The following is a 55,511-nucleotide window of genomic DNA, read 5'->3' as shown; positions in this document are numbered from 1 at the left end:
CCAACGCCTCGGGCCAGTGCCCCAACTGACCCAGCGCGTAGGCGACTTCGTACCGTGTCACGAGCGTGTCGGGGTGGTTCGCACCGAGCACCCGGGTCCGCGCGGCGGCGACCTCGCTCGCCATGCGGTACGAGTCCTCCAGGCGGCCCAGCCTGCTCAGGTTGAAGGCGAGGTTGTGGCGGCAGCGCAGGGTGTCGGGATGGTCGGGGCCCATGGCGCGCTCCCGGGCGGCGAGCACCTCGATGTACGCCTGGTGCGCCTCGAAGTGGCGGCCCAACTGGCCCAGCACGTACGCCATTTCCTGGCGTGCGGCCAGGGTGTCGGGATGGTCGGGGCCGAGCACCCGCTCCCTGCCCTGGGCGACCCGCGCGTACTCGCGCAGCGCTTCGGCGGCGCGTCCGGTGCGGCTGAGGGTGAAGCCGACCTCGTAGCGGCTGGCGAGGGTGTCGGGGTGGTCGGGGCCGAGGACGTGCTCGCGTTCGGCGGCGACCGCGCGGTGCACCTCGCCCGCCTCGGTCCACCGGCCGAGCCGCCCGAGGCTCAGTCCGGCGTTGTGCCGGCCCGTCAGGGTGATGAGCAACTCCGGCGAGGGGGTCGGGCGTTCGACGCGCTCCGGCGCCTCCGGTACGGAGGTGGCCGGGCGCGCCCTCCATTCGCCGGTCAGGCCCGCAGCCGCGTCCGGCAGGGCGCCGCCCAGTCCGGCACCGGTCGCCTTGTGGCCGGTGGTCATGCCCCGGGTCCAGGAGGGCAGCCGGGGTTCACGCGAGGAAGAGGGCGAGGGAGCCCTCCTCGACGGCTCCAGCATCCGCTGCTCATGGTCGGGACGGCCCACCGCGGGGGACACGACCGTCGGCACGTACACCGGAGTCGTACGCCCGGTGCCGATCCGCCGGCCGAGCTCGCGCGCGTCCTGCGGGCGCCGCTCCGGCTCCTTGGCCAGCAGATCCAGGATGATCCGCTCGAAGTACTCAGGGAGCTCGGCGCGGTGGTGGCGCGGCGGCTCGGGAGGCGTGTCACGGTGGCCGACGAGGATCGCCCACGCGTCGTCCAGGTCGAACGGCGGTGCCCCGGTGGCGATTTCGTAGAGCACACATCCGAAGGAGTACAGATCACTGCGCTGGTCGACCTGGGCACCGCTGATCTGCTCCGGTGACATGTAGTGCGGGGTGCCCATCGCGATGCCGGTGCCGGTCAGCCGGGCCGTGAAGCCGATGTCGTGGCCGAGGCGCGCGATGCCGAAGTCGCAGATCTTCACCGTGCCGTCGGCCAGCCGCATGATGTTGGCGGGCTTCAGGTCACGGTGCACGATGCCCTGTTGGTGGGTGTAGGCGAGGGCGCCGGACACCTGGTCGGCGATGTCGACGACATCGGCGACGGGGAGCGGATGCTGCTTGTTGTCCTCCAGGAGCTGGCTGAGGTTGCGGCCCTCCAGCAGCTCCATGACCAGGTACAGCACGCCCTCCGACTCGCCGAAGTCGTGCACCACGGTCACCCCGCGGTGTTGCAGCGCGGCGGCCACCCGGGCCTCGCGCCGGAATCTCTCCCGCAGCACACGGGTGAACGACTGATCGTGGTGCGGGCCGAGCGGTTTGAGGCACTTCACGGCCACCTGCCGCCCCAGCGACTCGTCGCGGGCGCGCCACACCTCACCCATGCCTCCCCGCCCGATCAGATCGAGCAGTCGGTACCGGCTCTGGATCAGCCTGGTCTCCGCCATCTCGTGCGATCGCCCCCGTCGCTGCTCGCCGCGCCCTCCCCTGGCTCGTCCAGTATGGCGAGTTATCTGCCGACTTTGTACGGCGCCGGTCGGGAGCCGGGGCCGAGCCGCGCCATGGCCCGCAGAATGTGTTTGGGCGGGAGTTGCCAGCGCAGACGTGCGGGAACGCAGCGCAGCACGGTGCCCGTGACACGCAGGCGCCGGGTCACCGCGGAGGGGGCTGGTGCGGGTCTGCCGTACAGCTCGTGGGCGTACGGCGGCAGAGCGGCGTACGCCAGATGCGCCACGCGCCGCCACAGCAGGGCGCGCGCCGGGACGAGCAGCGGGTGGGTCGGCGGGCGCGACAGGAAGTCGTCCACGTCCCGCGCCTCGGACCCGGCGGCGAGCTCCGGCAGCACCTTCTCGAAGTAGGCGGCCAACTCCGCCCGATTCGCCGGTACGTCGGCGGGGTCGAGGCCCACCAGGCGTGCGCTGACCCGGTGTTCGTCGATGTACCGGTCGGCGTGCGCGTCCGTCATCGGGAAGCCCGAGCGGCGCAGGACGTGCAGATAGGAGTCGATCTCGGCGCAATGCACCCACAACAGCAGTCCGGGCTCGTCGATCCGGTACCGCTCCCCCGTGTCCGGGTCGGTGGCCTTGAGCAGTGTGTGGATCTTCCGGACCCGGGCGCCGGCCTTCTCGGCGGCGTCGGTCGTGCCGTACGTCGCCGTGCCGACGAAGTTCGCGGTGCGCATCAGGCGGCCCCAGGCGTCGCGCCGGAAGTCGGAATTCTGCATGACGCCCCGCACCGCGCGGGGGTGCAGGGCCTGGAGGTAAAGCGCGCGGATCCCGGCGACCCACATCATGGGGTCACCGTGCATCTGCCAGGTCACCGAGGAGGGGCCGAACAGCCCCTGGTCACCCGTGCGAAGCGCGTCCACCCTGTCAGTGTGACTCCTGGAGCTGCGGGAAACCATGCCGCACCCCGACCGGAGTGGGCCGCCGCCCACCCACCCGGCGGCTAGGGCGTTGCTGGTTCAGGCCTCGGCGACGACGAGGAGGTCGTCGATCGTGCCGGACGGACGCTCGGATCCGGTTTTCACGACCACCCGCCATACTCCGAGGGCCAGGGACACCTGGTTGAAGTAGTTGCCCCTGTTGTCCGGCAGGAGGCGGCTCGGCAGTCATGGCCCCGATGACCTCACAGCCCGCAACTAGCCCTACATCACGCCAGGGACTTCGCGTCACTGACCAGCCTGCCGGCCCAAAGCAAGAGACGCATCACCCAGCACGCCGACGGAGGGACCATCAGCGACGCCATCCGCAAGCTCGACACCGTGCGCGCCAGTGGGACCATCGGCGACGTTCTGAACCTCATCGTCGACATCGACGACTCCGTCTGGACCATGTACGGCATCGGCAAAATGCTCGCCGGCACCGACACACCCGACCGCGCCCAACGGTCACCCGACCTCTTCCACGTCTGCTGCTCACGAGCCCGACGCGGCCTGGCCGTCGTCTTCCTCAACGACCTCCCGGACGGAGCCGAACCCACAGGTCGCGGCTGGTTCACTTCGGGCACGGCGTCCGTGAACCACCCCGGGCGCCGTCCGTCTCAACCACCTGGCTACGACGGGACCTCAGCCGCCGCATGGTCGAAGCCCCTCTCGTGCGACGGTCCCAGGGGGTCCCTCCCTGCACTCGATCGGCAGGGATTCCCACCGGCCGCGCGCAACGTCCGCATGAACGCCCCTCTCAGGCCGCGTGTTCCTGCGGCTTCCACCCCTTCTCGGTCGTGACCAGCATCCGCTGTCCGGCGAGGCCGAGGTCGCCGGCGATCTCGACGAGGGCGCGCGCGACGTTCGCGAACGGGAGGGTGGGCAGGCCGGGGACCTTGCCGACCTGGTCGAGGCGCTTGACCGTGGCGGCGGGTGCTGCGGGGGCCTCCTTGAGGTTGACCGGGTGGACGATCGTCCAGTTCAGGCCGCTCACGGGAAGACTCTTCTCCGAGAGCTCCTTGTCCCTGAAGATCGCGGCGACGACCGTCTTGTAGACCAGCCGCCCGAGGAACGACGCCTTCGCCGCCGTGTCCCCGACCCCGAACGCGGAGACGAGCACGAACCTCTCGACACCGGCGTCCTGCGCCGCGGCGGTGACGACCGGCAGGGTGCGCCGCATCAGGTCGATGGGCTTCTTCGCACGCAGGGCGACCCCGACGGCCGAGATCACGGCGTCGCTGCCGGCGCATGCCTTCGCCATCGCGGCCCGGTCGTCGAGGGAACCCCGCACGACGGTCAGCCCCGACCGCGGCTGCACGACGTCGGGGTTGCGGACGTAGGCCACGACCTCGTGCCCCCGGGACAGCCCCTCCTTCACGACGTGTGAGCCGATGTTGCCGGTGGCACCCAGTACGACGATCTTCATGATTCTTCTCCTCCTCCGGGGGACCCACTCGGTCCATTTACTTCGAATTCGGTGCATTAGCCTGCAACGGCTGACCGAACAGCGGTTGCTCAACCCTTGACAGACTTACGCCATAAGCATTCCGTTGAACCAACCTTACGGCATAAGTCATCGGCTTTGGGCCGGAGCCCCTCCTCACCGTCACGGCACCCGAAGACCGCAACTTCCACACCCGCGCCATGGCGGTCGCCGCCCGCCGGCTACAGCTCCCGGCGGCGGGATACTCCGGCGCCCCCGGACCGACCGACCCTGGCGGCCTCTTCCTACGGCGCTGCGGATTCGGTTCCGAAGGGGCCGCGGCCGTCCGGCCGGACGGATACGTCGGCCGACGGTCGGCCGGCGCGGCGACGACCGCCGGCAAGGAGTTCACGGAGGCGATCGAGCAGATCATCGGCCACGGTGAGTACCGGCAGGACATCATCTACAGTGTCCGGCCGGTTACTTGAGCGAGGAAGGCGAGGGAGAGGCATGGATACAGACGCCAAACGCCGCAAACCGGGCGTGGCAGCTGTGCTGCGAGGCCTTCGGGCACCCTGCCTCGCCCCCTGGACGGACCTGTACGAGCCACCGACGCCGCTGCGGCCGGGGACGCCACACACCGTGTTCCTCGGCGTGTCCACGATCCTGATCGGCGACGGTGACACCGCGATCCTCACCGACGGGTTCTTCAGCCGTCCCGGACTGCTGCGCGTGCGGTTCGGCCGGGTGCGACCGGACCGCGCTCGCATCACCGCGGCCCTGCGCCGGGCCGGTATCGATCGCCTCGACGCCGTGTTCGTCGTCCACTCGCACTACGACCACGCCCTGGACGCCCCCGAGGTGGCCGCGGCCACCGGCGCCCGTCTCATCGGCTCCGTCTCGACCCGCAACATCGCCGCCGGGCACGGCTTCCCCGACGATCGTTTCCAACTGGCTGTCACCGGCAAGCCGTTCACGATCGGGCGCTTCACACTCACCGCCCTGCCCGCCCGCCACAGCCCGGGCGACCTGGCCCCCGGCCGGATCGACCGTCCCCTGAGCCCTCCGGCCCGCGCCACGGACTACCGGACCGGCGACTGCTACACCCTCCATGTCCGGCACGGCGAACGCGAACTCCTCGTCCACGCCAGCGCCCACAGCCTGCCCGGCGCGCTCGACGGCCGCCGCGCCGACACCGTGTACCTGGGGATCGGCGCGCTCGGCAAGCAGGGCGAGGCATTCCGGGAGGAGTACTGGGACCGGCTGGTCACGAATACGGGCGCCCGGCGCGTCGTGCCCGTTCACTGGGACGACTTCACCCGCCCCCTCGACCGGCCACTGCGACCCTTCCCCGCCTTCTTCGACGACTTCACGGCCACCATGAACTTCCTGACCCGCAAGGCCGAACACACGGGAGTCGCTCTGGCCCTGCCCGTGGTGGGGCAACGGGCCGACCCCTGGCCGTCCTGACCCGGACGCTCCGGTGGCTCAACCCGCCGCGTCGACGCGGCGGCGCACCCCGCCGTCGAAGAGTTCCAGGCCGAACTCCATCTCGGCCTCGCGATCACAGAACGCCAGGTCGGCCGCCACGGCCGCCACGTCTGCCACGGCGGGCAACCCGCTCTTGACGAAGTCCCGCTCCCGACCGGCGACGACACCCGGGTTGGCTCCGGCACAGGTCGGCGCCGAGCCGACCTCACGGGCGAGGGTCCCGATCAGGAAGGCGATGAAGGCCCGCAGGGCGTGCACGGCGGCGGCTCCCACCAGTCCGACCCGGGCCGGCACGCGCAGCGCGGCCTCGACGACCGGCACGGCGGCGGGCGCGTTCAGACGCCGGGCCAGCACCAGAGTCGCGGAGTGCGGATATTTCAGGGCCGCGACGTGGAAGGCTCGGGCGAGCCCGCGCAGTCCGTCCTGCCAGGACATGGCGTCCACGTCGCGGATCTCGATGCCCTGCAGGATCACGTCCGCCACGGCATCGAGCACATCGGTCTTGTCGTCGACGTGGTTGTACAGCGACACGGTCCGCACTCCGACCGCCGCCGCGATCTTGCGGAGCGACAGCTTCTCGAAGCGAATGCCCGAGCGGAGAACCGTCCCATCTGCGGTTGGCGCATTGACAGAACTTATATCGTAAGTCTATCTTGAGGAAAGGTGAACATACACCGTAAGTGTCGGTCGGCGACCACGCGCGACCGCGGCCGGGCCGATCAGCAGCCACCCGCCCTCACACCTCCAAGGACGCCCGCCATGAAAGTCCGCCACCTCAACTGCGGCACCATGCAGCCGCCCGGCGCCCGTCTCGTCTGTCACGTCCTGCTGATCGAGACCGCGAACGGCCTGGTCCTCGTCGACTCCGGCTACGGCCTCGACGACATCGCCGACCCCAAGCGGCGCGTCGGACCAGCACGCCGCTTCATCCGGCCGGTGTTCGACCCGGACGAGACGGCCGTCCGGCAGGTCGAGAAGCTCGGCTTCCACCAGGACGACGTCCGCCACATCGTGCTCACCCACTTCGACGCCGACCACATCGGCGGCCTCTCCGACTTCCCCCACGCCCAGGTCCACCTCACCGCGGACGAGGCGCGCGGAGCCGTCCACTCTCCCTCCTGGCGGGAGCGGATCCGCTACAGCTCAGCCCAGTGGGCACACGGCCCAAAGCTCGTCGAGCACCGCCCCGACGGCGAGAAGTGGCGCGGGTTCGCGGCGGCCAGGGAACTCGACACGATCGCACCCGGCATCGTCCTGATCGCGCTGCCCGGCCACACGCGCGGCCACGCCGCCGTGGCGGTCGACGCCGGTACGCGCTGGGTGCTGCACGCCGGTGACGCCTTCTACCACCACGGCACCCTCGACGGTCACTCCTCCGTCCCCATCTCCCTGCGCGGCATGGAGACCGTCGTGGGCTTCGATCGGAAGAAGGTCCGGGACAACCACGCCCGCCTCGCCGAGCTGTACCGGCGCGCCGATCCCGACCTCACGATCATCAGCGCCCACGACCCGATCCTGTACGAGAAGGCGCGCACGAGCGCGTAGCGAGTCGAAGCCGGCGTGACGAGCATGCCCCCCGCTTCCAGCAGCGCCCACACTTCGTCGGCCTCGGCGGCGATCCGGTGCTGCACGAAACGCAGACCGCCCAACGGCGCCTCGCTGATGACAGACCGCATGGACACCGCTCCCGACTCGGCGAGCCCGAGGCGGTCGGCGATCGCTCCGCGGAACGGAGCGAGCCCCGTACCCGCGGCGATCGTGATCACCGGGGTGCGGCCGTCATGCGTGATGCGGAAGGCCTCGCGGCAGGGCTGGAGACCGGACACCTCGGGAGGTGTGATCCGCGTGGCGTACGCCGCACCGAAGGGCAGCACCTTGACCGAGGCGAAGACCGAGGCGGCCATCGAGACAGGACTGAGGAAGGCCGCCAGGATCTCCGGGGTCATCTACTGTGCTCCGCCTGCGGCACCCTGCAGGACACGACGCCGCTGAACGTCCGCACCTGGACGTGCGACTGCGGCACGACCCACGACCGCGACGTGAACGCGGCGCACAACCTTCTGGCCGCCGGGCTGGCGATGACAGTCTGTGGAGCTGGTGCAAGACCTCAACGGAGTACTCCGGACAGGCAGTCGGCGACGAAGCAGAAACCCTCACGGCGCGAGCCGTAAGAATCCCCCTCCTTCAGGAAGGGGAGAAGTCAGCATCTCCCGCCACCGTGAACAGCTCGCAGATCCCGACATGGACGCCGAGGAGTCGATCGCGCGGGCCGTGGCGACGGCGGGCAGCGCGGTCGTCTTCGCCGACGCGACGGTCATCGTCGCCCTCGCCGCCCTGTCCGCCACCGGCATCCCCTGCCCGGCCGTCATGGGCCTGTCCGCTGCTGCCACCGTGCTGATCGCCGTCCTCATCGCGGTCAGCCTCGTGCCCGCCGTACTCGGCCTGTTCGGCTAGCGACTGCGGCCCAAGCCCCGGCATCCGCGAGCCGGCCCCCGCGAGCGCGTCCCCGGTGCCTGGGGCCTGTCCTGGGCGCGCGCGGTCACCCGCAGGCCCCTGATCGTCCTGCTGGTGGGTGTGATCGCCCTGCTCGCACTCACCCTGCCCGCCCGCAACCTGCGCCTCGGACTGCCCAGTTACGCCTCCGAGCCCACCGCCGGCACCCAGCACAAGAGCTACGACCTGCTGACGAAGGGCTTCGGCCCGGGCTTCAACGCCACACTCGTCGCCCTCGTCGAGACCAAGGGCATACCCGCCGGAGACATCACGGCCACCGTCACGGACCTGCGCACGTCACTGGCGAAGGACTCGGACGTGGCGGCCGTCTCCCAGCCGGTTCCCAACGCCGACAAGAGCCTGCTCGTCATGGCCGTCGTACCGAAGACCGGGCCCGATGACCAGGCCACCACCGACATGGTCAGCCGCCTGCGCGACAACGCTTCGGCCATCGCCAAGGCCGGCGGCACCCTCTACATCGCCGGCCAGACCGCGGCGGCCATCGACGTCGCGCACAAGCTTTCCGGCGCCCTGCCCGGCTTCGTGGCGATCATCGTGATCCTGGCCCTGATCCTGCTCACCCTCGCGTTCCGTTCGCTGCTTGCCCCGCTGAAGGCGGCCGTCGGATTCCTGCTCTCCGTCGCCACGGCCCTGGGCACCACGGTCTGGGTGTTCCAGTACGGCCACCTCAACGGCCCGCTGGCCATCCCTTCGGCCGCTCCCGTCACCAGCTTCCTGCCCGTCCTGCTGATCGGCGTCCTGTTCGGACTCGCCATGGGCTACGAGGTCTTCCTCGTCAGCCGCATGCGCGAACACCACGAGAACAGCCTCGACGCACAGGAGGCCGTCGTGCACGGCGTTGCCCGCAGCGGACGCGTCGTCAGCGCCGCCGCGCTCATCATGGCCGCGGTCTTCGCCGGGTTCATCTTCAACGAAGACCCCGTCATCAAGTCCATCGGCTTCGCGCTCGCCATCGGCGTCTTCATCGACGCCTTCGTCGTCCGCATGACCCTCGTGCCCGTCGCCATGGCCCTTCTCGGCCGCCGCGCCTGGAGCCTGCCCCGCCGGCCCGACCGCACCCTGCCCGACGTCGACATCGAGGGCGCCAATCTCCCCGACCGCACTGCGGGGAAGGACGCCGAGCGCAGTGCGGTGCCTGTGGGGTGAGGCCCATGCAGTCGACGCGGGAAGAAGCCGCCGGCCCGTTCAACCCAGCCGCCCCCACACCGTCGAGAGCCGAAGCCGTACGGCGCGGCTCCCGGCGGGTCGGGCGATGGGCCAGGCGCGTCGGGGAAGTCCGTGCCGCGGATGAGGACGGCTCGGGCCCACCCGGGTTACGAATGTGCTGCGGCGCGGCGGCGGACCGCGTCGAGGAGAAGCTCCAGGCCGAACTCCAACTCCGCTTCGTGGTCGATCACGGCCAGTTCGGCTGCCGCGGTGGCCACGGCGGACAGCCCGCTGTCGACGAGTTCCTGCTCGCGCATGGCGATCACACCCGGGATGGCGCCTGCGTACGTCGGCGCGAACCCGACCTCTCGCGAGAGCGTCCCGATCAGGAAGGCGATGAAGGCCCGCAGGACATGCACGGCGTCGGCGCCTTCCAGGCCGGCGCGGTTCAGGAAACGCAGCGCGGCCTCCACCACCGGCATGGCTGCGGGCGCGTTCAGGCGCCGGGTCAGCACCAGGGACGCGGAACGGGGATACTCCAGGGCGGCGGCACGGAAAGAGTGAGCGAGGGCTCGCAGCCCGTCCTCCCACGACATCTCGTCGGCCTCGGGGATCCGGATCCCACTCAGGATCACGTCCGCCATGGCGTCCAGCACGTCGGCCTTGTCCTCGACATGGTTGTACAGCGACATGGTCCGCACCCCCACCGCCGCCGCGACCTTGTGGAGCGACAGCTTCTCCATGCCCTCCGTCTCGGCCACCACCAGGGCCTGACGCACAATCTCCTCCCTGGTCAGCGGCCCACGGCGGGTCATCCTCTGCGCCATCACCCATCCCTTCGATCAGCGGTGCATACCTGCGCCACGTATCAACTTATCTCATAAGTTTCAAGCGCTACGAGGAATCACGACACGGCGGGACCTGGACAGCACCCAGAACCGCCGCCCGCGTCCGCGAAAGCACGGCGATCCGGTCATCGACGGCGTCGTATCGGAGGGCGACCGGGACGGGGCCGGGCGGCTCCCCGCAAGTGCTGCCGTCTTCCACCTCCTGACGCCCGTACGTCCCCGTCGCCACCTGCGGGCGGGGTCACGGACACGTCCCTCTCGGACCCCAGTCGTACGGCACCCCCACCCGCACCGCCAGACCGGCGATGAGCAGTTCGACACCGTGCTCGAACTCGGCCTTGTGATCACTGACCGCGAGATAGGGGGCGGCGGCGGACAGGAGGGGATCACCCACGGCGGACATCTCGTCGACCCGCCGCTGGACCTGGTCCGGTTCGACCGTGCCCTCGGTGATGGCCGAGCCCAGTTCCCTCATGATCATGCCGACGATGAAACCGGCGAAACTCCGTACCACGTGAACGAGTTCCTGGGGTGAGAGACCGAGTTCGGGAAATCCGGCCAGGGCGCAACGGACGTTTTCCAGGGCCGCCGGTGACTGCGTGGGCCGGGTGAGAACCAGAGTGAACGCCTTGGGATGCCGCAGAGCCGCGGCCCGGAAGGCGGCAGCATGCGCTCGCGCACGCTCCTGCCAGGTTCCCGCGTCGGCGCCGGACAGGTCGATCCCACCCAGCAGCGCCTCCGCGACACCGTCCAGCAGGGCGTCCTTGTTCGGTACGTGGTTGTAGAGCGACATCACTTCGACGCCCAGCTCCCCCGCGAGTTTCCGCAGGGAGAAGGAGTCCGGGCCGTCCCGGTCGATCGCCGCGAGGGCGGCGTCGACGACCTTGTCCCGCGTCAGACCGAGCCGCCTGCCCCGGCTGCTGCCCCGGACCTTCATCCAGCCGCCCTTCCCGCCCTTGACACAACTTATTCCATAAGTCTAGCTTGAGGAAACGGCGTACATACACCGTAAGTATTGAGAGCTCGTTACCTGCGCATCACCAGGCGAGCGCACTCCCCTTCCCCGTCTTTTCCACGTCGTAACGGAGAACCACTGATGACCAGCACCATGCGGGCGCTCATGGGCGGCGCCGGACCCGAGTGGGACGTCCGGGACGTCGGCGTACCGACACCGGGACCGGGACAGATCCGCGTCCGCGTTCGGGCCGCCGCCGTCAACAGGGCGGACCTGTACATGCTGCAGGGCACCTACCACCCCCGGGCGAAGACGAGCGACCTGTTCACCGCCGGCCTCGAATTCGCCGGCGAGGTCGACGCGATCGGCACCGACGTGCGCCACCGGGCCGTCGGTGACCGGGTCATGGGCGTCGCCCTGGGCGCCTTCGCCCCCTACGCGCTGGTCGACCACCGACATGTGATCACGGCGCCGGAGTGCCTGTCGTGGACCGACGCCGCGGCTCTGCCGGTGGCGCTGGCGACCGAGCACGACGCCCTCACCCAGGGCGGATTCGGCCTGAAGCAGAGCGTCCTCGTCGTCGGCGCCACCTCGTCGGTCGGCCTGATCGGCGTACAGCTGGCCAAGGCGCTCGGCGCGTCCCAGGTCATCGCGGCCACCACCTCCGACAGCAAGGCCGATGCCCTGAAGTCCGTCGGCGCGAACGTCGTCGTCAACACGGCGTCCGAGAACCTCGCCGAGGCCGTCACCGGCATCACCGGCGGCGGGGCAGACCTCACCCTCGACCACGTCGGCGGACAGCTCTTCGCCGACACCTTCCTGGCCACGCGCGTCGGCGGCACCGTGGTCAATGTCGGGCGGCTGGCCGGGGCCGAGTCCACCATCGACCTCAACCAGCTGTCGTTCCGCCGCCTGCGCGTTCTCGGTACGACCTTCAGTGTGCGCACGCCCGACGAACTCGCCGACGCCTGTGCCGCCCTCGCCACCGATGTCGTACCCGCCGTCGAGGAAGGCCGGGTCCGAGCCGTCGTCGACCGCGCCTTCGCCTTCGACGACGCCAAGGCGGCGGCGGACCACATGCGTTCCAACACGGCCACGGGAAAGATCGTGCTGGAGATGCCGACGTCCTGACGCGCCCCGCCCCTACACAGCAGTGGAAAGAGAGAGCCACCTCATGAGCCGCATCTTCGGACAGATCGCCCAGATCGGGTACGTCGTCCGCGACCTGCACGCCGCGATGGAGTTCTGGGTCGCCCAGGGCGTCGGTCCCTGGTACTACCAGGACCCGGTGCAGACGGACTGGTTCACGTACCGGGGCGCCGACTCCGGCATGCGGATGGCCGCCGCGATCGCCAACTCCGGTGACATGCAGATCGAGTTGATCCAGCCACTCAACGACGAACCCTCCCTCTACAAGGACTTCCTGGACGCCGGACACGAGGGTGCGCAGCACGTCGCCTACTGGACCGACGACTACCAGGAGCTCTACGACCGCGCCCTGTCCCTCGGCTACACCGTCGCCCAGGAGGGTGCCATCCAGGGTGGCCGCTTCGCCTACCTCGACACCGAGACACTCCCCGGCACGGTCATCGAGATCTCCGACATCGGCGGCGCCAAGGGCGAACTCTTCGCGGCGCTACGGGAGATGGCGGCCCGGTGGGACGGCACCAACCCCATCAACGAGGTCGGCTGACACCGCCGTACGAAGGAGAGAACCGATGAGCATGGAATACCCCGACCTGACCGCGCTCCCCGCCGACCTGCGGAAGGTCGCCGCCGAGCGGTCCGGCGTCAACATCTACCGCATGGTGTTCCACTCCCCCGCGCTGGCTCCCGCCTTCCTGCAGATGGCCGACGCGATCTTCCAGGGAGCCCTGCCGCACCCGCTCCGTGAACTCGCCATCCTCCGGGTCGGACACACCTACCGGGCGCCGTACGAGATCCACCACCACGAGAACATCGGCCGGCTCCTCGGGCTCGACGAGGCCGGCATCGCCGCCGCCGAGACCGGTTCGGCCGAGGGGCTGTCCGCGGAGCAGGTGTCGGTCCTCGCCCTGACCGACCGGCTGCTGGAGCAGCACACCCTGACCGAGGCCGAGCGCGCCGAGGCGCTCTCCTTCCTCACCGCCGGGCAGCTCTCCGACCTGGTCCTCACGGTCGGCTTCTACCAGTTGGTCTGCAACTTCCTCAACACCTTCGGCGTGACGACCGAGGGCGAGAAGGCCCCGTACTGACCGTGAACTCCGTCAGCACTGACCCTTGTCCACACCCTCCGGGAGGATCGATGAAGCTCGCCTGGCAGGACTCCGATGTCCTCGACATGCCCACCCTGGGCACCCGCGTCTCCGCCTTCGACGGCCTGACCGAGGTGCCCGGCGGCTACGGCGCCAAACTCGCCTGGGCCCGCAACCAGGCCAAGGCCTTCCGCGCCGAGTTCGCCGCGACCGGCACCCCGGACAGCGTCGCGACCTGCGACCTGATCACGCTGCCCTACCCGACCAAGTTCGGCCTGTTCCGGGCCAGTCGGGCGATCGCACCGTTCCTGTCGATCACCAACCGCATGCTGGTGGTGCGGTGGACGGAGAGCGACGGACGCAAACGGGTACTGCTCTTCGAGCCCAGCGATCACGAACTGGGCCAGAACACGCCGTACTTCGCCGCACTGATCCGTCGCACCCCGGGGCCGTTGCAGTCGCTGCTCACCACCGAACACGGCACGGTCCTGGGCCACTTGGCCCGCCTCGGCATCAAGCCCGAGGACGTCGACTACCTGCTCTTCGACCACCTGCACACCCAGGACCTACGCCGCTGGGTGGGCACCACCAGCCCCCAGTCCGACCTCGGCGGCGTCGTACAGCCCGCCTTCCCCAACGCCAAGGTCATCGTGCAGCGCCACGAGCTGCTCGCCATGTCCCAGTTGCACCCACTGCAACAGCCCTGGTACCAGCCGCAGACCTACCGGGACGTACGGCCGGACGCGTTCCTCCCCGTCGACGGTTCCCTGATCCTCGGCCCCGGCGTCGCCGTGATCGAGACCCCGGGGCACGTGCTCGGCAACCAGACCATCGTCCTCAACACCTCCACCGGCATCTGGGCGAGCAGCGAGAACGTCATCGCAACCGAGTGCCTGACCCCCGAGCACTCCCGCATGCCGGGCATCGCCCGCTGGTCCCGCACCTGGGGCCAGGAGGTCGTCCTCAACGCCAACACCATCGAGACGACCGCCGAGCAGTACAACTCTCTGATCGTCGAGAAGACTCTGGTCGACCGCTCCCAGGCCGACCCCCGGTTCCTGCAGTTCTTCCCCTCCAGCGAACTGACCGCCTCTTGGGCCAACCCGGGAACGTCGCCCACTTTCACCCACAAGGCGATCGCACACTCGTGAGGGGGAGCCGACCGAAAGCCGGACGAGGACGGCGGCGCCCGTGAACCTGCGGACCTGATGACGGCGCGGCTCTCCGACGATGCGACGACCTGTATGTGTCGACGAAGGCATCCGACAGCGCCCTCGCCTTGGACGGGCGGTAGCCGTCACTGTGTCGCCTCTGCTGCGATGGCCTGCAGGAGTTCGCCAGCGGCTTCTGCGAGCTGAGGGTCTGTGGACCTGGCCAGTTCCCTGAATAGAGGTTGCCCGGCCCGCACCGCCTGCTGCGATGCCGCTTCCCACCCGACCTGTTCTGTGTAGTTACCGTCGTACTTTGGAGGGGCCGCCTCTGCGGCGGCACTCCACTGGCGTCCGTTGAAGACTTTGAGCAGGAGTGCGAGCACGTCAGCCTTGCACGCCACGTGAGGGGCGCCTGCCAGTTCGACCAGGAACGGAACCGTGGGCGCGGTCGCCTCTTGTACGACGAAGCCGAGTTCGCAGATGAGGTCGGCCAGTTCGTCCACCGCCATGCTCGCGGTTCCTTCGTCGGACCATGCTGCCTTGGACAGCAGGGCGGGAATGTCGCCGGCTGTTGCTCCTCGGGCGGCGCCCAAGTCGCCCCACTGGACGTGTCGCAGGCCTTTGAGAAGGGTTCCCATATCGTCTCACCCCCCTTCGTATGTATCGATGGTGTTGAGCCGGTCCATGAGTCGCGGGCAAGCGGGGCACCCGGGAAGGAGTCCTCCGATCGTGGACGAGGAGCGGTGTACCGCCTGCGAGGACGTAGTAGGTGTACAGGTCGTCAACGGTGAGGTGGTAGACCGCGAGCGACTGTGCGCGGTACTGCACTGCGGTTACCTGGACCCACGTGCCTGCGCTGGTCTGCTGCCACTGACCGGGGGTGAGATCGCCGGCGTCGTGCCACCGGTGGAGAGCCGGTATTCAGAGGAGTCCATCTCCAGCAGCGGCTCCACGTGCTTGTGTGTCCCTCCGGCATCGACGTGTCCAGCTCCACCCTCCGCTTGCTGACCGCGCGATGAACCACCGCTAGAGTCGCCCGGTGACCGCGGACGGCAGGAGCGTCGAGACGAGGAGCCCGGACGATGGACCTGGAGCTTCGGCATCTACGGACCTTGTGTGCGATCGCCGACGCCGGGAGTCTGGGGCGAGCCGCGGCACTCCTGAAGTACTCGCAGCCGGCGATGAGCACCCAACTGCGCCGGATCGAGCGGCTCTTCGGTGAGGACTTGTTCGTGCGTACCGCGTCGGGAGTCGAGCCGACCCGGTACGGCCTTGAGATCCTGACTCAGGCGCGCGAGATTCTGGCCCGTGCGGATGCCATCAGGCGTCGTCCGGCGGGGGACGGCGTCGGAGCACCCCGGGTCCTGCGCCTTGCGGCGACCAACTCGCCCGTCCTGTCCGGCATGGTCGTCCGTATACGCAGCCGGAGGCCTGATCTCACGCTGACGGTGAGCAGCGTCTACCCGTCGTCGGAGATAGTCGAGCACTTGGAGAAGGGCGAGCTGGACGCCGCGATCGCCGCGGACTACCCCGGAATGGAGCTTCGGCACTCCGCGGCCGTGGCGCATCGCGAGATCGTCAACGAACCCGCGTTCGTAGCCCTGCCCGCCGGTCACCGGCTCAAGCACCGCATGGAGGTCCCCCTCGCCGAACTCGCCGACGAGGCCTGGTTCCTGACCCCCGACGACGGTGCCGGCTGGCCGGGCGTGTTCTACGCGGCCTGCGCGGCAGCCGGGTTCACGCCCGCGGCCGTCCATGAGTACCTCGGTGACCGGCTCCAGCTCCAGGACATGATCGCCGAGGGACTCGGCGTCTCCATCGTGCAGGCTACGACCCGGCCGAACCAGGGCGTGATCGTCAAACCGCTGACCGGCACACCGCTGTGGACCCGGTATCTGCTCGCATGGCGCCGCGACCAGGTCACGGAGGACATCACGGAGACACTGTTCAGCTCCGCGCACGCGTCCTACCGCGACCTCATCACGCGGTCGGCGCACTTCCAGGCGTGGGCGGCGCAGACGTTCCATCTGCCGCGCTCCTAGAGCCAGTTACGACGGCGCCCGCGCCTTGGGACGCAGGGTCAGGCCAGGAGCTCACCCATCCACGTCTCGATCGCCGACGCGGTGCGCGGCAGCGCCGACGACATGAGGCGGGCGCCGTCCTCCGTGACGACCAGATCGTCCTCGATGCGCACGCCGACGCCGCGCAGCTCCGGCGGCAGCGTCAGGTCGTCCGGCTGGAGATACAGGCCCGGCTCGACGGTCAGGACGTGGCCCGCCTCCAGGACTCCGTCCAGGTATTGCTCGGCACGGGCCGCGGCGCAGTCGTGGACGTCCATGCCCAGCATGTGGCCGCTGCTGCACCACGTGTAGCGGCGGAACAGACCGCTGTCGGGTTCAAGGGCCTCGTCCGGCGTCACCGGGAGCAGGCCCCAGGAGTGCAGCCCCTCGGCGATGACTCGCATCGCAGCGAGGTGGAAGTCACGAAAGCGCGCGCCCGGCCGGACCGCCGCGATACCGGCGTCCTGCGCGGCGAGCACGAGGTCGTAGAGGTCGCGCTGCGCGGCGGTGAAGGTGCCGCTCACCGGAAGGGTGCGCGTGATGTCGGCGGTGTAGAGCGTGTCCGACTCGACGCCGGCGTCGAGCAGCAGCAGGTCACCGGGATGGACCGGACCGTCGTTGGCGATCCAGTGCAGTACGCACGCGTGCGCTCCGGCGGCGGCGATTGTCTCGTAGCCGAGGCCGTTGCCCTCGAGGCGGGCGCGCAGGCCGAAGACGCCCTCGACCCAGCGTTCGCCGCGCGGATGGCGGACGGCCTCGGGCAGTGCGCGCACGACGTCGGTGAATCCGGCCGTCGTGGCGTCCACCGCGATCTGCAGCTGCTCGACCTCCCACTCGTCCTTGACCAGGCGCATCTCGGACAGGAACGAGGCGAATTCGAGGTCGGCCTCTTCCCGGCCGGTGCTGTCGACGAGCGCGTCGATCTCCGGGTCGACGCCGCGCAGCAAGCGGGTCGGCCGCGCGCCGTTCAGCCGGGCGGGGACGTCGTCGAGGCCCTGGGTCGCCACGCCGAGCAGTGAGGAGGCCTCGTCGAGGGTGGCGCGGCGGCCGACCCAGATCTCACCGTGGCGGCGGTCGCGGTAGAACTCCCCGGTGTCGCGCGGGGATCGCGGGCGGAGGTGCAGCACCGCCTCGTGACCAGAGGCGGTCGGTTCGAGGATCAGGACGCTGTCCGGCTCGGTCCCACCCGTCAGGTACGAGAACGCGGTGTGCGGCCGGAACCGGTAGTCGCAGTCGTTGCTGCGCACCTTGAGGACGCCTGAGGGAACGACGAGCCGTTCGCCGGGGAAGCGCGCGGACAGCCGGTCGCGCCGTTTGGCCGCCCACGGTGCGATCGACTGCGGGGGCGGATCGGCTCGCGGCGAAGACTCCCAGTTCCCCATAAGGAACTCGGCGAGCGCTGAGGAGACCGGAAGGTCGTGCGAACCGGTGTGGAGCGGGTTCTTCGTCGTCATACCGGGATCGTAGGGAGCAGGGGGCCGCCCCGCCCCATACTGTTTTTCCGCCGCACGCATAACACGAGGCGGAGACCTGCTCGGCGTCCCGCCCTGGCTGTCAACTTCCTCGGTGGGCACGGATGTTATGGCCCGTCCCTCCATTGTCGTATCCCTCAGTCCGTTGTCATTGGCCACTGTGAGTGGGACGTTCCCCCCACGCCTCGCCGCTCGTGCTCGAAGCGACCCCCACTCACGAAGGAGCATTGATGCGTCGTCGACCTGCCCTGCCCGGATTCCATCCCGGAAGTCCGTCCAGATTCGCGTCCAGAACCCTGGCCGTCAGCCTGGCGGTCAGCGCCCTGATAGCGGGCCTGCTGGCCGCGCCGGCCCTCGCAGCGGCCGGACCGAAGACCGCCACAACGGCCGCTCCCACGACCACCGCCGTGACCAAGCCCGAGCCGCGCGCGCTGTCGCCGCTCGGCGCGTACACCGCTGCGTCCGATCAAGCAGACGCCCAGAGCGGGCGGCTGGCCGCCGCCCATGTCCGGCCGCTCAGCCCGCGGTTGCCGCAGACCTCCTCGGCCTCGAAGGCCGTACGGCCTCCCGAAGCCACGAAACACGCGGCAGCCGCGTCGTGCACCCCGGCCGACTTCGGCACCCGTACCGGATCCGAACTGGTCGCGTACATCCAGGACTCGACCACCGACTGCATCAATACGCTGTTCGGCACCACCGGCACGGACGCCCGCAACGTGTTCCGCGAGGCGCAGATGGTGACCGTCGCCGACGCCTTCCAGGACGCGTCGCAGACGTATCCCGGCGACAACTCCACCCACGTGTGGCAGCTCGTGCTGTTCCTGCGCGCCGGCTACTACGTGCAGTACAACGACTCGGCCGACGTCGGCGACTACGGCCCGACCCTGGCTGCGGCCACCGAAGGCGGACTGGACGCGTTCACCGCCAACTGCCACTTCATGGACGTCAGTTCGGAACACGGCAGCGTCCTGGGCGACGTCATCATCCTGACGGACAGCGCCAACGAGCAGGCTCGTTACCTGGACACGTACAAGCGAGTGCTGAACGCCTACGACAGCTCCTACGACGCCTACTGGAGTATGGACACGGCCGTCAACGACGTCTTCACCCCGCTCTTCCGCGGCCACTTCAACCCCGCATTCATCAGCGCTGTCACCGCCGACCCGAGCATCATCGACACGTTGAACTCGTTCGCCCTGAACCACATGTCGATGCTGAGCGGGACCTGGTACTTCATGGCCTCCAACGCCGGAACCGAGACGGCGCGCTTCCTCGACACGGCCGGGCTCCAGGACAAGGTGCGGCCGATGGTGAAGGGCCTGCTCGGCGCCTCCTCGATCACCGGCCCGACCGCTCCGCTGTGGGTCGGCGCCGCCGAGATGACTTCCGCGCACGACGCGGCCCAATGCTCGTACTACGACACCTGCGACCTGACGTCCAAGCTCACCGCGGCCGCACTCCCCATCACCTACAAGTGCGATGACGGGCACACTTTCCTGGCCCAGTCCCTGACCGACTCGGCACTCGCCGAGGCCTGCAAGAGCGTGCGGGGACAGGACGCCTACTTCCACGGCATTGTCAAGGACAGCGGCCCGGTCGCCGACGACCGCAACACCAACATCCAGATCGTCGTCTTCGCGAGCCCCAGGGACTACCAGACGTACTCAGGCTGGATCTTCGGCAACAGCACCAACAACGGCGGCGAATACCTGGAGGGCAACCCCGCCGACCCCAACAACCAGGCCCGCTTCGTCGCCTACGTGAAGAGCGTGGGCGACGGCTTCCCGGCGGACATCTGGAACCTGAACCACGAGTACACCCACTACCTCGACGGCCGCTACGACACGTACGGCGACTTCTCCGCGGGCCAGACGGTCCCGGACATCTGGTGGATCGAGGGCTTCGCCGAGTACGTCTCGTACAGCTACCGGGGCGTGCCCGACACCGAGGCGCTCTCCGATGCCGGGAAGCACACCTACGCCCTGAGCACCCTGTGGCAGAGCACGTACGCCAACTCCGACCTGACCCGCACTTACCCATGGGGCTACCTGGCCGTCCGCTACATGATTGAGAACCACCCGGACGACGTGCAGGCCATGCTCACCAAGTTCCGCACCGGCGACTACGCCGGAGCCTATGCGGTCTACAACACCGGCATCGGCACCCGTTACGACGCGGACTTCGCCGCCTGGCTCGACACTTGCGCGGCCGGCGCCTGCCGGGTGAGCAGCAGTTGACCAGGCGCTGACGGCTGAGCCGGCCGACCCCGGCCCCTGCCTCTCCCTGTCACCCCGCGGCCTGACAAGGCGGCGGGGTGACACGCGTGCCAGACGTACCACTCGCGCCGGGCATGCGTCCCATGCGTCCATGGATCGGGCTGATCCGATGGGACCGGCCCGGACGACGGGGCCGACAGACATGCGTTCGGCGGGCCGAAGGACTCGAGTGGGGGGCTGGAGCATTCGCCCAGAGGCGATCGAACGCGACGGCTGCCACCCGGGGCCGGCCGCGGAGCTCACGTGCGGTGCGGGGGGCCGCAGCGTTCGTGGGAGTACGTCGTCCGCAACGCCCTCGAGCATCACCTCACGCCCGCGGCCGCGCCGTCCCGCTCGGAAGCCGACCGGCGGGCGACGGCGCCCTCGGCGCCCTGCGCGAGCGCGGGGGCGTCCGGGGGCTTGCCGCCTCCCTCGCCCGCGAGCACGGCGGCAACCCCGATGTCTGGTCGCGCGTGGTGAACGCGGCACGCCGACGTGCCGACCCCGCCGTCACTTCGAGCCGTAGTACAGCCGGAGGAAGTCCTCCATCGCCGCGTCGACGCCGGCGCGGTCACCGGTGGCGAGCAGATCGAGCAGCAGACCGCGGACGGTGGCGAGTCCCAGCCTGGCGCGGTTCCGGGCCACGGCAGGGTCCGCCCCTGCGGCGACCTCGGCGGCCACGAGCGGCTCCAGCCAGTCGTTCACGAGCCCTTCGAGGAATGGGGCAGCCTCGGGACGGCCCCGCAGCGCGTGCCCGTAGATTTCGAAGAAGAGCCGCTCCTGACCGGCCAGCCGAGGGTCCGTCAGCTGCTGCCAGAGGAGCCGCGCAGCATCCGCGGGCGAGAGACCGGGTTCTCCGCGCAGCCGGGACAGCAGATCACGCTGGCGCTGCTCCGACGTCCGGACGATCTCGACGAGCAGGTGTTCCTTGGAGCCGAAATAGTGGATCAGCATGCGGTGACTGACGCCGATCGCAGCGCCCAGGCCACGCAGGCTCAGGTCCGCGATGCCGTGTGCCGCGGCGTAATCGACGGCCGCGTTCACCAATTCAGCGCGCCGGCCCCCGTCCGTGCCGGGCGCTGCCCCGCCCTCAGGATGCGAGCCGTCCGTATTCACCACATCAGAAGTGTACCAATTGGTACATGCCCTGTGTACCGTGTGGTACATGAAGTCTGTCACCGTGTCGATCGACGTACCGCAGACGCCCGAGCAGGTCTACGACTTCCTCGATGTCATGGCTCACCACGAGCGATTCACCAACCACTACCTGACCGACTGGCGCTACAGCGGCCCAGACCGTGGCGTCGGATCGTGCGCCACGGTCACAGTCGCGCTGGGCGGCACGAAGACCGACGTCACCATCGAGGTCGTCGAGGCCGACCCGCCGGGGCACATCGTCGAACGGAACGTCAGCGCGGCCGGCCGACGCCTGGCCCACGGCACCTACGCCATCAAGCCGCTGCGGACCGGCGGGAGTCACGTGTCGTTCACGTACGCCTGGACGCGCGCCCCGCTCGCCGACCGCCTACTGGCACTCGCCGTCCGGGCCACGATACGACGCGCCAACCGCACGGTCATGCGACGCCTGGCCACCGAGTTGGCTCACCATGTGTCCGCTGCCGGATCCTGACGTCGGCACATGTCAGCTCTTCCGCCCGACGCAGGAGCCGAGGCCCACGGCGCCCCTGCTCGCATGGTTCTTGGCGCAGCAGACCGAGTCACATACCGGCCTCCCCCACCCCCGGAGCGACACACCCACCGGCACGCCGGAAGCGTCGAAAAAGGGGCTGCCTGTCACGCGACGGGATCGGCGGAGCAACTGCCACCGGGCACGCCACCGAAGGCACCGGCACAAACCATCAAGTTGATCGAGCATAAGGACGAATTAGCTGTAGTCCCGAAGGGTGTCACGGAGCATCTCCGACCTCTGTCGCGCGTCGGCGGGGAAGGGATTCGTCGGCCCAGAAGATCGGCGGCGCCCCGCGGGGGCGCCGCACGTCAGAAGTGGAGTCGGCCTTGGCGCCTGTACCGAACGGCACCTACATGATCGTCCGTCCTGGTGAGCAGCTGCTCACGATGGAGGGTGGGTCGTCGGAGCCCAAGACACCCGTTGTGCTCCTGCCGCCCACCGGCAATCCCGGCGAGCAGGAATGGCAACTGGAGGAACTCAGCAACGGCCACTGCACGATCCGCAATCTCAGGAGCGAAACGTACCTGTCCTTCGACGGCGCCCCGGAGATGAACAAGCCGGTCGTCGGATACCCCGAGCCCCGTGAGTGGGCGCTGTACCAGAGCGCGCAGCCGCACACCCTCCACGTCGTCGTCCCTGGAGGCCCCGTCGACGGCGAGGAGCTGGCCCTAAACCTCGGCCTGCTGAAGATCTTCCCGCCCCGCATCGCCCTCAGGCCACTCGACAGCAACGACCGGCGTCAGGCATGGACCTTCCAGTTCATGGAGTAGCGGCGTGACCCGAGTGCCCGGGTCGGCCGCCGACCCGGGCACCGCCCCGAAAGGGCGACTGTCCTCACTACGGCCGCCAGTGCCGCGTGAATAAGATCCTTGAACCGTGTCTTCGTGAGCCGAAGCACGACAGCTGACAAGGCAGGTTCGTTGTCACCCGGCGAGTGGTCGCAGCCGTGTGACAAGGATCGCTAGAGGGCGTCTGAAAAGCCTGTCAGCGGGCTGGTCTTGCGAGGCGGCGCACGAGGAGCATGGCCATGGAGAGGCAGATGGCGTTCTCCGAGCAGACGCGCAGGTACTCGTAGTCCTTTGACAGGCGGCGGCACCGTCCCAACCAGGCGAATGTCCGCTCCACCACCCAACGGCGCGGGACCACCGCGAAGACGGGCACTGCCGGTGGTGGTGTCCCTGCCCGAGCCCAGGTCGAGCGGAATCCACCGTCGCGGCGCTGCACGACCTCCACGGTGATGCCGGTGGCTTCGCGGGCCCAGGCGTGGAAGTCGGCGCCGCGGTAGCCCTGGTCCGCCCACACGTGTCGTAGGCGCGGAAAAGCGTCGGCAGCCCGGGCGAACAGCACCAGAGCTCCATCACGGTCGCCGACGCTGGCCGGGCTCACGCAGGTGACCAGGACGGTGCCGCGGGTGTCGACGAGCAGGTGGCGCTTGATGCCGCTGACCTTCTTACCGCCGTCATAGCCATGCAGGCCACCACGCTCACTGGCCCGAACACTCTGGCTGTCCACGATGGCGGCACTGGGAGTGGGATCACGGCCGAGTTGCACCCGCTCGCGTTCACGCAGCGCCGTCAACATCCGCTCCCACACACCTTCTTGCTGCCACCGCCGCCAGTAGTGGTAGACCGTCTGCCACGGCGGCAGGTCATGCGGCAACAGTCTCCAAGCACAGCCGGCCCGCAACCAGTACACCAACGCGTTCAGGATCTCCCGCCGCGTGTGTATCGCCGGTCGTCCACCGGGCTTGACCGCCGGAACCAGCGGACGGAGGATTTCCCACTCCGCATCAGAAAGATCCGTCGAGTAACGGGTACGCAGCCCGCACACCCCAGCCCCCGAAAGTGCGCCACCACCCCGCTACCAGGCAACTTGCCCGCTGACAGGCTTTTCAGACGCCCTCTAGCCGCTGCACGCCAGCAAGATCGTGTTACGAGTTCTTAGAAGTGCTGATGGTCATCTGAAGGGGCCCGTTCAGGACGGCCGAAGGCGCAGCCACCGACCGTGCGGTCTGGCACCCGACGCCCAATACCGCGTCCTGGCCGGGCCGGGACTCTCCGCACTGGGAGCGGCACAGATCTGCCTGCCTGGTGCGATCGCACCCGTGGCGGTGCGCGAAGTCATGCCCGGATCGCGAACCGGCTCATCGAGAGAGGTCACGTCGTCCCAATGGCCGCGCCGGACAGCCTTCTTCGAAGGCACCGCATCAACTCATCCGGCCGACCGCTGTGAGCAGTTGGTCAGGGGCGCAGCGGGCGGAAGGTAGATCGCAGATCATTGATCCAGGCCTCGGGATTCTCCCAGGGCCCGAAGTGCCCTCCCTTTTGGTGCACGTTGATGTCTCGGACGTCTGCGTAGACGTGTCTCTTACCGAAGGCCTCACGGCGGTGCTCGGGCGTGCGGGCGCCCGGCTCGGAGATGTCACCGAGAAGGAGGGTGAAGCCGGCCGGCGCCTCAACGGGCGGGGTGCGGTCGTGGGAGGGCTGCCAAGGGTAAAGGTTGGCGTTCTTGTACGCGCGGATCGAGGAGCCGATGGCCTGGTTGGCCCAGTAGATGGTCGCGTTGGTCAGGATGTGATCGAGGGGAAAGTCATCCTCGAAGACCCCGTTGCGGTCACTCCACTTCTTCCAACGCCTCAGGAGCCACGCGAGCATGCCTACTGGCGAATCGCTGAAGGCGTGCGTGATGGTCTGCCCGTCGAGCATGTGGGCAGCGAGGTGGGAGACGTAGGTGTCCTGGAAGTGGATCAGGTCGGCGCGGAGCTCGACGGGCATGTCGACGGTGATCATCGCGCCACCGGTGAAGTCCCAATAGCGCTGGCCCTGGAACAGGTTCAGCGGTATCTCGTTGTCGAGATGGATCCCGTACAGGGAGCTGGTGTGTTTGTGGCCGAGCTGTGCCGCGATCAGAGCGCCGAGGTCGACGCCTCCGACAGCGAACCTGTCGTGGCCGAGGATCGAGGTCATGAGGGTGTGGAAGCGGTCGGCCATGCTGAGAGGATTCTCCCGGCTGTTCGTCAGCGGGGTGGAGAACCCGAAGCCCGGCAGCGACGGGACGATGACATCGAAGGCGTCGGCCGGGTCCCCGCCATGAGCGGCCGGATCAGTAAGCGGCCCGATGACCTTGCACCAGTCCCAGAACGTCCATGGCCAGCCGTGCAACAGGAGCAGGGGGATGGGAGCGGCCCCCTTGCCCGTCTCGCGGAGAAAATGGACTGGTGTCCCGTCGACGTCCAAGCGGTGGTGGGTGTGGGCGTTGAGCCGTTTCTCGACGGTGCGCCAGTCGAAACCGTCGGCCCAGTATTCGACGATGGGCTTGAGGTAGGCAGTGGACAGCCCGTATTTCTCATCGCCGTTGTCGAGGTCGGGTGCGAACCGGGTTGCCTTGAGACGGGTCTTCAGGTCGTCCAAGACGCCCTGGTCGACCTGTATGACGAAGCGTTCGAGTCGGTGGTGGGGTGAGGCCATGACGGGTTTCCTCCTTCGATCTCGTACGTGTGTCTTCGGAACTGGGGCCAGGTATGGCGGTGTTACGCGGCCTCGGGCGCGAGAACGGATACGCCCCGCGCCAGGGGGAAGTAGCTCTGTACGGCAGCGAATCCCTGCTGCGAGAGATGCGAACTGAACCGTGGCTCACCGTGAAGCGCGGGTCGTGTCGGCCCGAAGCACCTGGCCCGCAGTTCTTTTCGTACGAAGCCCTGTCAGAAGGTCGTGAGCCGCGGACTTGGCGCCGACAGCGCTACCGCAAAAGCCAGCCTCGGGAGCGGTGGGGCGGTGCCGCCCAAGTCGAAGGCCGGCGTGTATGGCATCCGCGACCGGCGCGCCCTGTCGTCCTGTCAGCGGAGCAGCGGGGCCAGCCTCCCGGAGAGCAGTTCGATATGCCGGACAACCAGGTCGTCGGGCATCCCGCCGATGCTTCCCCAAAAGATGAGGTGTTGGACGGGAACGTCTTTGACCAGTCCTCGGATCCGGTCAGCGGCAGCTTCGGGAGCGAGGATCTCCAGGGCTCCCAACTCCCCATAGGGATCCTTCGGCCGCCGCCTCATCTGCTTTTCTGCGGGGGCTCCTGACTCCTCTCCCAGGATCTTTCCTCGCCGCTTCAGCATTTCCTCCGGTGTGACCGGTGGCGGAGGAGGGTTGCCTGTGCCCACCACCGCGGCGGCCTGATAGGAGTTTCTCTGGTGCGCGAGATGAGGTGCGACGCGCGGCCAAGCGGCCTCCGGGTCGTCCGCCAGCATGATCGGTATCAGGCCGGACATCCGTGCGTTGGCCACGTCATGGCCGCCCTCGGCAAGACCGGCACGATAGGGCTCGAGGAGTTCCGCGGACGTGTGCAGCAGGCCCATGCCCAGACGGCCCGCCACTCGGGCACCGCGCGGTCCGAAGAATCCGCCCCACATGGGCAGCGGGTCTTGGAGCGGCAGAGGCGTGACCTCCTTCTGCTTCCACAGCCGCTGGACCTCCGCGATGACGCGTTCGGTCGACGTGTACCGTGTGCTGAAGTCAGCGTCGAACATGTTGTATTCGTGCACGCGATACCCGGCTCCCAGGCCCAGTTCCAGGCGTCCACCGCTGATCAGGTCGACGAGAGCGGCCTCCTCCGCCAGCTGCACGGGATGGCGGAGGGCTGCCAGGAGTACGGACGTTCCGATGCGGGCCCGGCGAGTACGTGCAGCGACCGCTGCGGCGAAGGTGAGCGGCTGCGGCAGATAACCATCGTCGAATGCGTGGTGCTCGGTGAACCACAGCCCGCCCATACCGAGCCGGTCCGCTTCCTCGCAGAGTTCCAGCGACCGAGCGTAATGGTCCTTCCAAGACCGCTCCCACTGCGCGGGATTACGCAGGTCTAAGACAATACCGATCTCCATCGAGTTCACTCCTCAGTAGCGGTAATTGTTCACGGGTATTACGCCAGAAAGAAAAGGATCGACAGCGTCGTGACGGACACGGGCGCAGCCGCACCTGAGGCGCTCGCCCCTGGTGCGGTGCATCTGAGGCCGAGCGGCTCGGGGTGGTCAGGCGCCGGTCTTCCGCGGTTTCAGCTGGCGCGGTGTCCCGCGATGCGCTGTACCTCGACCATGTCCCAGTAGTACGGGCGGATGTCGGTGATCTCTCCGTCCTCCACCTTGAAGCACTCGGCAACCGGCATGGTCCACGGCTGGCCGTCGGCGTCCTTGCCGTACAACTCGACCAGGCCGATCACGCGGTACGGACCGTCGGCGACGATCTCCTGCACAGTGAGGCCTTCAATGCCAAGGGTGGAGAAGATGAGGCCGCCGGCGGCGCTGGCGTCGTCGCCGATCCGGGTGCCCGGCACGGGGTGTCCCGGGGCCTGGGTGAGGCAGTAGTCGGCGCTGCGCAGTGATGCGATGCCGGACAGGTCTCCGGACATGACGCTGTCGTACAGGCGGCGGACGACGTCGCGGTTGCGCTCGGTGATTTCTGTCATTTCGGTGGTGGGCACGGCGGCTCTCCTCTCAGGCCGCGAGGGCGCGCGGCGCTGCGTTGCAGGTTGCTGTCCGGGTGTTGTTGGTGCCGGACGGGATGATGGGTTCGAGCGCGGGGTCGTCAAGGAAACCGGCGCCGCGGAGCGAGCAGGACAACTGGTCGGGGTGCGCGAGCCGCTGATTTCCGAGACGCGCATCGAGGGCGGCCTAGGCAGGCGAGTGCGGCTCAGCCTGCCGTGAGTGCGGCGAAGGCCGCGTCGAGCAGGTCGTCGAGACTGAGGCGGCCCTCCGCCTCCGTCCAGTGGTCCACCGCGATGTCCAAGCAGTCCAGGGCGGCGGCGGCTCGTACCAGCAGGTCCAGTTCCTCGGGCTGTCGGGAGCCACCAAGGTCGCGCTCGGCCAGGGCGCCTGCCAAGAGCGGGCGCCACCCGCACTGTTTCTCCAGGTTCCTGGCCCGCAAGGACGGGGTCTGCCGGATGAGGCGGGCCGTCGCGAGGGCACCGGCCGGGTCCTGGCGGTACTCCTGGGCGACCAGGTCCAGCCCTCGGCGCAGCGCCGTCCAGTCCCCCTCGTCCGCAGGACGGGCGCGCACAGCGTCGGCGACCTGTTCGCCCCAGGCGTCGAAAGCGGCGAGGACGGCGTCCTCCTTCGTCCCGAAGTAGCGCAAGAACGTGTTGCGCGACACTCCAGCCGCTGCGACCACGTCGTTGATGGTGACCCGATCGAAGCCGTCCCGCTGAAAGAGGTCCAAGGCCACCTGCGCCAACTCTGCCCGGACGGCGGCCCTGGCGATGTCCCTCGTCTTGATACGCACGTCTCCACTCATTCTGGAACTCTACCCACCTTCCGGCCTGCAGCCCCACTCGGTTCACTCGTACCCTACTATGAGACTCAGTCCCAAACAAATGCCTGAGGCCCACGATGCGAGTCGACCGGCTCAAGGGCATGCCACGTGGGACGCGACGTTGATCACCGCATGCACGAGGAGGACGCGCATGAGCGCGACAGAGAACAAGAAGCTGGCACTGGCCTTCTTCGAACACCTGATGGCCGGAGGTCTCGATGCAGCTCTGGCACTAGTGGACGAGAAGGCTGTCTGGCGGGTGTCTGGGGAGCCGGACATCATCCCGCTGGCCGGCACGTACAAGAAGTCGGAGATCGTTGACCTGGCGACTCTCGTGGGCAAGGTCATGCCCGGCGTACGGCTGACGGTCACCACAACGACCGCCGAGGATGACCGAGTCCTGCTCGAGTGCATGTCCCAAGGGGTGTCCCCCGCCGGCAAGATCTACGACAACCGAGTCTGCTTCAGCCTCGAAGCGCGCGACGGGCTCATCCAGTCCATCCGCGAGTACTACGACACCATCCACGCCAACGACGTCATGTTCCACCGGACTTACCCCACCGACCACCTCGCCGAAAAGTAGTCGGCGATTCCTACGGACCCCACCTCGCACACACCAGATCACCCGACTCAACCGCGAGTCGGGTGACCGAGTCAGGAGACACCGGCTTTCTGCAACTGAGCTTGAGGGGTCAGGCGATGACGTGACGGCCGATGATCTCCTTCATGATCTCGGTGGTGCCACCGTAGAGAGTGCTCACCCGGGCATCGACGAACGCGCGGGCGATGGGGTACTCCCGCATGTAGCCGTAACCGCCGTGCAGTTGGAGACATCGGCTGATCACCCGCTGCTGCAGTTCAGTCGCCCACCACTTCGCCTTCGCGGCGTCCGTGGCGGACAGCGTGCCGGCGGTCAGAGCGTCAACACTTTGGTCGAGGTAGGCGCGGGTGACGTCCAGTTCAGTGGCGATCTCGGCAAGGGTGAACTTGGTGTTCTGGAACTCCGCGATCGCCTGCCCGAACGCTCGGCGAGTCTTCACATGGCCAACGGTCCAGCGCAGAGCCGCTTCAGCGGTGGCGAGGGCGTAGTAGGCGATCGACATCCGTTCCCTGGGCAGCCGTTCCATCAGGTGCCCGAAGCCGCCGCCCTCCTTGCCCAGCAGGTGGGTCACCGGCACGTGGACGTCGTCGAAGAACAGTTCCGATACGTCCTCCGCGCGCTGTCCAAGCTTGTCCAGGGCCCGGCCCCGGGTGAAGCCCGGCATTCCTTCCTCGACGACCAGCAGGCTGAACCCCCTGCTGCCCGCCTCCGGGTCCGTCCGGGCGACCACGATGACCAGGCCGGCGTGGCCGCCGCCGGTGATGAACGTCTTGGCGCCGTTCAGAACCCAGTGGTCGCCGTTGCGCACGGCACTGGTACGGATCCCGCGCAGGTCGCTGCCGGCGTCGGGTTCGGTCATCGCGATGGCAGCGGTCCGCTCTCCCGCGCACAGCGCTGGGAGCCAGCGCCGCTTCTGCTCCTCGGTGCCGAGGTCGACCAGATAGGGGGCCACGAGATCGTCGAATCCGCCGAGCGCCACGTTCACCGAAGCTGCCCCCGCCTCGGCGAGTTCGTCCATCACCACACAACGGAACCGGTAGTCGCGGCACCCCTCGCCACCGTATTCCTCGGGCACCGTCAGTCCCAGCAGGCCCTGTTTCCCGGCTGCCCGCCACATCTGCGGGTCGATCCACCCCTGCTGCTCCCAGCTCGCCAGCGCGGGCGCGATCTCGCGGTTGACGAACTCCCGCACGCCGGTCCGGAAGAGCTCGTGTTCCTCGGTGAAGCGAGCACGTTCCATCGGTTGCTTCCTTTCTTGCCGAAAGGCGGCGCACCGACGCTCTTCCGGCCGGCGAGCCGCCAGGGCGAGCCGAGATTCCTACAGGTGGAACAGGTCTTCGGCGGTCGTCTGGTAGAAGACCTTGAGATCGGCCGGTGACAAGGGGAGGTTGTCCTGGGCTATGACCTCTTCGGGGGCGTACTGGTAGGGGTAGTCCATCGCGTACAGCACCCGTTCGGGACCCAGGACTTCACGGCAGAACATGATGGCCGGAGCCCAGGGCATGCCGCTGGTGGTGACCCAGACGTTCTCCCGCAGGTAGTCGCTGACCTTGCGCTTCAGCGGCTTCATGAAGGGGTAGCGGCCCGCCCGGACGGTCGCGCCGTGCATGTAGTCGAGTCGGTAGAGCCAGAACGGCAGTGCCTCGCCCAGGTGGCCGACGACCATCTTCAGGCGCGGGAAGCGGTCGAAGACGCCGGCGGTGACGATCCGCAGGAGGTGCATGCCGGTTTCGACGCCGAAGCCGTAGATCGCGCCGTCCAGGCCCGCGTCGAGCAGCGGGCCGATCATGCGCGGGGACGGGGTGTTGGGGTGGAGGTAGATCGGTGTGTCCAGGGCTTCTGCCGCCTCGAAGATCGCCCAGAACTTCGGATCGTCCAGGTATTCGCCCTGGGTGTGGGAGTTGATGATCACCCCCTTCAGGCCGAGTTCCCGGTGGCCTCGTTCGATCTCCTTGGCGGCATGTTCCGGGTCCTGCGGGGCGATGGCGGTCAGACCGCTGAAGCGGTCTGGGTGACGTCGTACGGCCTCGGCCAGCTGATCGTTGGCGAGCGTGGCGATGGCGACGGCGTCCGCGGTGCCCAGGACCTGGGTGCCCGGAGAGGTCAGGGAGATGACCTGGCGGTCGACTCCGGCCGCGTCCATATCGGCGATGCGCCCCGCGCCCAGGTTCTGAAGTCGGTCGAAGACGAACTCGGTGCGCTCGCTGCGGTGGCCGGTGTAGAAGCCCATGAGGCTCTGGAACCCGGGATCGCCGTGCGAAGCCGTACCGCGGTCGAGCATGTCCCGGTAGAGAGTGAGGAGTTCGGGTGGGGCGAAGGCTTCTTCGGTGGCGATGCGCAGATGGCCGCGAGCGTTGTCAGACATCGCGTGCCTCCAGCAGAGCGTTCCAGTGGTCGGTGCCCGGCAAGAGGGACGGGTCCTCGTACTCCACGACGGCCTGCAGTTCCATGCAGTCGAACACCGACTCCAGGCCGTGGGTACGACCGATGCCGCTGTGCTTGAAGCCGCCGAACGGCACCGATGCCGGGGAGGCGCCTACCCGGTGCACGTTGACGAAGACGCTGCCGGCCTCCAGTCGGCGGGCCAGGGCCCAGGCGCGGTCGGTGTCCGCCGACCAGACGGAGGCGGCGAGGCCGTACTCGGTGGCATTGGCCTGCCGTGCCGCCTCTTCCTCGTCGTCGAAGGGCAGGATCGGGATGATCGGCCCGAACTGTTCCTCGGCGACGACACGGGAGTCCGGGGCGGCCCCGGTCACGATGCTGGGCAGGATGAAGTAGCCGTCCTGCCAGCCCTCAGGGTCCAGTTGTTCGCCGACGGTGGTCACCTTGGCGCCCGAAGCGGCAGTCTCCTCACGCAGAGCGAGAACACGGTCGTACTGCGCGCGCGTCGTGACGGGACCGAAGGTCGAACGGAGATCCATTCCGTCGCCCACCCGGATGCGAGATGCCACCTCCGTGAAGCGGGCCGTGAATTCAGTGAAACGGCTGGAGTGAACGTAGATCCGTTTGATGTTGTAGCAGATCTGTCCACTGGCACCGAAGACGCCGGCGACCATCTCGCGCACCATGGCGTCGTCGATCTCGGCGTCGTGAAGCACGAGCGCCGCGTCGTTGCCGCCGAGCTCCATGGTGAGGCTCTTGAGGGTCGGGGCAGCGGCCTGCATCACTGCTGTGCCCCTGGCGACGGAGCCGGTGAAGATCATTCTGCGGATGGCCGGGTGGGCGGAGAGCGCGGCGCCCGCTTCGGTGCCCAGGCCCGGGACGTTGCTGACGACGCCGGGCGGCAGCGCGTCCGCGAGCAGTGCCACGGCCCAGCTCAGTGCCAGCGGGGCCTCCTCGGGCGGCTTGACGACCACGGTGTCGCCGGCGATGAGGGCCGGGGCGATGGAGTTGAAGGCGAGGTAGACCGGCGTGTTCCACGGAGCGATGACCCCGACGGGTCCCATCGGTACGTACCGTGTCACCGCTCGGCCCGGCCGCGGCAGCGCCGCGGGGCGTTCGGAGGCGGCGGCGATGTCATCGGCCAGGGCGGCGAACTGCCGTAGCAGCTTGGGTGCTCCCACCGCGTCGCCGCGCGAATCGTGCAGCGCCTTGCCGGTCTCTCGTGTGATGAGCACGGTGAGGTCGTCGAGTTCGGCTTCTATGGTGTCGGCTGCTTTGAGCAGGTAGGCAGCCCGCTCGCCGACGGCCAGCGCCGCCCAGGCGGGGAAGGCCGCCACGGCGGCGGACACTGCCAGGTCGACTTCCCGGGCACCTCCGAGAGCGTGTTCACCGACGGTTTCCGAGATACGGGCCGGGTTCAGCACGGGTGCGTATGCGGTGGGGACTTCCTCGCCACCCACCAGAACTGGGGCCCTGAGCAGTCTTTCGTCGGTCATGCTGCGCTCCTTGCGGTGTGCTGCTCGATGAACCGCAGGAGCGGTTGACCGAGCGGGCCGTCGTCGACACCGAGCGAGACGATCTCGGAGATGTGGTTGTGTCCGCCGACCCGGACGAAGACACTGGCCGCGTCCTGTACGGCCTCGGCCTGCGCCTGGAAGAGCGGGGGATCCAGTTCCGCTACGGCGGCCAGCAGCGGGATCCCGCAGGTGCGCAGGGACGGCAGTGCTTCCCGGGCGGTGTACGCCGAGGGGTCTGAGCCGAAGTACGCGCTCAGCAGCTCGTTCTTCTCGGCCTCGCGCAGGTCGTAGATCCCGGACAGGAAGGCGGCGGCGGCCACGTCGGGCTTCGCGCCCCCGTGTCCGGCCAGGTATCCGGCGATATGAGCGGCGCCGGCGGAGTGTCCGGCCAGCACGATCCGCCGGGGATCTCCTCCGTGCGCCGCGATGTTCGTGCGCACCCAGTCAACGGCCGCCGCCACATCCTCGGCGCCGGCCGGGAAGGTGTGGTCCGGAGCCAGTCGGTAGTTGACGGTGACGCCGACGATGCCCCGGTCGACCGCCCAACGGCCGATGTGGTCGTAGTACGGCATGCCGGGCGTGTGCTTGTCCCCGGCCACGAAGCCGCCGCCCTGCACGAACACCAGCACGGAGGCGGGGCCTTGGAGGGCTCGGCTGGTGTGGACGTCAAGGCGGTGCCGTGCATCCGGGCCGTACGCGAGGTCACGTTCGATGATCGGAGCCTGGTGGCCACGGGCCTGGTGCGCGAGGGCGAACAGTGCCCACATGTTCCGGATGAGTTCTGGGGTGACCTCCGCCGGGGTCTGCCGGATCACCTCGGCGTATTCATACTCGTATTCGCTCGGGGAGGTCATGCGCGGCTCTTCTCGATGTCCTCGTCCGGAACCCAGTTGCCGTGGAATCCCAGCGGCACCCGCTGCGGGATGTGGACGCGGGCGACCGGCCCGCCCGCCAGGTCCTGCGCGTGCAGGATGACGACCTCGGCAGAGTTGTTGGCCAGGTCGGAGACGTATGTCATCAGCCAGCCGTCGTCCTCGGCGGAGTCGGCGGTGCGCGGGACGAAGACGGCTTCCATGCCGAAGCGGCCGGGGCCGTACTCGTACGACTCGTGGGTGCGCTTGTCCAGGTCCTGCTTGAGCAGCATGCTGCCGGTTTCCTTGCTGCGGCTGCTGAAGTAGCCGTAGCGGTGCTCCGCGACGCCGATCAGGCGTTCGTCGAGGCGCGGCATCTCCGGTTGGGTGTCGCTGAGACGCTCCACGGTGCAGCGGCCGGTGGCCGGGTCGAGGATGTAGCGGTCGAGCCGGGAGGGCGACTCGGTGGGCCCGGTGGTGTCGGTCTGGAAGAGCTTCTCGTAGCTGATTCCGTCCACGGCGACCCGGCCGTCGGGCAGGTCGAACGCACCGAGGATGTGGAAGACACTGGTCGGCTCGGTCTCGCACCACACGACCTGGTCTGCGGTGCCTTCCCGGGGCAGGAGCCCCCAGGCCGGGCGGTGGTCGAAGTCCCACGCGTACGGGAAGTCGTAGCCGCGCTCAAGCAGGCCGGGGTGGGCCTGGACCGAACCGTTGAAGAAGAGGACGTACCGTGCGCTGAGTGCCATGTCGTGGATGATCGGCCGGCCCTCAAGGGGAATGTCCACGGACTTGCGGATCTTGCCATTGGTGTCGAGGACCAGGTACTGGGCGTAGTTCCAGTCCCAGCGGTAGGCGATGCCGTGCAGTTCGCCGGTGACGGGGTCCCGGTGCGGGTGGCCGGTCCATGCGCCGTTCAGGGTGCCCTCGAAGTTGGAACGGGCGATGGTGTCAAGCTCGTAGCTCAACTCGAAGGGCAGGGTGCCCCCTTCGGCGAAGGCGAAGGTGTGGCCGCCTTGCGCGAAGGTGTGGGTGTTGCCGTGGTTGTTGCGCGCGTAACGCGGGCCGGGGGCGGACTCCTTGGGACCGGGGGTCTCGGGCCAGCCTCGACTTACGACGACTTGGTCATCGCGCACGAAACGGTTGCGGTACCACTCGGCCCGGCCTTCGCGCAGCCGGACGCCGTGCACCATGCCATTGCCGGAGAACCAGTTGTACGTGATGGGGTCTTCGGGGTCGATCGGGTTCGGGCCGACGCGCAACAGACGGCCGCTCAGCTCCGGCGGGATCGTTCCGGTGACCTTGAGGTCGTGAACCGTGATTTCCTGGTCCACCGGGGCGAACGGACCCTCAAGGAACTGGTTGTGCGGGGCCTCGGACTCGGGCTGGGCCGACATCTTCGGCGGCGTCGTGGACGTCATGATCATTCCTTCCGCGCGGTACAGGCATTACGTGTTGATCGTCGGCGCGGGGCCCCGGAACGTCATTGGGCTGGGCAGCCAAAGGTCCGACCTCGAATGTGGATTTTGTACAATCACCACATGACTGCAGTGGCCAGAGTCCGACTCACCCCCCGGCTCGTCGCGGGGCTCACGGCTCCGACCGAGACCGCGACCGCCCCGGCGAGCGAACCGGACATGATCACATCCGTCGTCAAGGTGGTCGGCGACAACCCGGTGCGCTGGGCCGTAGCGCTGTCCGCCCAGGGTTTGGCTCAAGTGCTTGCCGAGGTCACCGAGGAGCACAAGGCCGCGCTGCTCCCCCGGCTGGCGCCCGCGATTGAGCAGACGGGGTTTGACCTGCTCCTGGCCCTGCACGGCCAGGGTCGGCCGTTCGCGCTCAGTCCGGACGAGGTCGCGATCAACACCTATCTGGCCAAAGCGGGAGTCCCTTTCCAGAGGATCGTCCAGGGACTGCGGATGATCCGGAAGCACTGGTCGGGGGCGCTCCTCGACCTGGCCGACGGGCACCAGCCCGCCGCCGAGCGCGGGCAGCTCGTGCGCGAGGTGACAGAGGTCGTGAACGAGTTCTTCGATGCCTCTGTGGACGCGGTCATTGCCGACTACTTCACCCAGCGCCAGCGCCTGATTGCCCAGCGCATCGCGGATCAGCGCATCATGATCACCTCGATCATCAACGGCGATCCGGTCGACATGGACGCGGCCCGGCGCACCCTCGGTATCGACCTCACAGGCCAACATCTCGGCCTTATTCTCTGGCTGGACAGCGCCAGCGGCTCGCCGGATCCGCATGATGACCTTGCGCATGCCCTGCGTGAGGTCGCCGCCGCCCTGGCGAATCCCGCACTGCTGACCCTTGACACCGACCGCAGCACCCTGTGGGCCTGGGCCACCTCACCGGCCTCGGGCCTGCGGCTCCCGGACCGTCTTCCGCAATCAGGGTTCGCGAAAGACGTCGGGATCGCCGTAGGCCGCCCGGCACCCGGCCGGGACGGATTCCGCCGCACCCATCTCGCCGCGCTCGACGCCTACCGGGTCGCCCGCCTCACCGGACGGCCCGAGCAGGTCACCGTGTACGACGACATCGCGCTCGCCGCGCTGCTCACTGAGGACCCCGAACGCGGCCGCTGGTTCATCGACGAGGAACTCGGCCCTCTGGCCGCCCCGGACCGCACGACCAGCGACCTTCGGCAGACCCTCCTCAGCTATCTGGACCACGGCGGCAGCATCGCCCGAGCCGCCGAGGCGCTGTACGTCCACCGCAACACCGTGGTGTACCGGCTACGGCGTGCGGAGGAACTTCTCGGCCGCTCCGTCACCGACCGCACCCTGGAAACCCACACTGCCCTGCGGCTCGCGATGCTGTTCGCCTCGGGCGCCGGCCCTGCTCTCCCCTCCGCGGGCCAGCCAGGCTGAGCGCCCGACGGCCGTGCATGGTCCGCCTGAATTTCGGCACAGCCGCTTCGGGAATGCGACTCGGGACAACCCCTGCATCCTGGCTCACCCGCGCAAACAAGCCCCCCGCTGACCGCACAGAGCCCTTCACTACGGTCTCGGCGGGGCCTGGGAGGCGAAGGTGTACGGCCTCCCCACAGGCAGGCCACGGGTCGACGCCGCCAGGGTCTGCGATACCCCGAGGGCGGCCGTCCGCACCACCGGCACCATGGCCCGGGCCCCGGAGTCATTGGGGACGATCACCGCTAGGGCGGCCACCACCAAACCCCTCTCGTCGCGTACCGGAGCCGCGATGCCGAGGGCGTCCTCGTGCACGTACCCGGGACAGAAGGCGTAGCCCTGTCGTCGGATGTCGACGAGCTCGGCACGCAGCCGCTCCGGGGTGTCAGGCGTGCGGCGCGTGGAGCCGGGGAGAGGCCCAGTCAGCACCCGTTCCCGCAGCTCACCGGCACCATGTGCGAGGAGGACGAGTCCACTGGAGGACACGTGCAGTGGCAGCCTCCCGGCGATCCGGGTGTAGTTGATCACCGCGCCCGGAGCCGACAACCGCTCCAGGAACAACACCTCGTTCCCCTCCAACACCCCCAACTGCACGTGATGGCCCGTGACATCGTGCACGCCCTCCATGAAGGGCATCGCCGCGTCCCGCAACGACAAGGTCGGCGAGGCGCGCATCGCCAGCTCCCACAACCGCATCCCGATCCGTACCCGACGATCGTCGTCGCGGCCCAGGAATCCGTGCTCGACCAGCTCCGCAACCAGCCGCGAGGCCGTCGCCAGATGCAGGCCCGTGCGCCGGGCGATGTCGGAAACCGTCAGCGGTACGTCATCCGTGGTGAACGCCTCGAAGATACGGACCGCCCGGGACAGCACCGACTCACCGGTGTGGACTTTCATACCGCCATCGTGCGATCCGAACCGGCCACGGTCCACATCCATGCACCAGACAACTCACGGCGCCAACGTCTATCCACGCGATGGGTCGCCCGCGCGATCGAGATCGCCGCGGGCACGGAGCAACCGGTCTGCGAGTCGTACAGGTACGTGGTTCCGCCACCGGCGCGGAAGTTGCAGGCCGACCATGAACATGAAGCCACCCACCGGCTTCGTGGCGCAGGAGTGCTCCGTCCACTTCGAGAAGTCCGGCGAGGCGGAGAACGCCTCGGCCGCTACGAGGCCCTGGCCTTGCATGTGCGCGCTGGCGGCAATCGCCAGCCCGCCTCAGGTGTCGGTTGTGCAAAATACACATCTGTGCGCTCAGGTTTGGCTGACCGAACCAATGACTTGCCTTGCCCCAGTGCTCACGATCATCTCCACACGGCGTCCGGTCGCGAAGGTGCGTCGTGTGGCCATTCATCGATGGAAAAGGGAGTGACCATGGCGGTTGTCTCGACCGACGGAAACCCAGTGGCTCCCACAGGTCCGAGGACCACAGCGGACGTGGTGACACCCGCTCTGGTCGCACGACTCACCCGGGACATGATCGGTACGGGCCGGACGTCGACCCGCACTCCCCTCACCGGCGAGCCGCTTGCTGAACTGCCCGAGTCCAGTCCCGCGGACGTCACCGCAGCGTTCATGCGGGCGCGAGACGCCCAGGAGGATTGGGCTGCGACTCCTGTCGCCCAGCGGACCGAGGTGTTGCTCCGGTTCCACGATCTCGTGCTGAAAGCACAGGATGAGATCCTCGATCTCATTCAGGTCGAGACGGGCAAGACCCGACTGCACGCGCACGAGGAGATCCAAGGCGCCCTGGGCACCGCGCGCCATTACGGGCGTCGGGCCGCCGCCTACTTGAAGCCTCGCCGCCATCGAGGTGTCGTGCCGATGCTGACTCGCGTGGTCGAAGCGCGCAGGCCCAAGGGGGTGATCGGGCAGATCGTGCCGTGGAACTATCCGCTCGCCCTCTCCGTCGGCGACGCGTTGCCCGCCTTCGCCGCAGGCAACGCGATCGTGACGAAGCCGGACACACAGACGGCGCTGACCGTGCTGTGGGCTCGGGAGCGCCTGGTCGAGGCAGGGCTACCCAAGGACGCGTGGCAGATAGTCCTCGGTGACGGCCCCGTCGTCGGTGCCGCCGTGATCGCTGAAGCGGACCACGTCACCTTCACTGGCTCCACCGCCACAGGCAGGCTGGTGGCGAAGCAGGCCGCCGACCGTCTCGTCGGAGTGTCCCTGGAACTCGGCGGCAAGAACGCGCTGCTCGTGCTGGACGACGCCGACCTGGAAAGGGCAGCGGAAGGGGCCGTGAGAGCCTGCTTCACATCAGCCGGCCAGCTCTGTGAGTCCGTGGAGCGGCTGTACGTCCACGAGTCGGTGGCCGATGACTTCCTCGACCGGTTCTTGGCGCGTACCAAGGCGCTTTCCCTTGGCTCAGGTCTCGGTTTTGGAGCCCATATCGGCTCTTTGGCCGGGCCCCGGCAGTTGGAAGCCGTAACACGCCACGTGGACGAGGCGGTCGCGAAGGGCGCGACCGTGCTGGCAGGTGGTCACCACCGTTCGGACGTCGGGCCGTACTTCTACGAACCGACCGTCCTGGAAGGCGTGCAGCCGTCGATGGCGGCGTACGGCGAGGAGACGTTCGGCCCCGTCGTCTCGGTCTACCGATTCGCCGACGAGGGCGAAGCCTTGACGCTCGCCAACGCCACACCGTACGGCCTCAACTCCAGTGTCTGGAGCCGGGATACCCGGCGTGCGGGCACCCTCGCCGGCCGTCTCCGTACCGGCTCCGTCAATGTCAACGAAGCCTACGCCGCCGCGTACGGAAGTGTGCAGGCGCCGCACGGCGGCATGGGCGACTCGGGGCTCGGCCGCCGGAACGGCGCCGAGGGCATCCTCCGGTACACCGAGGCCCAGACGGTCGCGACTCAGCGCCTGATTCCGCTCGGACCATCGCGCGGCATGGACGACGCGAGCTATGCGGCGCTGATGAGCAGGGTGCTGGGCGCGATGAAAACCCTTCGGCTGCGCTGAGCCGTTCATTTTCGAGGAGATCTGCACCATGCAGTATGACTACGACGTCGTTGTCATCGGATCCGGATTCGGCGGATCAGTTTCCGCACTCCGCCTGAGCGAGAAGGGCTACAAGGTCGCCGTGCTGGAGGCGGGCCGCCGCTTCACGAAGGACACCCTGCCGAAGAACTCCTGGCATGTGCGGGACTATCTGTGGGCTCCCAGATTCGGGCTCTATGGCCTTCAGCGCATTCATGTACTGGGCAAGGTCATGGTCATGGCAGGGGCCGGCGTCGGTGGAGGCTCCCTCAACTACGGCAACACTCTCTACGAACCTCCGGTGGCCTTCTTCGAGGACCGCCAGTGGGGCCACATCACTGACTGGAAAACGGAGTTGGCGCCGTACTACCAGCAGGCGCGCAGGATGCTGGGCTCCCGCCTCAACCCGTCGACCACGCCGACAGACGTGCATCTGAAGGCGGCTGCGACGCGAATGGGCATCGCCGACACTTACCACCCGACCCCGGTGGGTGTCTTCTTCGGCGACGGGCAGGATGGCGACGGAACCGTCAAGACCGACCCGGGTGCCGAGGTGGCCGATCCCTACTTCGGTGGCGTCGGGCCCGCCCGGCGGGCCTGCATCGAGTGCGGTGAGTGCATGACCGGCTGCCGCTACGGCGCCAAGAACACCTTGAACGAGAACTACCTCTACCTGGCCGAGCAGGCCGGAGCCGTCGTCCATCCCCTGACGACGGTCACCGGACTCAGCGAAGACGGCGTCGGCGGCTACCTGGTCCTGACACGTCCCACGAAAAAACGAGGCAAGTCCCGCGACCGGACACTCCGCGCCCGTCAGGTTGTGATCGCAGCCGGCACATACGGCACACAGACGCTGCTGCACACCATGCGGTCGACCGGGCAACTGCCGCGGATATCAGACCGACTGGGCGTCCTCACGCGGACGAATTCCGAAGCTCTGGTGAGTGCTCAGACCTCGCCCGGACGCTATCGCAGGCGCCATGGGCACGCCCCGGACTTCACCCGCGGCGTCGCGATCACATCCTCGGTCCACCCGAACGAAACCACGCATGTTGAAGTCGTGCGTTACGGACGCGGCTCCAATGCCCTGGCCGGGATGTCCGTCCTGCAAGTCCCGTACAACCCCCGGCTTCCGCGCACCCTGGCCTGGGTGGCCAACTGCGCCCGGCATCCCGTGGATGCTGTGCGCTCCCTGTCCATCCGCCGTTGGTCCGAACTCAGCATCCTGGGTTTGGTCATGCAGACGTTCGACAATTCACTGACCACGTTTGTGAAGTCCTCGGGCATCGGCAGAGGGACGCTGAAAGCCCGACAGGGCGAAGGGTCGCCCAATCCGACGCAGATCCCTGAGGCGTCCGAGATCGCTGCGCTGCTCGCCGAGGAGATCAACGGCTTCGCAGCGAGCAACATCGGAGAACTGACGGGAATGCCGATGACAGCACACTTCCTCGGAGGTTGCGCGATCGGTGAGGACCCCAACCACGGAGTCATCGATCCCTACCACCGCCTCCACGGGTATCCGGGCATCCACATCGTCGACGGCTCAGCCGTCTCGGCGAACCTCGGTGTGAACCCGTCCCTCACCATCACCGCCCAGGCGGAGCGTGCCATGTCCTTCTGGCCCAACGCCGGGGACACAGATCCTCGTCCTGCCCAGGAGAACGGTTACCGCCGTATCCGCCCCGTGCGGCCGAATAGTCCGGCGGTTCCCGAGGGAGCATTCGGCGCTCTGCATCTGCCGATCGTCCCGATCTCGCGGCGCTCGCGGGAGGACTGAGTACGAGAATTTCCACACCCAGAGAAAGAGAGCTGGTGCCCGGTCCACTACGCCGACAGCTTCGTCGTCCTTGGTCAGAGGCCCGGCCCAGCAGCCTCCTCGACCCCGTCTGTGCCCAGTGCACGGCGAGCTTCGCTCTATCGACATGGCGTCCCTTGGCCGCATAGCGCTGCGGCACACGGTGGACCACGAGGTACGGCGCTGCTTCCATCGAGGTCTGGGGCTGTATGAAATGCACAGATGGACGGCATACGTTGGTCTCTTTGGCCAGCGACTGGCGCTCTCAGCCGCACGAGTATCGGTGGCGTGTACCTGTGCGCAAGGAAGGGACGTTCTCGTGGCCGGCTCCGATCTTCCGCCGTCGCAGATGAGCCCGAACGGCTGGGAGTCCCTGTTCGACGGGGTCGCTACGGGCATCGCACTCGTGGGCAGCGACGGTTCGATCCGATGGGTCAACCGGAGCGGAGCCTGCGTCTTGCACCGGCCGCGACACGATCTGACCGGGATGCCCGCCCCGTTCCGGCTGCGGAGATCGGTCGACTTGGGCGCCGAACGGGGCGAGGAACCAGACGAAAACGTGTGCGTGTGGTCGGAAGGCGCTCAGGGCCCCCGCTGGCTGGCTTACACCGAGGGCGTTCGCATCGAGGTGGGCCCCGGCAGCATCGTCACGCCCGTCAGTTTCCGCGACGTCACGGAACAGCAGCACCAGCACGGCCGGATATCCGCCCTGGCGCGCACCGCCGCAACCGTGACCTCGGACAGCTCGCTGGAGAAGGTTCTCGAAGCCATGGCGGTGGAGGTCCAGCGCTCGCACGGAGTCGCGGGTACACAGATCATGACCTTCGCTCCGCGAGGAGACGGGCTACGCCTCATGGGAGCTGCCGGCTTTGCCGAGGTGGAGCGTTTCTTCGATCTGCTCATGGCATCACGCGACCGAGGCGCCGATCTGGCCACCCACCGGAGCATGAGCGCACGCAAGCAGTACGTGGTGCCGGGGCGCCGGGCCCAGATGCTTGCCGACCCCTCGTGGGAACCACTGCACGCGTACGTGTCTCAACTGGAGTGGGACGACTTCGTCAGCACACCGCTGCTGTCACGGGGAAAGGCACTCGGAGCGCTCAACGTCTACGTCGCCTCGGGCTTCCAGGCAACCCCCGCCATGCTGAATTTCCTGAGTTCCATGGCCGAACAGGCAGCGTTGGCCGTGGACTACGCCACCCTCATTCATCAGGGGCGTCTGTCCGCACGCAGTGAGGAGCGCGCACGGCTGGCCCGGGATCTCCATGACTCAGTGGTGCAGCATGTCTTCTCCATCGGGATGCAGGCCAAGGCCGTCCAGGGCATCGCACGTCGTCTCCCCGGGCCGTACGAGGAACGCCTCGCGACCGTCGCTACGGAGGTGACCGATCTCGTCGACTCCGTGCAACGCGATCTTCGCGGCGTCATTCTGGCCCTCCAGCCGCCGGTATCGGCGAAGCTCGGTCTGCTCCCCGCGCTCAACGCCCTCGCGGAAGGCATCGAACGCCGGTATGACGTGACGGTCGATCTGGACATCGAGGCCCTCGTGGACGGCGGGGCAGGAGACGCTGACCTGCGAGAAGACATGTACCGGATTGTCAGCGAGGCCCTGCACAATGCGGTCAAGCATGCGGCGCCGACGATCGTCCGGGTGATCGCAGAGGTCGACCGCGAGCGGGGCGTTGTGCGGATCGACGTGATCGACGACGGGCGAGGGATCTCGTCCGACGGCGCCGGCGGAAGCGGCGGATTCGGCCTGGTCTCCATGCGCGACCGAGCGAGCAGGTGGGGCGGCCACGTCTTCCTGACGGCGGCGCACGAAGGATTGGGGACGAGGGTACGGGCCGAGCTGCCGACGACAGCCAGCCGGACAGACCAGGAGCGAGTGGACAGCGCATGAGTGAACAGACGAAGGACATCACCGTCTTCGTCGTCGACGACCACGCGGTGGTCCGACGCGGGATCGCGAGCTTCCTGGAGTTCGTTGACGACATCATCGTGATCGGTGGGGCCGCGGACGGGCAGGAGGCGCTGGAGAAGCTCGACGCCATGCACGCCCACGGTGAACTTCCCGATGTCGTACTCCTCGACCTGAACATGCCGCGGCTGGACGGGATCCAGACGGCGGCTGCGCTCGCCGAGCGCCATCCTGTGATCAGGACGGTCATCCTGACGAGCTTCACCGAGCTGGAACGCGTCCACGCGGCGCTGGCGCACGGTGTGTCCGGGTACGTGCTCAAGGACGCTTCGTCCGACGAGGTGGAGGCGGCGATCAGGGCCTCGCAGCGCGACGAGGTCTTCCTGGACACGGCGATCGCGCGCAGGCTCACCCAGCGGCTTGTCACCCCGTCCGCCGGTCTGGGATCCCTCAGCTCCCGGGAACGCGAGGTCCTCCGCCTCGTCGCCGGAGGCTTGTCGAACCGGGCGATCGCCGACCAGTTGGCGATCAGCGAGCGGACCGCACGGACCCATGTCAGCAGACTGCTGGCCAAGCTGGGGCTCAGCTCGCGCACCCAGGCAGCACTGGTCGCTGTGAGGGAAGGGCTCGTGGCTCCCTAGAGGGTGCTGGAAGGTACGCCGGTGCACCGACCGGAGACTGGCGCACCGGGAGGTCCCGTGCTTGAGACGGCCTGTGGCGTCACCCGGACCGGTCAGTCCGAGAACACCACACTGGTCCGACCGTTGCGCAGCACCCGACCTTCGATGTGATAGCGCACCGCCCGGGCCAGTACCCGCCGTTCGATGTCACGGCCCTTGCGGACCAGCTGATCCGGAGTGTCTCGATGACTGACCTGTTCCACGTCCTGGGCGATGATCGGTCCCTCGTCGAGGTCGCCGGTCACGTAGTGAGCTGTGGCACCGATGAGTTTCACACCGCGCTGGTGGGCTTGGTGGTACGGCTTCGCCCCCTTGAACCCGGGCAGGAAGGAGTGGTGGATGTTGATGCACCTGCCCTCAAGACGGCTCGCGAGTTTGTCCGACAGGATCTGCATATACCGTGCCAGCACCACGAGTTCGACCCGGTACTCGTCCACCAGCGCCAGCAGCTTGGCTTCCTGCTCCGGCTTGCTCTCCTTCGTCACCGGCAGATGGTGGAAGGGAATGTCCCCGAAATCGATGTGCTGGTAGACGTCCTGCGGGTGGTTGGACACCACACCGGCGATGTCCATCGGCAGCTCACCGATGCGCCACCGGTACAACAGGTCGGCCAGGCAGTGATCAAGTTTCGAGGCCATGATCAAGACCCGCATCCGCTCGTCCTTGCCCCGCACCGACCACGTGGCGTCCAGCGGGGTGAGACTTGCGGAGACGTTCTCCTCGACAGAGGTCTTGGGCACTCCGGCCGGCACCTCGAACTCGATGCGGCAGAAGAAGCGGCCGGAGATTCCGTCGTTGAAGTGGTTGGCGTCCTGGATGTTGCCGCCGATGGCCAGGAGTCCCGTGGTGACGCGGCTGACGATTCCCGGGCGGTCCTTGCAGGCGAACGTCAGGGTGAACGAGTTGGGCATGGTGTCGGCTCTCGTCTTTCGGATGATCACGCCTGGTGGAGATCCGCATGGCGGTTGTCGGGCTTGTAGGGGGCGGGAGCAACAGTCGCGCGGACGGTCTTCTGCGGCCCGTCGGGTGCCCCCCAGTGCACGACGACCTCGGTACCCGGCTCACTGTGCGCGACGTCGATGGTGCACAGCGACAGCATCTGCCGGTAGTAGTAGCTGTAACCGCGAGACGTAGCGACGCCCACGAGGTCGTCGCCGCTCGTGACCTTGTCCGCCCACATGTAGCCGCGCTGATCGCGCGGCATGTCCATGAACGAGTAGTGCTCGCCCTTCCCGAAGAGCGAAGCGAAGATGTCCACGACGTCGTCGCTGTTCCACACGAGGGTCCGCATGACGCGGCGCGGATTGGCCTTCTCCGCCTCCAGCGCCTCACGGCCGAGGAAGTCGTGGTCGAACTTGATGTTGCGGCCCCATCCCAGCTCGACGGGGCTTCGGTAGTAGTCGCTGATGTCGGCTCCGTCGTAGGAGCCGGCGATGTAGGCGGGCTGAGCGAACGCCGGCATGGAGGCGGTGAAGACCTTGCGGTAGTCCGCCATGTCCTCGTCGAAGATGGCCGGGATGTAGTCCGTGGCGATCGTCGGGAAACACGCCTCCAGATGGTTGATCATGGTGGTCCGGGCCCCGAGCTTCCGGATCCCGAACTCCTGACCGGCCTCGACGATACGGTCGTAGACGTCCTGCTTGAACTCCATCGGCCCCTGAAGTTCGAAACCGATCTCTCCGGCCATGCCCTGGCGCAGGGCCCAGACCTCGTGTCCGGCGATCGTGACCGCGTTGACCCGCATGAAGCCGGCGTCCCGCAGGTTCGAGTTCCCCGCCACCTTATCCAGGACGTTGATCGACTTGGGCCCTGAGACCTGGAGGATGAACCAGTCCTCGCGCTCGATCTTGACGTCGTAGTCGGTCTGCGAGCGGTAGTGGTCGACCCAGAATCCACCGCGGCCGTGCAGCACGAACTCCTCGTCGCCGAAGCGGGTCAGGATCCCTTCGTGAATGACCTTGCCGTCCTTGTTGGTGTGGATGGCATGCTTCGACTGCCCCATCGCGAACGAGGCCAGGCTGTTCACGGTGATGTCACCGAGCAGGGCCAGGGCGTCCGGGCCCGTGATGCGGTGCTGCCACAGGAACGACCAGTCCCCGATGTAGCAGGTTTCCTTCCACGAGAGGCTCTCGTCGAGCCAGTCGGTGTATTCCGGCTGGCCGAAGCGGCTCCAGGCGTATCCCTCCGGGGGCTTGCGCATACCGCTGACGGTGTAATTCATGTCGTCCTCGTTTCACGAATCGACCAGAACGGTCGGCACTGACCGACGCTAGGCCCATGGCCCGGTACTTCGAATCGCTCCTATGACTCCACTCGGCGTCACCTTTGCCTGGCCTGCGTTGCGACGAATGACGTACGGCCGCAGCTGTACAGCACCGGGTCGGGGAATGACGTCAGTGGTGGGAGCGGAATCCAAGGTGCGTGTATTGGGGAATGGACGTGCGAGCAGCAGATCTCGAACGTCCCGCTTCCCAACTTCGCGCGGCAAACGTCAGCGCCCTGTCAACGCTCTTTCGGCAGCCTCGACCACATTGGTCATGAGCATGGCCCGAGTCATGGGTCCCACGCCGCCGGGCATTGGTGCGAGCATGTGCGCGGTGTTGCCCACGTCGGCGGAGACGTCGCCCACGATCCCGGCCTCGGTCCGGGTGATACCGACGTCGAGGACGACGGCACCGGGCTTGATGTCGTCGGCCTGAACCAGGGCCGCCGCGCCGGCGGCGGCGATGACAATGTCGGCACGCCGGGTATGGGCCGACACGTCACGTGTCTCCTCGTGGCACATCGTCACCGTCGCGCTCTCCGTATGCCGGGTCAGTAGCAGCGCCAAAGGACGACCCACAGTTACTCCGCAGCCGATGATGACGACATCGGCGCCGGTCAGCGGAACGCAGTACCGCCGCAGCAGCTCAACGATGCCGCGGGGTGTACAGGGCAGCGGCGCCGGGGTGCCGATGACGAGCCGCCCGAGATTCGTCGGATGGAGGCCGTCGACGTCCTTCTCAGGAGCCACGCTCTCCAGTACGGCCCCTCGATCAATCGCCGCCGGTAGCGGCAACTGCACAATCAGACCAGTACAGTTGGGATCCTGATTCAGTTCGGCGACCGCTGACAGGACGTCATCTTCAGTTGCCGAATCGGACAGTTCGACTCGTAGAGACCGAATGCCGATCTCCTCGCAGTCGCGGTGCTTACCGGCCACGTAGGCCGCGCTTCCGGGGTCACTGCCGACCAACACGGTTGCCAGGGCCGGCCTCACGCCGAACTCGGTCAAGTGTGAGACGCGTTCCTTGAGCTCCGCACGGATCGACCGAGCTGTACCCCTCCCATCCAGAAGGTGTGCCGTGGCCGGTCGGCCTGCTTGGATCGTCATTGCACACACGAGAACCACCTTTCGTCAGGTGCGTCCGGAGGCGCCACGCGTCATTCGACTCCGTCGCCTCGGTCGGGTCGCAGCGGCGCACCTGGAACGCCATCCGCTCTTTGACGCTAGTGGCGCCGCCATACAAGGACATCGGGCGGACGACACCTGCGGCTCGCCGACCATGGCACATGCGATGAGGACAATTGACGTATGGCCGTCCTCACATGACCTGCGAATAGCTGCACTCCGGAAAGATGGAAGGACACACTTTGGTCGTCGCCCCGCGACAGGGAGGCAGGATCTTCTAGAACGCGCACGCATCACCATTTTCGAGAATGCGGTGGTGGCGTTGCGATCCCCCGGCCCAGCCTTCTGAAACCCGTCGGCTCGACCGTCAGAGAACTCCGAAGAAAAGCGCAAGGACCGAACCTGGCATACCGGAAAACGCGCTGCCGTCGCTTTTGAAACCAATGGCGGGTCCGGGACAGTCACGCTGTTCCTGGACCCGCCGTGGTTTCTCAACTCGCCTTGATGGCGAGGGCTCCGCTGGTTGGCAGTGTGCCCGTAGCCTTGACTTCGGTCAGAAGACCGGGCTCCAACCGTCGGTGCCGGCCAGGTACTTCAGTTGCTGCTCGTCCATCGCGCCGTGCCGCAGAGCCACTGGTCGGAACGGGACCTTGGGACCCGGCAAGTTCGGTGAATGAGCTCACCCGTGTCCGCATCTGCCAGTCGGCGTTGGAGGAGATGCGGATCATCTGGTCTTGTCTTCCCTGCCTTGCCTGTTGCTGGACGTCGGGCCGTGGGGGGCCGGTGTCGCCCGGACTCTGTGGTCAAACACTGTCAAGGCAGGTGCACCACCCGGCCATCGCGGGCACTGGACCGGGCGGCGTCCAGGACGTCGGCGGTGGCCACCGCGTCCCAGGGGTCGACGGGAACAGGTCCCTTACCTCGGACTGCGGCGGCGAAGGCGGTATAGAACAGGTCCCACCTGCCGTGGGTCGAGGCTACGGGCTCGACGGTGTCTCCGCGTCGAACCTGGCCCCAGAGGTGTTCGGGCTCGCTCCCCCAGCTGTCACCCTCGGATTGCGGGGTCGCACCGCGCATCAACGCGCGGTCCTGACTGTCCCTGTGGTCGATGATGAAGGTGCCCGTGGTCCCGGTGACGCGCAGGCTGGGTCCCGGGGCGCCCTGCCGCCAGCTGCCCCACAGGTGGGACTGCACCCCGTTGCGATGAGTCAGGGCCACGAATACGTCGTCGTCGAGTCCGTCCTCGTCCTCGTGGTGGTGCATCTCGGCGTACACCCGCTCCACCGGGCCGGACAGCACCAGAGCCTGGTCGACCAAGTGGCTGCCGAAGTCGACGAGGGTGCCACCACCTGCGGCGGGAGCACCTGTTTCGGGGCTGAAGACCTCGAACCGGGATTCGTAGCGGAGCACGGTGCCGATTTCGCCGCTGTCCAGCAGCGTCCGCAGCGTGAGGAAGTCGGAGTCCCACCGGCGGTTCTGGTAGACCGTCAGCGGACGGCCGTGCTTCTCCGCGAGCTCGACGGTCGCACGGGCCGATGCCGCGTCGAGTGCGAATGGCTTGTCGCAGACGACGGCCAGGCCCAGTTCCAGCGCCTGCCGCACCAAAGGGATGTGCGTGACCGCAGGCGTGGAGACAACGACCGCCTCTGCGCCGGCGCGAGCCAGATCCTCCAGTGACTCGAAGGTCGGCCGGCGCACGTCCTGGGCGACCTGGGCCCGGCGCTCGGGCGAAGTGGTGACCACACCCAGGAACTCGTATTCCGGGGCAGCTGCGAGCAGCGGGGCGTGGAAGACACGGCCGCCGAAGCCGTAGCCGATCAGTCCGATGCGTACGGGGGTGTCCAAGGGAGCTCCTCTGTCTTTCTCTGTCTTCCTCAGATGGGGAGAACGTGGTCCGGTCGGTCGGACCGGCGGGAATCGGACCCGCTCGGACCGGTTTCCCGTTCCCATGCACAGAAGCCCCCGCCCTCAAGTTCCTGGGGACGGAGCCTCTGTTCCCACACTCATCCGTCAAGTGTGCGCGAGATCAATGTTCCCGAGACGCAACGGTCAGAGCGAGCCGAGCGCCGTCGGCGCCACCCGGCCGGATCCGCTGGGTTGTCCGCTCGCCGTGGGTCGCGAGCCATGGGTTCTCGTCGGTGCCCGGATGGAGGACGAACTCGGGGAAGTCGCTGCTGTGGAGGTGCAGACGCAGGCGGTGCCCGGTGCGCAGCCTGTATCCGGCGTGGCCGAGGCTGAGCGTCAACCGCCTCGCCGGGTTGTCCATGTGTACGCGGCCATGGGCGACGAGTTCGGCGTCACCGTCCGCGTGGACATCCAGCAGTTTCGAGAAGAGATCGGTGGAGGGCCCCGTGGTGGTGAGAGCAATGTCGAGGGAAATCGGGCCCGCCAGGTCGAGAGATGCCGGGGTCGGTTCGGCGTCGAAGACCAGGACGTCGCCGCGCTTGGACCACTCATGCAGGCGTGGGTTGGTCTGGAGGTAGGCGAAGGCGTTGGGTGCGGCCGAGGAGAACTCGCCCGGCTCGGCGTCGCGGAACTCGTCCTCATCGACAACGAAACCGTCGACGCGACCAACCTCCCGCGCCTGCCGGCAGCCGAGCGCAGCGATGTCGGCAAGCCCAAAACCGATCTTGCCGCCCGCAATGCGACCCGGGCGAATCCACAGATCCGGCTGACCACAGTCCGGCGCCGAGTCGAAGACCCCGAGGCGCTGCGTGAGCTGGTGCGATGCGACTGGATCTTCCTGGCCGCCGACAGCCATTCGGCCCGGCACTGGGTCAACGCCGTCGTCCACGAGTTCCTCATCCCCGCCACTCAGGTCGCCGTGAAGATCCCTGTCTCCCCAGACGGTGAGGTCGGGCAGATCCATACCGCCACACGCTTGATCGCCCCCGGCATCGGCTGCTTGTGGTGCAACGGCCTCATCGACTCGACCGAACTCGCCATCGAGATGCACCCCGAGGCCGAGCGCCAGCAAGCCCGATACGTCCCCGGCATACCCGCACCCAGCGTGATGCCCTTCAACACCCTCGCCGTCGGCGAAGCCGTGACCCACTTCCTTCTCGCATCCGCCAGTCTGCACGAGAACGACGACGATCTCGGATCAGTCATCCACCGCCCTCGAACCCGCGAACGACATCTCCAAGATCCCCGCCAGAACACCCACTGCCGCTGGTGTACGTCCACGGGCAACCTCGGACGCGGCGCCAACGGGGAGGTCGCGACCCTGCAGACGGTCGCCACTCCATCTTGAATCCGCGACGCGGTGGTTAGAACTGAAAGGGACCGACGGCCTGCGCCTCTTCGTCACGGAGTCGACAGCGATGCCAGTCCTCGTGACAAAGTGCCAACTGCCGTGTCATGGCTCGGCCTCGACCTCGATTCCACAGAACACTGGTGCCAACTGTCGTCGGTATGTGACAACTAGCGTCTGTGGTCACAACTAAGAAGCCTCGTCACAGCCGGACTAACGCCGGACCCGCGGCATCCCCAGTCCGATCCACGAGATGATCTCGCGCTGGATCTCGTTGTTCCCGCCGCCGAAGGTGAAGATCACAGCCGAGCGGTAGCCGCGTTCCAGCTCGCCGTGCAGGACGGCGCCCGTCGAGCCCTCCTTGAGGACGCCGGGCGCGGCGACGATCTCCATGAGCCAGGCGTAGGCGTCCCGGCGGGCCTCGGAGCCGTACACCTTGACCGCGGAGGCGTCCTGGGGGGTGAGGGTGCCCTCCTGGACGGCGTTCACCATCTGCCAGTTCAGGAGCTTCATCGCGTCGAGTCTCGTGTGGGTCTGGGCGAGGCGGCGGCGTACCCAGGGGAGGTCGGCGACACGGCGGCCGTCGGCGAGCTTGGTGTCCATGGCCCAGCGCTGGACGTCGTGCAGGGCGCGGATCGCCATGGTGCCGTGTGCGGCGAGGGTGACGCGTTCGTGGTTGAGCTGGTTGGTGATCAGCCGCCAGCCCTTGTTCTCCTCGCCGACCCGGCGCGAGACAGGGACGCGGATGTTCTCGTAGTAGCTGGCTGTCGTGTCGTGCGAGGCGAGGGTGTCGATGAGGGTGCAGGAGTAGCCGGGGTCGGAGGTCGGCACGAGGAGCATGGTGATGCCCTTGTGGGGTGGGGCGTCCGGGTCGGTGCGGACGGCGAGCCAGACCCAGTCGGCGGTGTCGCCGTTCGTCGTCCAGATCTTCTGCCCGTTGACGACGTAGGTGTCGCCGTCCCGTACGGCCTTGGTCTTGAGCGCCGCCAGGTCCGTCCCCGCGTCGGGCTCGCTGTAGCCGATCGCGAAGTCGATCTCGCCGGAGAGAATCCTGGGCAGGAAGTACTCCTTCTGCTCCTCGGTGCCGAACCGCATGATCGTCGGTCCGACCGTGTTCAGCGCCATCAGCGGCAGCGGTACGCCTGCCTGGGCGGCCTCGTCGAAGAAGATGAACTGCTCCATCGGGGTCAGCCCGCGCCCGCCGTACTCCGTGGGCCAGCCCACCCCGAGCCAGCCGTCCGTACCGAGCCGCCGGATCGTCTCGCGGTAGAACCGTTTCTGGGCGGCCGGGTCGCCGTATCGGGCGTAGGCGTGGTCGGGCACCAACTCGGCGAAGTAGCCGCGCAGTTCGGTCCGCAGCCGCTGCTGCTCTGGCGTGTATTCGAGATGCACGGCGCCTCCTGGCTCCCCAAGGCCGGACCTGACGGCGCACACCGTAGAACGTGTTTCAGAAATTGTGAATGCCGATGACACCGGCGCCCCGACCGCGACCTCCCCGGCAGCCCCTCACCCGGGGAACCCGTCCGAGGCGTCGGCCCGGCGGCCGTACTCCCAGACACGGTCGAACTCGGCCTGGAAGTGCTGGTACCAGTGCCCGTCGCGGTCGGGGCGCAGGGTGAACACGGCGTCCCCACTGGCCGAGCTGTGGGAGTAGACGTCGACATGGACGATGCCGCCCGGCCGCCGCGGGTCCAGCAGCACCAGCCCGAAGGCCGGCACGAACGGCAGGAACCTCACCTCGACCCTGTCCCTCACCCCTGGATTCTCGAGCAGCTCGCGCAGGAGGTCGATCGAGGTGCGCAGTCGGTTCTGGTACACCTCGGGCCGGTGGGGGACGGTGCTGCGGCGCGCGGCCTCGGCGGGCGCCGTACCGGCGGGGTCGATGAGCGCGATCCTGATCACGGTTCCGGCGACGGCTCGACGTTCCAGCTCGTCGATCGAGTTGCGGAGAGTGCGGGCGAGGGTCACTCCAACGATGCTGATGTCCCGTGCCCCACGTATCTGTTGGACGAGTTCCGGCTTGTCGCCGCTGAAGAAGTCCTCCGCTGAAATGTCGCCGGCGGCGCGGGCGCGTACCTCCGCCACCAGCTCGGCGACCTGCCGACGGCTGCCCAGCAGCCCTCCGGCCAGCAGGGCGAGGGTCGCGAGAGTGGCCGCGGCCAGTACCTTGCCGCCGGCCACATCGAGTGCACCGAGCACCGCCAGGGTCAGCGAGAGCAGCGCCGTGACGTAGATTTCCAGGTTCTCCCCGGAGGAGAGATCGTCCCGAACGCGCCGCAGAAATCGCATGTGGGCCATCGTCCGCACCGCGGCGCCGGTGCGTCAACGAGGCCGTGGCCGAACTCCGCGGCGGAGTTCCAGGGATTCAGGCGCGGCTCAGTGTGGCGAGGAAGTCCGTGCAGGCCTGGGCGCACTCGCGGCAGGCCTTGGCGCTGTCCTGGCCGCCCGGGTGCTCGTCGAAGACGTCCGCGCACTCGCGGCAGACGGTACGGCACCACTCGACCTGGACGCGGATGCCTGCCGTGTCCCGGCGGGCCTCCTCCGCCAGCACACGGCAGGTCGCGTCGCACACCTCCACGCACAGAAGGCCTTTGCGTCGTACGAGTTCCTGCTCCCTCGGCCCGTCAGGATCGACCACGCTCGCCCGCAGCGCACAGGCACGGGCGGCCTCGGCGCAGGCCTGCGCACACTCGAAGCGGTCCTCCAGGAATCGGATGAGTTCTTGCTGGGATGTCATTGTCGTCACCGCGAGCGGGTAGCCGCGGGAAGGCCCGCCAAACCCCGCACCTCAGGGCCCGGCGGCAGCTCTCCGGACCAGCGCCACCTGGTTCATGCGCACCACTCCGGGCACTCGGTGCGCATGAGTGCCATGGATACGGAAGGGACAGTGCTCGCCGCGGCCCAGGGCCTGCTGGTCCTCGGGCCGCTCACGGTGGGCGTCGTGCTGGTGGCGATGCTGATCGGTGTCGTGTGGTGGGGGCGCCGCAAGCGGCAACAGCAACCGCCCCCGCCTCGACCCGGGGAACAGCCCCGGCTCCCGGACAGCCGCCCGGTCCACGAGGTCAGGGAACACCGCGCACCCGACGCCTCATAAGCGCAGGTGAGCGGGGTCTGGTGCGTGCAGCCGCAAGGCGGAGGAGGGCGTCGACGCGATGGGGGTCCCCCTTCTCGAGCGAAGCCGAGAGCTCGGGGGAGTCGGCGACCGACGACAACGCCGCTGGGGGCACCCCCTAATCGAACAGCTTCGGGGAGAGCGTGCCAGACCCCGCGTCTCCGGCATGATCCGCCGGACAGGCCCTAGCCCTCCATCGCCCCCGCCGCCTCGCGTGAGATCCGCTCGAACTCGGCACCCATCGCCTCGGAGAGCGCATGGGCCGCCGAGAGCGGGCGGACCATCACCATCAGGTCGTCGATCCTGCCGTCCTCGTCGAAGTGCAGGAAGTCGCAGCCGTTGAGCTCCTTGTCACCCACCTTCGCGGTGAAGACGAGCGCGTGGTCGCGACCGTCGGCACCGGCGAACTCGCGCACGTAGCGGAAGTCGGTGAAGACACGGGAGACGCCGCGCAGGATGGCCGCGGTGATGGCCTTCCCCGGGTACGGCTTGAAGGCGACGGGGCTGGTGAACACCACGTCGTCGGCCAGCAGCTCCTCGATCGCGGTGTGGTCGCCCGCCTCTACGGCCTTCCGGAAGGGGTGCATCCGAGCCCCGCCTCTCACACTCAACTAATTGATTAGGTTACGAACAGAGTAGTTGGGGTGGCGTCCAGCGTCCAGGTATTGGCATTTCTATGGCTCTGACCGAACTCCCTATTGGTCACCTATGCCAGAGCCGCATACGGTCGAGGACATCCCCGCCCTGACGATCTGGGTCCAGAGCGTCGGGGCGCAGGACAGGAACAACCGGCAACGCCCCCGCACCCTCGGAGAAACGCACCATGTCGAAGATTCTCTTCGTGATCACCGGCGTCGACCACTGGACGCTCGCCGACGGCACCCGCCACCCGAGCGGCTTCTGGGCCGAGGAGGCCGTCGCCCCGTACGAGGCGTTCAAGGCCGCGGGCCACGAGGTCGTCGTCGCCACACCGGGCGGCGTCGTGCCGACCGTGGACAAGGGGAGCCTGGCTCCCGAGGTCAACGGCGGCCAGGAGGGCGCCGACCGCATCGCGCACGCCCTCGCGTCGATGACCGCGCTCCAGCGGCCGATCAAGCTGGCGGAGGCCGACCTCGCCGACTACGCGGCCGTCTTCTACCCCGGCGGCCACGGACCGATGGAGGACCTGGCGGTCGACGCGGACTCCGGCCGGCTGCTCGCCCTCGCGCTGGAGTCGGGCAAGCCGCTCGGTGTGGTGTGCCACGGCCCGGCCGCGCTGCTCGCCGCGACGAAGGAGGACGGCACCAACGCCTTCGCGGGCTACCGGGTCTCCGGGTTCACCAACGCCGAGGAGACGCAGGCCGGTCTCGCCGACAAGGCGAAGTGGCTGCTCCAGGACCGGCTCGTCGAGGCGGGCGTCGACTTCCAGGAGGGCGAGCCGTGGGCCCCCAAGGTGGTCGTCGACCGCAACCTGGTCACCGGCCAGAACCCGGCGTCCTCCGCCCCCCTCGCCGCCGAACTGCTGAAGCAACTGCCCTGACCCTCGTGGGGCTCGGGAGGCGGCGGCCGATGGCGGCGCCTCGCACACGGCCGAACTCTGCGCCGAGGAGGCCTCCGCGTCAGACGGACAGCAGCTCGGCGGTGGGGCCGTGGCGGGCCAGGCGACCCGACTCCAGCAGGTGCACCGTGTCCGTGTAGGCGGCCACCAGGTGCAGTTCGTGGCTGACCAGCGCGATCGCCAAATCCCTTTCGGTGCGCAGACGTCGCAGGAGTTCCATGATGGCGATGGCGGTGTCCGGGTCGAGGGCCGAGGTGATCTCGTCGCAGAGCAGGAAGTCGGGCTCGGCGGCCAGCGCGCGGGCGATGGAGACGCGTTGCCGCTGGCCTCCCGACAGCTCCGCGG

At 68.1% G+C, this 55,511-nt stretch carries 53 protein-coding genes and 1 pseudogene (2 of these 54 running past the window's edge); 23 read left to right on the top strand and 31 right to left on the bottom strand.

Translation table 11 applies throughout. The features are described 5' to 3' along the window. From ACFZDJ_RS42030 to ACFZDJ_RS42020, 3 genes are all read right to left on the bottom strand, one after another. Window positions 1-1,717 carry the 5' portion of a tetratricopeptide repeat protein gene (locus ACFZDJ_RS42030; RefSeq protein WP_391067198.1) on the bottom strand. The gene continues 560 nt to the left of window position 1, outside the view, so the window shows 1,717 of its 2,277 coding nt (coding positions 1-1,717); it begins with the start codon at window positions 1,715-1,717; its stop codon lies off the left edge, out of view. A gap of 62 nt (window positions 1,718-1,779) precedes the next feature. Beyond that, a complete protein-coding gene (locus ACFZDJ_RS42025; protein ID WP_390933278.1) occupies window positions 1,780-2,673 on the bottom strand; it encodes an oxygenase MpaB family protein in 894 nt (297 codons plus the stop codon). A 778-nt stretch (window positions 2,674-3,451) separates the two neighbouring features. Next, the gene (locus ACFZDJ_RS42020; RefSeq protein ID WP_391067195.1) at window positions 3,452-4,120 is read right to left on the bottom strand and encodes an NAD(P)H-binding protein; all 669 of its coding nucleotides are present in this window, start codon (window positions 4,118-4,120) and stop codon (window positions 3,452-3,454) included. A gap of 218 nt (window positions 4,121-4,338) precedes the next feature. Here ACFZDJ_RS42020 and ACFZDJ_RS42015 point away from each other — a divergent pair, with 218 nt between their 5' ends. Both ACFZDJ_RS42015 and ACFZDJ_RS42010 read left to right on the top strand, forming a co-directional pair. Continuing rightward, window positions 4,339-4,605 carry a hypothetical protein gene (locus ACFZDJ_RS42015; protein WP_391067192.1) on the top strand — a complete coding sequence of 89 codons (267 nt, stop codon included), beginning with the start codon at window positions 4,339-4,341 and terminating at the stop codon, window positions 4,603-4,605. Between the two features lie 22 nt (window positions 4,606-4,627). Continuing rightward, the gene (locus ACFZDJ_RS42010; RefSeq protein ID WP_391067189.1) at window positions 4,628-5,587 is read left to right on the top strand and encodes an MBL fold metallo-hydrolase; all 960 of its coding nucleotides are present in this window, start codon (window positions 4,628-4,630) and stop codon (window positions 5,585-5,587) included. An 18-nt stretch (window positions 5,588-5,605) separates the two neighbouring features. On the opposite strand, the gene ACFZDJ_RS42005 is transcribed toward ACFZDJ_RS42010, so the two are convergent. Continuing rightward, a complete protein-coding gene (locus ACFZDJ_RS42005; RefSeq protein ID WP_391067186.1) occupies window positions 5,606-6,139 on the bottom strand; it encodes a TetR/AcrR family transcriptional regulator C-terminal domain-containing protein in 534 nt (177 codons plus the stop codon). Between the two features lie 228 nt (window positions 6,140-6,367). Between ACFZDJ_RS42005 and ACFZDJ_RS42000 the strand changes: the two genes are divergently transcribed. From ACFZDJ_RS42000 to ACFZDJ_RS41985, 4 genes and pseudogenes are all read left to right on the top strand, one after another. Further along, window positions 6,368-7,153 carry an MBL fold metallo-hydrolase gene (locus ACFZDJ_RS42000; RefSeq protein WP_391067183.1) on the top strand — a complete coding sequence of 262 codons (786 nt, stop codon included), beginning with the start codon at window positions 6,368-6,370 and terminating at the stop codon, window positions 7,151-7,153. Window positions 7,154-7,557: 404 nt separating this feature from the next. Beyond that, a pseudogene (locus tag ACFZDJ_RS41995) lies at window positions 7,558-7,779 on the top strand (zinc ribbon domain-containing protein); the annotation flags it as partial. Continuing rightward, window positions 7,697-8,062, top strand: a complete 366-nt coding sequence (locus ACFZDJ_RS41990) for an MMPL family transporter (RefSeq protein ID WP_391067181.1) — start codon at window positions 7,697-7,699, stop codon at window positions 8,060-8,062. The pseudogene ACFZDJ_RS41995 and the gene ACFZDJ_RS41990, both read left to right, overlap by 83 nt. Before the next feature lie 114 nt (window positions 8,063-8,176). Beyond that, the gene (locus ACFZDJ_RS41985) at window positions 8,177-9,268 is read left to right on the top strand and encodes an MMPL family transporter (RefSeq protein ID WP_391067178.1); all 1,092 of its coding nucleotides are present in this window, start codon (window positions 8,177-8,179) and stop codon (window positions 9,266-9,268) included. 167 nt (window positions 9,269-9,435) lie between these two features. Here the strand turns inward: ACFZDJ_RS41985 and ACFZDJ_RS41980 are convergent, their stop codons facing one another. Beyond that, on the bottom strand, window positions 9,436-10,095 hold the full coding sequence (locus ACFZDJ_RS41980) for a TetR/AcrR family transcriptional regulator C-terminal domain-containing protein (RefSeq protein WP_391067175.1): 660 nt from the start codon (window positions 10,093-10,095) through the stop codon (window positions 9,436-9,438). A gap of 262 nt (window positions 10,096-10,357) precedes the next feature. Continuing rightward, window positions 10,358-11,053: a TetR/AcrR family transcriptional regulator C-terminal domain-containing protein gene (locus ACFZDJ_RS41975; protein WP_391067172.1), complete on the bottom strand. Its 696-nt coding sequence runs from the start codon at window positions 11,051-11,053 to the stop codon at window positions 10,358-10,360. A gap of 159 nt (window positions 11,054-11,212) precedes the next feature. On the opposite strand from ACFZDJ_RS41975, the gene ACFZDJ_RS41970 reads away from it, so the two are divergent. The 4 genes from ACFZDJ_RS41970 to ACFZDJ_RS41955 are packed head-to-tail and all read left to right on the top strand — an operon-like array spanning window position 11,213 to window position 14,456. Next, window positions 11,213-12,202, top strand: a complete 990-nt coding sequence (locus tag ACFZDJ_RS41970; RefSeq protein ID WP_391067170.1) for a zinc-binding dehydrogenase — start codon at window positions 11,213-11,215, stop codon at window positions 12,200-12,202. Between the two features lie 43 nt (window positions 12,203-12,245). Beyond that, the gene (locus tag ACFZDJ_RS41965; RefSeq protein ID WP_391067167.1) at window positions 12,246-12,764 is read left to right on the top strand and encodes a VOC family protein; all 519 of its coding nucleotides are present in this window, start codon (window positions 12,246-12,248) and stop codon (window positions 12,762-12,764) included. Between the two features lie 25 nt (window positions 12,765-12,789). Next, entirely contained in the window at window positions 12,790-13,305 is a 516-nt protein-coding gene (locus ACFZDJ_RS41960; RefSeq protein ID WP_391067164.1) for a carboxymuconolactone decarboxylase family protein, read from the top strand. 50 nt (window positions 13,306-13,355) lie between these two features. Beyond that, window positions 13,356-14,456, top strand: a complete 1,101-nt coding sequence (locus tag ACFZDJ_RS41955; RefSeq protein ID WP_391067161.1) for a hypothetical protein — start codon at window positions 13,356-13,358, stop codon at window positions 14,454-14,456. Window positions 14,457-14,602: 146 nt separating this feature from the next. Here ACFZDJ_RS41955 and ACFZDJ_RS41950 read toward each other — a convergent pair whose 3' ends face one another. Further along, a complete protein-coding gene (locus ACFZDJ_RS41950) occupies window positions 14,603-14,965 on the bottom strand; it encodes a hypothetical protein (protein WP_391067158.1) in 363 nt (120 codons plus the stop codon). A 573-nt stretch (window positions 14,966-15,538) separates the two neighbouring features. Here ACFZDJ_RS41950 and ACFZDJ_RS41945 point away from each other — a divergent pair. Next, the gene (locus ACFZDJ_RS41945; protein ID WP_391067155.1) at window positions 15,539-16,498 is read left to right on the top strand and encodes a LysR substrate-binding domain-containing protein; all 960 of its coding nucleotides are present in this window, start codon (window positions 15,539-15,541) and stop codon (window positions 16,496-16,498) included. Between the two features lie 38 nt (window positions 16,499-16,536). On the opposite strand, the gene ACFZDJ_RS41940 is transcribed toward ACFZDJ_RS41945, so the two are convergent. Continuing rightward, window positions 16,537-17,970: an aminopeptidase P N-terminal domain-containing protein gene (locus ACFZDJ_RS41940; RefSeq protein WP_391067151.1), complete on the bottom strand. Its 1,434-nt coding sequence runs from the start codon at window positions 17,968-17,970 to the stop codon at window positions 16,537-16,539. Window positions 17,971-18,218: 248 nt separating this feature from the next. On the opposite strand from ACFZDJ_RS41940, the gene ACFZDJ_RS41935 reads away from it, so the two are divergent. Continuing rightward, entirely contained in the window at window positions 18,219-20,225 is a 2,007-nt protein-coding gene (locus ACFZDJ_RS41935) for a collagenase (protein ID WP_391067148.1), read from the top strand. Window positions 20,226-20,566: 341 nt separating this feature from the next. Here ACFZDJ_RS41935 and ACFZDJ_RS41930 read toward each other — a convergent pair whose 3' ends face one another. Further along, the gene (locus ACFZDJ_RS41930) at window positions 20,567-20,689 is read right to left on the bottom strand and encodes a hypothetical protein (RefSeq protein WP_391067145.1); all 123 of its coding nucleotides are present in this window, start codon (window positions 20,687-20,689) and stop codon (window positions 20,567-20,569) included. Between the two features lie 64 nt (window positions 20,690-20,753). Further along, a complete protein-coding gene (locus ACFZDJ_RS41925; RefSeq protein WP_391067142.1) occupies window positions 20,754-21,362 on the bottom strand; it encodes a TetR family transcriptional regulator in 609 nt (202 codons plus the stop codon). Between the two features lie 46 nt (window positions 21,363-21,408). Between ACFZDJ_RS41925 and ACFZDJ_RS41920 the strand changes: the two genes are divergently transcribed. Then, on the top strand, window positions 21,409-21,873 hold the full coding sequence (locus tag ACFZDJ_RS41920; protein ID WP_390933296.1) for an SRPBCC family protein: 465 nt from the start codon (window positions 21,409-21,411) through the stop codon (window positions 21,871-21,873). A gap of 386 nt (window positions 21,874-22,259) precedes the next feature. Next, a complete protein-coding gene (locus ACFZDJ_RS41915) occupies window positions 22,260-22,703 on the top strand; it encodes a hypothetical protein (RefSeq protein ID WP_391067139.1) in 444 nt (147 codons plus the stop codon). Window positions 22,704-22,917: 214 nt separating this feature from the next. Here the strand turns inward: ACFZDJ_RS41915 and ACFZDJ_RS41910 are convergent, their stop codons facing one another. The 5 genes from ACFZDJ_RS41910 to ACFZDJ_RS41890 form a co-directional block, all read right to left on the bottom strand. Further along, window positions 22,918-23,763: an IS5 family transposase gene (locus ACFZDJ_RS41910; protein WP_067733353.1), complete on the bottom strand. Its 846-nt coding sequence runs from the start codon at window positions 23,761-23,763 to the stop codon at window positions 22,918-22,920. 410 nt (window positions 23,764-24,173) lie between these two features. Then, a complete protein-coding gene (locus ACFZDJ_RS41905) occupies window positions 24,174-25,400 on the bottom strand; it encodes an alpha/beta fold hydrolase (RefSeq protein ID WP_391067135.1) in 1,227 nt (408 codons plus the stop codon). Window positions 25,401-25,768: 368 nt separating this feature from the next. After that, window positions 25,769-26,800 (bottom strand): LLM class flavin-dependent oxidoreductase, encoded by a 1,032-nt coding sequence (locus tag ACFZDJ_RS41900; RefSeq protein WP_391067132.1) that lies wholly within the window; start codon window positions 26,798-26,800, stop codon window positions 25,769-25,771. Window positions 26,801-26,970: 170 nt separating this feature from the next. Next, entirely contained in the window at window positions 26,971-27,396 is a 426-nt protein-coding gene (locus ACFZDJ_RS41895; protein WP_391067129.1) for a nuclear transport factor 2 family protein, read from the bottom strand. 209 nt (window positions 27,397-27,605) lie between these two features. Then, window positions 27,606-28,205, bottom strand: coding sequence for a TetR family transcriptional regulator (locus ACFZDJ_RS41890; protein WP_391067127.1), 600 nt, complete (start codon window positions 28,203-28,205; stop codon window positions 27,606-27,608). Window positions 28,206-28,374: 169 nt separating this feature from the next. On the opposite strand from ACFZDJ_RS41890, the gene ACFZDJ_RS41885 reads away from it, so the two are divergent. Beyond that, a complete protein-coding gene (locus ACFZDJ_RS41885) occupies window positions 28,375-28,806 on the top strand; it encodes a nuclear transport factor 2 family protein (RefSeq protein ID WP_391067125.1) in 432 nt (143 codons plus the stop codon). 109 nt (window positions 28,807-28,915) lie between these two features. Here the strand turns inward: ACFZDJ_RS41885 and ACFZDJ_RS41880 are convergent, their stop codons facing one another. The 5 genes from ACFZDJ_RS41880 to ACFZDJ_RS41860 all read right to left on the bottom strand — a co-directional run bounded on the left by ACFZDJ_RS41880 (window position 28,916) and on the right by ACFZDJ_RS41860 (window position 34,995). Continuing rightward, window positions 28,916-30,064, bottom strand: a complete 1,149-nt coding sequence (locus tag ACFZDJ_RS41880; RefSeq protein WP_391067122.1) for an acyl-CoA dehydrogenase family protein — start codon at window positions 30,062-30,064, stop codon at window positions 28,916-28,918. Between the two features lie 78 nt (window positions 30,065-30,142). Continuing rightward, window positions 30,143-31,189 (bottom strand): amidohydrolase family protein, encoded by a 1,047-nt coding sequence (locus tag ACFZDJ_RS41875; protein WP_391067119.1) that lies wholly within the window; start codon window positions 31,187-31,189, stop codon window positions 30,143-30,145. Further along, the gene (locus ACFZDJ_RS41870) at window positions 31,182-32,702 is read right to left on the bottom strand and encodes an aldehyde dehydrogenase family protein (protein WP_391067116.1); all 1,521 of its coding nucleotides are present in this window, start codon (window positions 32,700-32,702) and stop codon (window positions 31,182-31,184) included. Before ACFZDJ_RS41870 ends, ACFZDJ_RS41875 begins: the two co-directional genes overlap by 8 nt. Beyond that, window positions 32,699-33,577: an alpha/beta hydrolase fold domain-containing protein gene (locus ACFZDJ_RS41865; protein ID WP_391067114.1), complete on the bottom strand. Its 879-nt coding sequence runs from the start codon at window positions 33,575-33,577 to the stop codon at window positions 32,699-32,701. The genes ACFZDJ_RS41870 and ACFZDJ_RS41865 overlap by 4 nt, the downstream gene beginning before the upstream one ends. Beyond that, window positions 33,574-34,995 carry a carotenoid oxygenase family protein gene (locus tag ACFZDJ_RS41860; RefSeq protein ID WP_391067111.1) on the bottom strand — a complete coding sequence of 474 codons (1,422 nt, stop codon included), beginning with the start codon at window positions 34,993-34,995 and terminating at the stop codon, window positions 33,574-33,576. The genes ACFZDJ_RS41865 and ACFZDJ_RS41860 overlap by 4 nt, the downstream gene beginning before the upstream one ends. A gap of 120 nt (window positions 34,996-35,115) precedes the next feature. Between ACFZDJ_RS41860 and ACFZDJ_RS41855 the strand changes: the two genes are divergently transcribed. After that, window positions 35,116-36,450 (top strand): helix-turn-helix domain-containing protein, encoded by a 1,335-nt coding sequence (locus tag ACFZDJ_RS41855; RefSeq protein WP_391067108.1) that lies wholly within the window; start codon window positions 35,116-35,118, stop codon window positions 36,448-36,450. Window positions 36,451-36,579: 129 nt separating this feature from the next. Here the strand turns inward: ACFZDJ_RS41855 and ACFZDJ_RS41850 are convergent, their stop codons facing one another. Beyond that, window positions 36,580-37,386 (bottom strand): IclR family transcriptional regulator C-terminal domain-containing protein, encoded by an 807-nt coding sequence (locus tag ACFZDJ_RS41850; protein WP_391067105.1) that lies wholly within the window; start codon window positions 37,384-37,386, stop codon window positions 36,580-36,582. Window positions 37,387-37,848: 462 nt separating this feature from the next. On the opposite strand from ACFZDJ_RS41850, the gene ACFZDJ_RS41845 reads away from it, so the two are divergent. The 4 genes from ACFZDJ_RS41845 to ACFZDJ_RS41830 all read left to right on the top strand — a co-directional run bounded on the left by ACFZDJ_RS41845 (window position 37,849) and on the right by ACFZDJ_RS41830 (window position 43,834). Then, window positions 37,849-39,462 carry a succinic semialdehyde dehydrogenase gene (locus tag ACFZDJ_RS41845; protein WP_391067300.1) on the top strand — a complete coding sequence of 538 codons (1,614 nt, stop codon included), beginning with the start codon at window positions 37,849-37,851 and terminating at the stop codon, window positions 39,460-39,462. Window positions 39,463-39,490: 28 nt separating this feature from the next. After that, window positions 39,491-41,257: an FAD-dependent oxidoreductase gene (locus tag ACFZDJ_RS41840; RefSeq protein WP_391067102.1), complete on the top strand. Its 1,767-nt coding sequence runs from the start codon at window positions 39,491-39,493 to the stop codon at window positions 41,255-41,257. Window positions 41,258-41,594: 337 nt separating this feature from the next. Next, window positions 41,595-43,175, top strand: coding sequence for a histidine kinase (locus ACFZDJ_RS41835; protein WP_391067099.1), 1,581 nt, complete (start codon window positions 41,595-41,597; stop codon window positions 43,173-43,175). Further along, window positions 43,172-43,834, top strand: a complete 663-nt coding sequence (locus ACFZDJ_RS41830; protein WP_390933318.1) for a response regulator — start codon at window positions 43,172-43,174, stop codon at window positions 43,832-43,834. Before ACFZDJ_RS41835 ends, ACFZDJ_RS41830 begins: the two co-directional genes overlap by 4 nt. Before the next feature lie 92 nt (window positions 43,835-43,926). On the opposite strand, the gene purU is transcribed toward ACFZDJ_RS41830, so the two are convergent. The 5 genes from purU to ACFZDJ_RS41805 form a co-directional block, all read right to left on the bottom strand. Then, window positions 43,927-44,784: a formyltetrahydrofolate deformylase gene (gene purU / locus ACFZDJ_RS41825; protein WP_391067096.1), complete on the bottom strand. Its 858-nt coding sequence runs from the start codon at window positions 44,782-44,784 to the stop codon at window positions 43,927-43,929. A 26-nt stretch (window positions 44,785-44,810) separates the two neighbouring features. After that, window positions 44,811-46,094 (bottom strand): hypothetical protein, encoded by a 1,284-nt coding sequence (locus ACFZDJ_RS41820; RefSeq protein ID WP_390933320.1) that lies wholly within the window; start codon window positions 46,092-46,094, stop codon window positions 44,811-44,813. Window positions 46,095-46,364: 270 nt separating this feature from the next. After that, window positions 46,365-47,246, bottom strand: a complete 882-nt coding sequence (locus ACFZDJ_RS41815; protein ID WP_391067093.1) for a bifunctional methylenetetrahydrofolate dehydrogenase/methenyltetrahydrofolate cyclohydrolase — start codon at window positions 47,244-47,246, stop codon at window positions 46,365-46,367. 831 nt (window positions 47,247-48,077) lie between these two features. Continuing rightward, complete coding sequence (locus ACFZDJ_RS41810) at window positions 48,078-49,109, bottom strand: Gfo/Idh/MocA family oxidoreductase (RefSeq protein WP_391067090.1); 1,032 nt, start codon at window positions 49,107-49,109, stop codon at window positions 48,078-48,080. A 181-nt stretch (window positions 49,110-49,290) separates the two neighbouring features. After that, a complete protein-coding gene (locus tag ACFZDJ_RS41805) occupies window positions 49,291-49,725 on the bottom strand; it encodes a CocE/NonD family hydrolase C-terminal non-catalytic domain-containing protein (protein ID WP_391067298.1) in 435 nt (144 codons plus the stop codon). On the opposite strand from ACFZDJ_RS41805, the gene ACFZDJ_RS41800 reads away from it, so the two are divergent. Then, window positions 49,720-50,517 (top strand): ThiF family adenylyltransferase, encoded by a 798-nt coding sequence (locus ACFZDJ_RS41800; RefSeq protein ID WP_391067295.1) that lies wholly within the window; start codon window positions 49,720-49,722, stop codon window positions 50,515-50,517. The genes ACFZDJ_RS41805 and ACFZDJ_RS41800 overlap by 6 nt on opposite strands. A gap of 213 nt (window positions 50,518-50,730) precedes the next feature. Here ACFZDJ_RS41800 and ACFZDJ_RS41795 read toward each other — a convergent pair whose 3' ends face one another. The 3 genes from ACFZDJ_RS41795 to ACFZDJ_RS41785 form a co-directional block, all read right to left on the bottom strand. Further along, window positions 50,731-51,909 carry an acyl-CoA dehydrogenase family protein gene (locus ACFZDJ_RS41795; RefSeq protein WP_391067088.1) on the bottom strand — a complete coding sequence of 393 codons (1,179 nt, stop codon included), beginning with the start codon at window positions 51,907-51,909 and terminating at the stop codon, window positions 50,731-50,733. 114 nt (window positions 51,910-52,023) lie between these two features. After that, entirely contained in the window at window positions 52,024-52,806 is a 783-nt protein-coding gene (locus ACFZDJ_RS41790) for a hypothetical protein (RefSeq protein WP_391067085.1), read from the bottom strand. Window positions 52,807-52,882: 76 nt separating this feature from the next. Next, window positions 52,883-53,263, bottom strand: a complete 381-nt coding sequence (locus ACFZDJ_RS41785) for a four-helix bundle copper-binding protein (RefSeq protein ID WP_384906714.1) — start codon at window positions 53,261-53,263, stop codon at window positions 52,883-52,885. Window positions 53,264-53,377: 114 nt separating this feature from the next. Between ACFZDJ_RS41785 and ACFZDJ_RS41780 the strand changes: the two genes are divergently transcribed. Then, window positions 53,378-53,611 carry a DUF6479 family protein gene (locus ACFZDJ_RS41780; protein WP_391067083.1) on the top strand — a complete coding sequence of 78 codons (234 nt, stop codon included), beginning with the start codon at window positions 53,378-53,380 and terminating at the stop codon, window positions 53,609-53,611. Window positions 53,612-53,814: 203 nt separating this feature from the next. Here ACFZDJ_RS41780 and ACFZDJ_RS41775 read toward each other — a convergent pair whose 3' ends face one another. Then, window positions 53,815-54,216 carry a nuclear transport factor 2 family protein gene (locus ACFZDJ_RS41775; RefSeq protein ID WP_384906716.1) on the bottom strand — a complete coding sequence of 134 codons (402 nt, stop codon included), beginning with the start codon at window positions 54,214-54,216 and terminating at the stop codon, window positions 53,815-53,817. A gap of 236 nt (window positions 54,217-54,452) precedes the next feature. Between ACFZDJ_RS41775 and ACFZDJ_RS41770 the strand changes: the two genes are divergently transcribed. Then, entirely contained in the window at window positions 54,453-55,148 is a 696-nt protein-coding gene (locus tag ACFZDJ_RS41770) for a DJ-1/PfpI family protein (protein ID WP_391067080.1), read from the top strand. A 79-nt stretch (window positions 55,149-55,227) separates the two neighbouring features. On the opposite strand, the gene ACFZDJ_RS41765 is transcribed toward ACFZDJ_RS41770, so the two are convergent. Next, window positions 55,228-55,511, bottom strand: the final stretch of a protein-coding gene (locus ACFZDJ_RS41765) for an ATP-binding cassette domain-containing protein (protein WP_391067077.1). The gene runs 1,225 nt beyond the window's last position; the window shows 284 of its 1,509 coding nt (coding positions 1,226-1,509); the start codon falls outside the window, past its right edge — the gene reads right to left on this strand; its stop codon occupies window positions 55,228-55,230.

The organism is Streptomyces sp. NPDC007896, assembly GCF_042959425.1.
Lineage (GTDB): Bacteria > Actinomycetota > Actinomycetes > Streptomycetales > Streptomycetaceae > Streptomyces.
This window is presented reverse-complemented; position numbering and strand designations above follow the sequence as displayed.

Excerpts from the sequence above, each read along its gene's own strand:
- ACFZDJ_RS42025 (WP_390933278.1), bottom strand. The coding sequence starts at position 2,673 with ATGGTTTCCCGCAGCTCCAGGAGTCACACTGACAGGGTGGACGCGCTT.
- ACFZDJ_RS42020 (WP_391067195.1), bottom strand. The coding sequence starts at position 4,120 with ATGAAGATCGTCGTACTGGGTGCCACCGGCAACATCGGCTCACACGTC.
- ACFZDJ_RS42015 (WP_391067192.1), top strand. The coding sequence starts at position 4,339 with ATGGCGGTCGCCGCCCGCCGGCTACAGCTCCCGGCGGCGGGATACTCC.
- ACFZDJ_RS42010 (WP_391067189.1), top strand. The coding sequence starts at position 4,628 with ATGGATACAGACGCCAAACGCCGCAAACCGGGCGTGGCAGCTGTGCTG.
- ACFZDJ_RS42000 (WP_391067183.1), top strand. The coding sequence starts at position 6,368 with ATGAAAGTCCGCCACCTCAACTGCGGCACCATGCAGCCGCCCGGCGCC.
- ACFZDJ_RS41980 (WP_391067175.1), bottom strand. The coding sequence starts at position 10,095 with ATGGCGCAGAGGATGACCCGCCGTGGGCCGCTGACCAGGGAGGAGATT.
- ACFZDJ_RS41975 (WP_391067172.1), bottom strand. The coding sequence starts at position 11,053 with ATGAAGGTCCGGGGCAGCAGCCGGGGCAGGCGGCTCGGTCTGACGCGG.
- ACFZDJ_RS41970 (WP_391067170.1), top strand. The coding sequence starts at position 11,213 with ATGACCAGCACCATGCGGGCGCTCATGGGCGGCGCCGGACCCGAGTGG.
- ACFZDJ_RS41965 (WP_391067167.1), top strand. The coding sequence starts at position 12,246 with ATGAGCCGCATCTTCGGACAGATCGCCCAGATCGGGTACGTCGTCCGC.
- ACFZDJ_RS41960 (WP_391067164.1), top strand. The coding sequence starts at position 12,790 with ATGAGCATGGAATACCCCGACCTGACCGCGCTCCCCGCCGACCTGCGG.
- ACFZDJ_RS41955 (WP_391067161.1), top strand. The coding sequence starts at position 13,356 with ATGAAGCTCGCCTGGCAGGACTCCGATGTCCTCGACATGCCCACCCTG.
- ACFZDJ_RS41950 (WP_391067158.1), bottom strand. The coding sequence starts at position 14,965 with ATGGCGGTGGACGAACTGGCCGACCTCATCTGCGAACTCGGCTTCGTC.
- ACFZDJ_RS41945 (WP_391067155.1), top strand. The coding sequence starts at position 15,539 with ATGGACCTGGAGCTTCGGCATCTACGGACCTTGTGTGCGATCGCCGAC.
- ACFZDJ_RS41940 (WP_391067151.1), bottom strand. The coding sequence starts at position 17,970 with ATGACGACGAAGAACCCGCTCCACACCGGTTCGCACGACCTTCCGGTC.
- ACFZDJ_RS41935 (WP_391067148.1), top strand. The coding sequence starts at position 18,219 with ATGCGTCGTCGACCTGCCCTGCCCGGATTCCATCCCGGAAGTCCGTCC.
- ACFZDJ_RS41920 (WP_390933296.1), top strand. The coding sequence starts at position 21,409 with ATGAAGTCTGTCACCGTGTCGATCGACGTACCGCAGACGCCCGAGCAG.
- ACFZDJ_RS41905 (WP_391067135.1), bottom strand. The coding sequence starts at position 25,400 with ATGGCCTCACCCCACCACCGACTCGAACGCTTCGTCATACAGGTCGAC.
- ACFZDJ_RS41900 (WP_391067132.1), bottom strand. The coding sequence starts at position 26,800 with ATGGAGATCGGTATTGTCTTAGACCTGCGTAATCCCGCGCAGTGGGAG.
- ACFZDJ_RS41890 (WP_391067127.1), bottom strand. The coding sequence starts at position 28,205 with ATGAGTGGAGACGTGCGTATCAAGACGAGGGACATCGCCAGGGCCGCC.
- ACFZDJ_RS41885 (WP_391067125.1), top strand. The coding sequence starts at position 28,375 with ATGAGCGCGACAGAGAACAAGAAGCTGGCACTGGCCTTCTTCGAACAC.
- ACFZDJ_RS41880 (WP_391067122.1), bottom strand. The coding sequence starts at position 30,064 with ATGGAACGTGCTCGCTTCACCGAGGAACACGAGCTCTTCCGGACCGGC.
- ACFZDJ_RS41875 (WP_391067119.1), bottom strand. The coding sequence starts at position 31,189 with ATGTCTGACAACGCTCGCGGCCATCTGCGCATCGCCACCGAAGAAGCC.
- ACFZDJ_RS41870 (WP_391067116.1), bottom strand. The coding sequence starts at position 32,702 with ATGACCGACGAAAGACTGCTCAGGGCCCCAGTTCTGGTGGGTGGCGAG.
- ACFZDJ_RS41865 (WP_391067114.1), bottom strand. The coding sequence starts at position 33,577 with ATGACCTCCCCGAGCGAATACGAGTATGAATACGCCGAGGTGATCCGG.
- ACFZDJ_RS41860 (WP_391067111.1), bottom strand. The coding sequence starts at position 34,995 with ATGACGTCCACGACGCCGCCGAAGATGTCGGCCCAGCCCGAGTCCGAG.
- ACFZDJ_RS41855 (WP_391067108.1), top strand. The coding sequence starts at position 35,116 with ATGACTGCAGTGGCCAGAGTCCGACTCACCCCCCGGCTCGTCGCGGGG.
- ACFZDJ_RS41850 (WP_391067105.1), bottom strand. The coding sequence starts at position 37,386 with ATGAAAGTCCACACCGGTGAGTCGGTGCTGTCCCGGGCGGTCCGTATC.
- ACFZDJ_RS41845 (WP_391067300.1), top strand. The coding sequence starts at position 37,849 with ATGGAAAAGGGAGTGACCATGGCGGTTGTCTCGACCGACGGAAACCCA.
- ACFZDJ_RS41840 (WP_391067102.1), top strand. The coding sequence starts at position 39,491 with ATGCAGTATGACTACGACGTCGTTGTCATCGGATCCGGATTCGGCGGA.
- ACFZDJ_RS41830 (WP_390933318.1), top strand. The coding sequence starts at position 43,172 with ATGAGTGAACAGACGAAGGACATCACCGTCTTCGTCGTCGACGACCAC.
- purU (WP_391067096.1), bottom strand. The coding sequence starts at position 44,784 with ATGCCCAACTCGTTCACCCTGACGTTCGCCTGCAAGGACCGCCCGGGA.
- ACFZDJ_RS41820 (WP_390933320.1), bottom strand. The coding sequence starts at position 46,094 with ATGAATTACACCGTCAGCGGTATGCGCAAGCCCCCGGAGGGATACGCC.
- ACFZDJ_RS41815 (WP_391067093.1), bottom strand. The coding sequence starts at position 47,246 with ATGACGATCCAAGCAGGCCGACCGGCCACGGCACACCTTCTGGATGGG.
- ACFZDJ_RS41800 (WP_391067295.1), top strand. The coding sequence starts at position 49,720 with ATGCAGGCGTGGGTTGGTCTGGAGGTAGGCGAAGGCGTTGGGTGCGGC.
- ACFZDJ_RS41790 (WP_391067085.1), bottom strand. The coding sequence starts at position 52,806 with ATGCGATTTCTGCGGCGCGTTCGGGACGATCTCTCCTCCGGGGAGAAC.
- ACFZDJ_RS41780 (WP_391067083.1), top strand. The coding sequence starts at position 53,378 with ATGAGTGCCATGGATACGGAAGGGACAGTGCTCGCCGCGGCCCAGGGC.
- ACFZDJ_RS41775 (WP_384906716.1), bottom strand. The coding sequence starts at position 54,216 with ATGCACCCCTTCCGGAAGGCCGTAGAGGCGGGCGACCACACCGCGATC.
- ACFZDJ_RS41770 (WP_391067080.1), top strand. The coding sequence starts at position 54,453 with ATGTCGAAGATTCTCTTCGTGATCACCGGCGTCGACCACTGGACGCTC.